Source organism: Nitrospira sp. ND1, from assembly GCF_900170025.1.
Taxonomy (GTDB): Bacteria; Nitrospirota; Nitrospiria; order Nitrospirales; family Nitrospiraceae; genus Nitrospira_A.
Genome location: NZ_FWEX01000006.1, coordinates 3,313,909 through 3,371,579 on the forward strand (window position 1 = coordinate 3,313,909; position 57,671 = coordinate 3,371,579).

34 protein-coding genes and 1 pseudogene (2 of these 35 only partly in view) are annotated in these 57,671 nt (G+C 61.1%); 13 read left to right on the forward strand and 22 right to left on the reverse strand.

Annotated features, from left to right (window positions below):
* Both NSND_RS20205 and NSND_RS20210 read right to left on the reverse strand, forming a co-directional pair.
* Positions 1 to 8,240, reverse strand: partial view of a glycoside hydrolase family 94 protein gene (locus NSND_RS20205; RefSeq protein WP_080880704.1) — the 5' portion only. 460 nt of this gene lie to the left of the window's left edge; only the first 8,240 of its 8,700 coding nucleotides appear in the window; it begins with the start codon at positions 8,238 to 8,240; its stop codon lies beyond the left edge, outside the window.
* A gap of 862 nt (positions 8,241 to 9,102) precedes the next feature.
* The gene (locus NSND_RS20210) at positions 9,103 to 10,161 is read right to left on the reverse strand and encodes a 3-deoxy-7-phosphoheptulonate synthase (protein ID WP_080880705.1); all 1,059 of its coding nucleotides are present in this window, start codon (positions 10,159 to 10,161) and stop codon (positions 9,103 to 9,105) included.
* A gap of 174 nt (positions 10,162 to 10,335) precedes the next feature.
* Between NSND_RS20210 and NSND_RS20215 the strand changes: the two genes are divergently transcribed.
* The 3 genes from NSND_RS20215 to NSND_RS20225 all read left to right on the forward strand — a co-directional run bounded on the left by NSND_RS20215 (position 10,336) and on the right by NSND_RS20225 (position 13,967).
* Positions 10,336 to 10,656 carry a hypothetical protein gene (locus tag NSND_RS20215; protein ID WP_080880706.1) on the forward strand — a complete coding sequence of 107 codons (321 nt, stop codon included), beginning with the start codon at positions 10,336 to 10,338 and terminating at the stop codon, positions 10,654 to 10,656.
* Positions 10,657 to 10,759: 103 nt separating this feature from the next.
* Complete coding sequence (locus tag NSND_RS20220) at positions 10,760 to 13,198, forward strand: TonB-dependent receptor (protein ID WP_080880707.1); 2,439 nt, start codon at positions 10,760 to 10,762, stop codon at positions 13,196 to 13,198.
* A gap of 301 nt (positions 13,199 to 13,499) precedes the next feature.
* The gene (locus NSND_RS20225) at positions 13,500 to 13,967 is read left to right on the forward strand and encodes an energy transducer TonB (RefSeq protein ID WP_080880708.1); all 468 of its coding nucleotides are present in this window, start codon (positions 13,500 to 13,502) and stop codon (positions 13,965 to 13,967) included.
* 50 nt (positions 13,968 to 14,017) lie between these two features.
* Here NSND_RS20225 and NSND_RS20230 read toward each other — a convergent pair whose 3' ends face one another.
* The 11 genes from NSND_RS20230 to NSND_RS20285 form a co-directional block, all read right to left on the reverse strand.
* A complete protein-coding gene (locus tag NSND_RS20230) occupies positions 14,018 to 15,505 on the reverse strand; it encodes an SPRY domain-containing protein (RefSeq protein WP_080880709.1) in 1,488 nt (495 codons plus the stop codon).
* Positions 15,506 to 15,805: 300 nt separating this feature from the next.
* Positions 15,806 to 16,054 carry a hypothetical protein gene (locus NSND_RS20235; protein WP_080880710.1) on the reverse strand — a complete coding sequence of 83 codons (249 nt, stop codon included), beginning with the start codon at positions 16,052 to 16,054 and terminating at the stop codon, positions 15,806 to 15,808.
* A gap of 35 nt (positions 16,055 to 16,089) precedes the next feature.
* On the reverse strand, positions 16,090 to 16,566 hold the full coding sequence (locus NSND_RS20240; protein WP_143833642.1) for a hypothetical protein: 477 nt from the start codon (positions 16,564 to 16,566) through the stop codon (positions 16,090 to 16,092).
* A gap of 73 nt (positions 16,567 to 16,639) precedes the next feature.
* Complete coding sequence (locus tag NSND_RS20245) at positions 16,640 to 17,632, reverse strand: hypothetical protein (protein WP_080880712.1); 993 nt, start codon at positions 17,630 to 17,632, stop codon at positions 16,640 to 16,642.
* A gap of 740 nt (positions 17,633 to 18,372) precedes the next feature.
* Entirely contained in the window at positions 18,373 to 19,362 is a 990-nt protein-coding gene (locus NSND_RS20250; protein ID WP_080880713.1) for an L-threonylcarbamoyladenylate synthase, read from the reverse strand.
* Positions 19,363 to 19,593: 231 nt separating this feature from the next.
* Positions 19,594 to 21,264 carry an IPT/TIG domain-containing protein gene (locus tag NSND_RS20255; RefSeq protein ID WP_159450917.1) on the reverse strand — a complete coding sequence of 557 codons (1,671 nt, stop codon included), beginning with the start codon at positions 21,262 to 21,264 and terminating at the stop codon, positions 19,594 to 19,596.
* A gap of 591 nt (positions 21,265 to 21,855) precedes the next feature.
* Positions 21,856 to 24,234 carry a hypothetical protein gene (locus tag NSND_RS20265; protein ID WP_080880716.1) on the reverse strand — a complete coding sequence of 793 codons (2,379 nt, stop codon included), beginning with the start codon at positions 24,232 to 24,234 and terminating at the stop codon, positions 21,856 to 21,858.
* Between the two features lie 20 nt (positions 24,235 to 24,254).
* Positions 24,255 to 24,614: a hypothetical protein gene (locus NSND_RS20270; RefSeq protein ID WP_080880717.1), complete on the reverse strand. Its 360-nt coding sequence runs from the start codon at positions 24,612 to 24,614 to the stop codon at positions 24,255 to 24,257.
* A 106-nt stretch (positions 24,615 to 24,720) separates the two neighbouring features.
* A complete protein-coding gene (locus NSND_RS20275; RefSeq protein WP_080880718.1) occupies positions 24,721 to 25,710 on the reverse strand; it encodes an alkaline phosphatase family protein in 990 nt (329 codons plus the stop codon).
* Between the two features lie 605 nt (positions 25,711 to 26,315).
* Positions 26,316 to 29,510: an efflux RND transporter permease subunit gene (locus NSND_RS20280; RefSeq protein WP_080880719.1), complete on the reverse strand. Its 3,195-nt coding sequence runs from the start codon at positions 29,508 to 29,510 to the stop codon at positions 26,316 to 26,318.
* 12 nt (positions 29,511 to 29,522) lie between these two features.
* Positions 29,523 to 30,692, reverse strand: coding sequence for an efflux RND transporter periplasmic adaptor subunit (locus tag NSND_RS20285; protein WP_080880720.1), 1,170 nt, complete (start codon positions 30,690 to 30,692; stop codon positions 29,523 to 29,525).
* A gap of 233 nt (positions 30,693 to 30,925) precedes the next feature.
* Here NSND_RS20285 and NSND_RS20290 point away from each other — a divergent pair, with 233 nt between their 5' ends.
* Entirely contained in the window at positions 30,926 to 31,417 is a 492-nt protein-coding gene (locus NSND_RS20290) for a MarR family winged helix-turn-helix transcriptional regulator (RefSeq protein ID WP_080880721.1), read from the forward strand.
* 64 nt (positions 31,418 to 31,481) lie between these two features.
* Here NSND_RS20290 and NSND_RS20295 read toward each other — a convergent pair whose 3' ends face one another.
* Both NSND_RS20295 and NSND_RS20300 read right to left on the reverse strand, forming a co-directional pair.
* Positions 31,482 to 31,775 (reverse strand): addiction module antidote protein, encoded by a 294-nt coding sequence (locus tag NSND_RS20295; RefSeq protein WP_080880722.1) that lies wholly within the window; start codon positions 31,773 to 31,775, stop codon positions 31,482 to 31,484.
* The gene (locus NSND_RS20300) at positions 31,772 to 32,104 is read right to left on the reverse strand and encodes a type II toxin-antitoxin system RelE/ParE family toxin (protein ID WP_080880723.1); all 333 of its coding nucleotides are present in this window, start codon (positions 32,102 to 32,104) and stop codon (positions 31,772 to 31,774) included. Before NSND_RS20300 ends, NSND_RS20295 begins: the two co-directional genes overlap by 4 nt.
* Before the next feature lie 107 nt (positions 32,105 to 32,211).
* Between NSND_RS20300 and NSND_RS21770 the strand changes: the two genes are divergently transcribed.
* From NSND_RS21770 to NSND_RS20340, 9 genes and pseudogenes are all read left to right on the forward strand, one after another.
* Positions 32,212 to 32,379 carry a hypothetical protein gene (locus NSND_RS21770; RefSeq protein WP_235000325.1) on the forward strand — a complete coding sequence of 56 codons (168 nt, stop codon included), beginning with the start codon at positions 32,212 to 32,214 and terminating at the stop codon, positions 32,377 to 32,379.
* 531 nt (positions 32,380 to 32,910) lie between these two features.
* Positions 32,911 to 33,093 (forward strand): annotated as a pseudogene (locus NSND_RS20305) (transposase); the annotation flags it as partial.
* Positions 33,094 to 33,252: 159 nt separating this feature from the next.
* Positions 33,253 to 34,827, forward strand: a complete 1,575-nt coding sequence (locus tag NSND_RS20310; protein WP_080880724.1) for a sigma-54-dependent Fis family transcriptional regulator — start codon at positions 33,253 to 33,255, stop codon at positions 34,825 to 34,827.
* Between the two features lie 254 nt (positions 34,828 to 35,081).
* A complete protein-coding gene (locus tag NSND_RS20315; protein ID WP_080880725.1) occupies positions 35,082 to 35,456 on the forward strand; it encodes a DsrE family protein in 375 nt (124 codons plus the stop codon).
* Positions 35,457 to 35,527: 71 nt separating this feature from the next.
* A complete protein-coding gene (locus NSND_RS20320) occupies positions 35,528 to 36,127 on the forward strand; it encodes a pyridoxamine 5'-phosphate oxidase family protein (RefSeq protein WP_080880726.1) in 600 nt (199 codons plus the stop codon).
* Positions 36,128 to 36,176: 49 nt separating this feature from the next.
* Positions 36,177 to 36,845 carry an MOSC domain-containing protein gene (locus NSND_RS20325; RefSeq protein ID WP_080880727.1) on the forward strand — a complete coding sequence of 223 codons (669 nt, stop codon included), beginning with the start codon at positions 36,177 to 36,179 and terminating at the stop codon, positions 36,843 to 36,845.
* 124 nt (positions 36,846 to 36,969) lie between these two features.
* The gene (locus tag NSND_RS21395) at positions 36,970 to 37,125 is read left to right on the forward strand and encodes a hypothetical protein (RefSeq protein ID WP_159450918.1); all 156 of its coding nucleotides are present in this window, start codon (positions 36,970 to 36,972) and stop codon (positions 37,123 to 37,125) included.
* A gap of 14 nt (positions 37,126 to 37,139) precedes the next feature.
* Positions 37,140 to 37,499 carry a hypothetical protein gene (locus NSND_RS20335; protein WP_080880729.1) on the forward strand — a complete coding sequence of 120 codons (360 nt, stop codon included), beginning with the start codon at positions 37,140 to 37,142 and terminating at the stop codon, positions 37,497 to 37,499.
* A gap of 85 nt (positions 37,500 to 37,584) precedes the next feature.
* Positions 37,585 to 38,064: a nuclear transport factor 2 family protein gene (locus tag NSND_RS20340; RefSeq protein ID WP_080880730.1), complete on the forward strand. Its 480-nt coding sequence runs from the start codon at positions 37,585 to 37,587 to the stop codon at positions 38,062 to 38,064.
* 104 nt (positions 38,065 to 38,168) lie between these two features.
* Here the strand turns inward: NSND_RS20340 and NSND_RS20345 are convergent, their stop codons facing one another.
* From NSND_RS20345 to NSND_RS20375, 7 genes are all read right to left on the reverse strand, one after another.
* A complete protein-coding gene (locus NSND_RS20345) occupies positions 38,169 to 39,878 on the reverse strand; it encodes a hypothetical protein (RefSeq protein ID WP_080880731.1) in 1,710 nt (569 codons plus the stop codon).
* A gap of 2 nt (positions 39,879 to 39,880) precedes the next feature.
* Positions 39,881 to 45,199, reverse strand: coding sequence for a hypothetical protein (locus NSND_RS20350; protein ID WP_080880732.1), 5,319 nt, complete (start codon positions 45,197 to 45,199; stop codon positions 39,881 to 39,883).
* 204 nt (positions 45,200 to 45,403) lie between these two features.
* Positions 45,404 to 46,213: a hypothetical protein gene (locus NSND_RS20355; protein ID WP_080880733.1), complete on the reverse strand. Its 810-nt coding sequence runs from the start codon at positions 46,211 to 46,213 to the stop codon at positions 45,404 to 45,406.
* Between the two features lie 20 nt (positions 46,214 to 46,233).
* Entirely contained in the window at positions 46,234 to 48,846 is a 2,613-nt protein-coding gene (locus NSND_RS20360; RefSeq protein ID WP_080880734.1) for a hypothetical protein, read from the reverse strand.
* Positions 48,847 to 48,866: 20 nt separating this feature from the next.
* Positions 48,867 to 52,118 carry a DUF6603 domain-containing protein gene (locus tag NSND_RS20365; RefSeq protein WP_080880735.1) on the reverse strand — a complete coding sequence of 1,084 codons (3,252 nt, stop codon included), beginning with the start codon at positions 52,116 to 52,118 and terminating at the stop codon, positions 48,867 to 48,869.
* Positions 52,115 to 54,688, reverse strand: a complete 2,574-nt coding sequence (locus tag NSND_RS20370) for a M64 family metallopeptidase (RefSeq protein ID WP_080880736.1) — start codon at positions 54,686 to 54,688, stop codon at positions 52,115 to 52,117. The genes NSND_RS20365 and NSND_RS20370 overlap by 4 nt, the downstream gene beginning before the upstream one ends.
* Positions 54,689 to 54,881: 193 nt before the next feature.
* On the reverse strand, positions 54,882 to 57,671 hold the 3' portion of the coding sequence (locus tag NSND_RS20375; protein WP_080880737.1) for a DUF6603 domain-containing protein. The gene runs 579 nt beyond the window's last position; only the last 2,790 of its 3,369 coding nucleotides appear in the window; its start codon lies off the right edge, out of view — the gene reads right to left on this strand; the stop codon is at positions 54,882 to 54,884.

A 57,671-nucleotide genomic window follows, 5' to 3' on the forward strand; every position in this document is an offset into this window, starting at 1 on the left:
AAGGCCATGGTGGCCCAGAGCGCGCCATGGGTGTACTGTCCTCCATTCTCTCTGACTCCCGGCACGTAGCCCTTGATGTAGCCGGGATTCAATGCGGACTTGTCGAACGGCGGGTCCAGCAGTTGGACGAGGGCATCGTCTCGCCGAACCAGCCGTCGATAGACTTCCTCCATGCCCGATCGTGAACGGGCCGAATCTCCCGCGCCCGACAGGACAGACCAGCTTTGGGGGATGGAATCGATCTGGCATTCGTCATTGGTGGCCGATCCGAGCGGTGTGCCGTCGTCGAAGTAGGCGCGACGGTACCACTCTCCGTCCCAGCCCTGCTGTTCGATCCGGTGTTGCAACTGCGCGGCTTCCGTCCGGCAGCGCTCCGCGAACGTCGCGTCACCTTTGGTGTCCGCCACCTCAGCAAACCGCATGAGGACGTCATAGAGGAAGAATCCCAGCCAGATGCTTTCTCCCTGGCCGCGATCGCCGACCATATTCATCCCGTCGTTCCAATCACCTGAACCGATGAGCGGCAGACCGTGTACACCCTTCGTGAGCCCCTTCAGGATGGCCCGGACACAGTGGTCGTAGAGACTGCCTGATTGCTCCGACCGGCCGGGAAGATCGTAGTAGGAATCTTCGTCGGCATTGATCGGGCGACCTTCGATGAACTGGATCGGGGTGTCCAGCACGCCGGTGTCCCCGGTTGTCATCACGTAGCGACTGGTGACATAGGGAAGCCAGAGAAAGTCATCGGAGCAGCGCGTGCGCACGCCCCGGTTTGATGGTGGATGCCACCAATGCTGCACGTCTCCTTCCTTGAACTGACGGCCGGCGCACAGCAGTAGCTGTTCTCTCGCGAGATGCGGTTTCGCGTGGACCAAGGCCATCACGTCTTGCAACTGATCGCGGAATCCAAACGCGCCTCCCGATTGATAGTAGCCGCTGCGCGCCCAAAGACGGCAGGCGATCGTTTGATACAGCAGCCAGCCATTGGCAAGCACATTGAGCGACTGATCGGGGGTCTCCACATGGACCGCTCCCAACGTATGTGTCCAATGATGCCAAACGGTTTCCAGCGCCGCACGGCGTGCCGTCGCCCCTCTGAAGCGACGAACGAGCTGACGGGCATCCTCAGTATCTTTTCCAACTCCCAACCGGAAGGTACAGTCGCGCTCTTGACCGACGGCGAGGTCGAAGGGCAACTGAATCGCGCCACACGGATCCAGAGCGGCCCCCACTTTCCCGGACAGTCGTGACCGACTCATCGACGCAGGATTGCGCAGGGTGCCGTTCCGTCCGAGAAATTCGGTTCGATCGCCGGTCATGCTTCGAGTGCCCTCGTCCACATCAAAGAAAGCAATCCGCCCGGGGAAATCCGTGTTGTAGGCATTTCGCGCGAACAGCGCCCCGGTGGCCGGGTCTATTTCACTGATCACATGCATGACCGATTTGGGCCGCAGATCGCCCAGCACCCATTCCACATAGCCGGTCGCCGACAGGCGTCGTGGTCGGCCCGATTCGTTGCGCAGCTTCATCACCGTAAATTTTACGGAGGCATCCAACGCTACATACACCCAGACCTCGGAGCGAATGCCGCCTTCCGTATGCTCAAAGCAGCTGTACCCGAATCCATGCCGACTGACATAGGGGCTCGTACCCCTGCAAGGCATCGGCATCGGCGACCAGACGTGGCCGCTCTCCTCATCGCGGAGATAGAAGGCTTCTCCGCTCGAATCGGTCACCGGATCGTTGTGCCAGGGTGTGAGACGGAACTCATGCGCGTTTTCGCTCCAGGTGTAAGCGAGGCCGTTCTCTGAGACGACGGTGCCGAAATTCGGGTTCGTCAGCACATTGACCCAGGGGGCAGGCGTTACCTGTTCGGCTGTCGTGGTGATGACGTACTCGCGGCCATCGGAAGAAAACCCGCCGAGACCGTTATAGAACAGCAGATCCGTTCGGGGCTCGATGGTGGCCGGCGGATCGGCGCGATGGGTACGCGTCGGTTTGAAGCGGTAGGCCGGGGCCGCGGGGGAGGCGAGGCGTGTAATCTGGTCCGCCAGCGTTCCGCGTCGATCGGTGAGGATTACGCGGGCCACCGATTGCTGCAGCAGGCGGTCTTCGACCGACATCTGTTCCGCCGTTCGCACGAAGATACCACCCGGTCGATCCATCACATTGGCCTCGACTCCGGCCGAGATCAGCCCCATGATTTGATCGTGCAACACCTGACGATAGCCGGCGTGATCTTCGTTCCAAATCACGAGGTCCACGGCCAGCCCCTTCAGTCGCCAATAGGCATGGGCCTGGACCATTTGACGGACCAGATCGATGTTGGACGGGTCGCCGATCTGGAGCAGTACGATCGGCAGGTCCCCCGAAATCGCATAGCCCCAGAGGCCCGATTGTCCGCGGCGGTTTTTGCTCAGCACGGCCGCTTCTGCCCTGAGTGAGGCATTCGCATAGAGGATCGAGCCGGCCAGTCTGCCATACAATTGCGCATCCGCTTCGGTCGTATTGAGCTGACGCAGCACGACCTGGCTATGGGTCCAGGCCAGCTCAAACACCCGATCGGCGAGACGCCGGTCCTGATACTTGTCGACCAGGCGCAGGCACAGGTCGCGGGTCTCTCCGATGCCCGACACCAGATCCACCGTGACCGACTCTTCAGGTTCGAGGACGATCGGACAACGGATGGACACAATGGGGTCCAGCACGGAGCCCTGACTTCCTGAAAGCGGGCCGGAATGGTCCAGAGCCTGCGGAGCGGCGAGGGTGCGCCCCCGGCCGATGAACTGCAGGCGATCCGTTTCGTAGGAAATCTCCCCGCTGTGAGGGCCACGTACCGCCATGAGGTGGAATGCCCAGGGGGCATGTTCATCCTGCGAACGGCCACGGCGCGTGGAGAGAATGGCCTGACGTTCGCGGATGATTTCCGTCTGGACGAAGAGATTGCTGAAGGCCGGATGGAGGGCATCGGCCGCCGGCAGCGCCAGCACGACCTCCGCATAACTGGTGAGGTCGATCGTGCGTTTCGTGCCGGAACAGTTGGTGAGACGGATCCGCCGTAATTCGATGTCGTCTTCCGGCGACACGACGATTTCGGCATGTGTCTCGATCTCGTGATCGCGGCGACGAAACTCGGCGCGCCCTTCGGAAAAGATGACTTCGTAGGTCTTGGACGGTTTCAGTGTCGGCTGATAGGCCGTGGACCAGAATTCCCCGCTCTCTACGTCGCGGAGATAACAAAACGTCCCCCAGTTGTCGCAGGTGCTGTCTTCACGCCAACGCGTGACGGCCAGGTCCTTCCATCGGCTGGACCCGCCTCCCGCGTTCGTCACCATCACGTGGTATCGACCGTTCGACAGGAGGAGCACGTCCGGCACCGGAGTGTTCGCGGTCGTCAGGACGCGAACCGGCGTGTCTGCCGTACCGGACGTCGTGCGCAAATCCGACAGCTCGGTGCTGTGGGCATAGAAGGCTGTGGCCTTGGGAATCCGTTCTTGGAGCACCAGCGTGCTGGCCTGAAACAGCGGATCGGCTTCGAAGCGCTTCTGCATCGGGCGGTCGAGGAGCAGATAGGCCAAGGAGAGGAAACTCATCCCCACATGGTGGGCCATGTAGGAGCGAATGATGACACGCGATTGTCCGCGGGGAAGACGCGAGGGCGTGTAATCGATCGCTTCGTACAAGCCGTATGGTCCATCGGCGCCTTCGGCGGTGAGTCGCTGGAGATTCAGACAAGCCTCTTCCGGCGCGACCATCAGGGCGAGGGAGGTGGCGTAGGGTGCAATGACCAATTCCTCGCCCAGGCCTCGCTTCAGTCCAAGGCCGGGCACACCGAAGGCCCGATACTGATAGTTCAACTGCGCGTCGACCATGTTGTAGCCGGATTCCGAGACACCCCAGGGAATATCTCGCTCCCGGCCGTATTCGATCTGTCGCTTCACCGCTGCGCGGTAGGTCTGATCCAACAGCGTCTGCTGGTATGTCGGCATGACGAGCAGCGGCATCAGGTATTCGAACATCGATCCGCTCCAGGACAGGAGAATCGGCTCTCCTCCCGTCGTCGTGAGCAGACGGCCGAGGGCGAACCAGCTCTCCTGCGGCAGTTGGCCCTGCGCAATCGCCACGAAGCTGCACAATCGCGCTTCGGAGGCCAGGAGGTCGTAGTAACTCGCGTCCCGTCGTCGTTCCGCGACGTTGTACCCGATGGAGAGGAGGAACCGCGTGTCGTCGAACAGGAAGTCGTACTCCATCTGGGCAAATTGATTCGCTTGCCGGGCCAAGCGGTCGAGCGAGGCCATGCGTTGTTCGGCCAGTCGGCTGGCCGCGTTCAGGTGCCGTCGAAGTTCGATCAGCCAGGTCCGCTCCGTGCCGGATGCGTCTGGTCCAAGTCGCGTGTCAATCGCCGGCAGCCATTCGCCTTCCAGTCTGGTCAGCGTCCGGAGCGTGGGGATCTGATCCAATTCTGGAAACAGACTGAGGATCTTATCGGTGGCGGCAAGACCGATCCAGGGAGCCAGAATCATCAGCTCGGCGACCGTGTCACGGCACTGTCTCGCGAAAGCATGGGCCCATCGGTGCGCCTCCGCGTTGGAGGCGGGATCGAGATGGGCGGTGACTTCATCCACCTGTTTGGTGAGCAGGGTCAAGGTGTGGTGGATTTGCCTGAGTGTGGTCGGCCTGTTGTCACAGGCTGCGGCCAGGTTTTTCTGAAGTGCGTCAACCTGAGACGTCGGAGTTTCGAGCGCCTCGCTCAGCAGCGCGAGGGTATCGCGGAGTCCTTCAAAGGTGCGCTCAGCGAGGATCTTGTCTTCCGGCAGGCTAAGGAGCCCCGAGTGCAGGGTCATGACATGCCCCGCGAGGTTTCCACTGTCTACCGACGAAATGTACATGGGGAGCAGCGGTTTCAACGTCTGGGTGTCGTACCAATTGTAGAAATGGCCTCGAAACCGCTCCAAGGTTGCCATGCTGTCGAAGGTATGAGCGGTGCGTTCGATCAGCTGTCCTGCCGACAGGTAACCGAAGTCGTAGGCGGAGAGATTGGCCAACAGCGCCAACCCTATATTCGTCGGTGACGTTCGATGCGCCACCTTCGGAGCCGGATGTTCCTGAAAATTGTCGGGCGGGAGCCAGTGATCGTCCAGGTTGACATAGGTCTCGAAAAAGGCCCAGGTCTTGCGTGCCATCTTCCGGAGAAACATTGCCTGGTCGGCCGTGAGTCTGGCCTCGCGTCGAGCGAGCGGTCTGCTGATCCACCAGGTGAACAGGGGAGACAGCGCCCATATGCTGAGAACCGGCGCCGCAATCAGGAGCGCCTCCGCGCGCGTCTGCATCAGAATGATTGTGATGATCAGGGCCATGGCCGGACCAATCCACATCGATCGGTAGGAACCAATCAGATCCGTCCTGCTCCTGTCCGTTGCGCCTGACGGGTTCCATTCCAATAAGCCCGTGCGATTGAACCAAACACGCCCGGCGGTCCGTACGATCGCGTCCAGGCTGTAGAAGCTTTCGTAAGGCAGGCACGTGAGCGTGAGGAGCGCCTGGGTCAGCTGTTGTGTCATGCCCCGTGCGGTTGCGGTGAGGTGCTGGCTCATCCGCATATCCTCGGGCTTGCGGCACAGATCGACGACGGCGCCCAGTAACGGCGCGATCAGGAACAGGCTGAGCGTGGCGAGGGTCCAGAGCCAGACAGGGGAAAGCAGAGTCCATCCCACTACGAATAAGGAGGTCAGCGTAGCGGGGACGAGGCTGCGTCGCAGGTTGTCGAAAATTTTCCAACGCGACAGGGTGGACAGTGGATTGCTGCGGGTACGTCCGTTCGGTCCCGGCACGCGGGGGAAGGCCCAGCGCGCAATCTGCCAATCTCCGCGGATCCAGCGATAACGCCGGACCACGTCCGTGTTGTAGCGGGCAGGATATTCTTCGTAGAGCTGCACATCGCTCAGGAGCCCGGCGCGGGCATAGGAGCCTTCAAGCAAGTCGTGGCTGAGGATGCGATTCTCCGGGAAGCGATCGCTGAGCGCCTGCTCGAAGGCATCGACCTCATAGATCCCCTTGCCGATGAAGGACCCTTCTCCAAACAGGTCCTGATACACGTCCGACACGGCGCGTGTGTAGGGATCGATGCCGGGTTCGCCGGCGTTGAGCCGGGCGTAACGCGAGCGGTTGGCGCCGGGGAGGCTGACGGCCACCCGAGGTTGCAGAATCCCGTACCCCGCAGTCACGCGCTGTGCCGCAGGATCGTACTGCGGACGATTGAGCGGATGGGCCATGGCGGCCACGAATTGCCGCGCGGAATCGCGAGGCAACTGGGTATCCGTATCGAGCGTGATCACATATTTCACCGTGGACAGGATGTCCGGTTGTCCGACGATCGTGGAAAACCGATCCGTCGACCCGCCGCGCAGGAGCCCGTTCAAGTCCGCCAGTTTGCCTCGCTTCCGCTCGTATCCCATCCAGAGCCGCTCATGGGCATTCCAGCGACGCGGGCGATGGAAGAGAAAAAACGTGTCGCCATCTTCGCCTGCATATTTGGCGTTCAGCGCATCGATGCCTGCTCCGGCCGCCAGCACCAACTGATCGTCACCTGCCACCGTCTCTTGGTCGGCATCCTGGAAATCCGTGAGCAGGGCAAAGTGTAGATGACTGCCCCGGTTGGCGAGGAATCGGACCTCGAGGGCCTCAAGGAGGTCGTCGATACCCCGGACATCTTGGAGGAGTGTGGGAATCACAACCAGCGTTCGTAACGCCGGGGGAAGGCCATCGGAAAAATCCATTCGCGGGAGGGGGGACGGGGTCACCAGCGCCGTGGCGATCCAGTTTACCAGCGTCACCGCCAGCTGACTGGCAGCCAAGGCCGACACGAATCCCAGCAGGGCAAGCAGCCATCCATTCCAACCTGCTGCAATGGCGAGAGCCAGGAAACATCCAGTGAATGTGGCTGTGAGGAACAGAATGGAGCCGAGATAGATTGGTACGCTGCTGGATCCGGTCCATCTCCGGAGCCTGTCGAAGGCAGAACGGCGCAGGCTCACGGCCTGTTCCAATTGCGTCTGTCCGTTGTCGATGAGATAGAAGCCGACGTGGGCGGTGCGGTGGTACGGTCCCTCTGCAGCGGCCCCTGTCTGCGCGAGCAGGATCGCTTGGCGAGCGACGTCACCTTCCGACAGGGGGCTACTCTTTGCGAGTTTCTCCACGGCATGGCGATACCGGTCACGAGTGGCAAAATCCATCTGCCCGTACACGCCGGCCGGATCTTCATGGAACGTCTGCTCCACCAGGCTCTGCGCTTCGACAAACTCGCGCCAGTCCATCGCCGCCAGGAACCGGAGACTGCCGATGCTGTTGCTCATGGAGACTTGATCGATCGCCTGTTGTTGCGTTTCCGACTGCACCAGTTGCTCAATCGTGAGGCCGGACTCGGACAGGCGCTGTTCGATCCAGGTGAGCGGTAAGGCCAACGCCGCGCTCTGTCCTTGCAGACGGCGGGCGAGCTCTGCCACGAAGGCGCTCACCATGGGCGGATTGGACCGCGCCATGTCCGCGATCACCAGGATGAGACTCTTGGGGTCCTTTTCAGCCGTCTCCATCATTTGGCCGGCCCATTCGTGGGCGCGATTGCGATCCACTCGGTCGCTTGCGATGCGGGCGCCGGCGCGTCGCAGGTTTTCGATCAATGCGAGGCGAATCATGATAGGGATGGCCCACAACTCGCCGAGCTTCAGGGCCGTGACCGTCTGATAGGCCGCGACGAAACCGCTGAGACTTTCCGGGTCCACCCGTCCGTCGCCATGCGAGATGATTTCAAGCGCGATGTCGTAGACCCTGGGCAAGCCGGCCGATGGACCGTTGCCCAGCCGGGGCAGTTCGCGGCTATACCCTTTGGGCAGGTGCCGCCTGGCCAGGCGAATCTGTTCTTCGATCAGGTAGAAGTTATCGAGCAGCCATTCTCCGGCCGGTGTGATGCGTCGACTTCCCTTCACCGCCTCGGCCACCAGATTCCGCACATCCAGCAGGACGGCTTCATTCTCAGCCAGTCGAGCGAGCAGCGGGTCGGGCTCGTGCTCGGCACTGACGGCATGCAACCCCGCGAGGGTCTTGCCATGCTGTTGCATTTGCTCGGCACTGAAGAGCTCCGATCGCAACGGCAGCTCATCACCGGCATAGGGCATGGTCGCCGGTTGTCCGCTCAGGCGTCCGGTCAATTGACGCCAGCTTGCAAGAATATCTGTGCGGCTCATCTTCAAATTCGAGATTCCCTTCGATCGAGGTCGCGGAGGTGGTCTGCGGGATACAGGCAAAGGACCGGCCCAAGCCGGACGGTCCTTGCGAATGAAGGTACGGAAGCGGGCACAAGGAGGCAGTAGAGCCTCACCCGCACGACTCATAACGGCTTCTGCTGCAATCGCCGATCTGTCGCTGCGACAGACCTTCGTCCTGCGGACTCGCCCCTCACCCGCTCACCGCACTGCGCGAGCGGGCCCGTGGTCTTGGGACTCCGTACGCCTGGCGCAGTGCCGCTCAGTGACTTTGCGGCAGACCGTCATGAATCATGCGGGCCGAGGAATCTGCAAGCGAACGACGATTGTGCAATCGACAATTCGGACACTTCGATGCGAGCTGTGACGCGGATCGAACGCAGCGATAGGAGGCGTGCTGGATGCTGTCCTACTCTAGTCCTTTTAGGCAGGTGAAAGACAGACAAATATCCGCAGGCTGTGCGGCTGGAGCGTCGAAGGGAGTTCTTGAGGTGCACGACGAGCACGGGAGAAGGCTGAGCAGCCGGCGCTCAGTCAGACTCACTGGTTGGAGGCGTAGCGTGGAGGGCGTTCCTCAGCCGAGGAGCGAGTCGTCGAAACGAATCAGTCGGTGAACGGTGGGAGTGTGCACTCAAAAAATTCTGCGCAGGGCCTCCGATCGAACATGGGTAGCCTGCAGGCTGTTGAGAAAGCCTGTCCGGCAAGGCCGCAGCGAGCGAAGAGGCGAATCGTTCATTCGTACCCGCCCACCCCGAGCCTGCCAAGACAGGCTCTTGTCCCGTGGCCGTACGGTGAGCCTCTGAGCGAAGCGAGAACGCCGCTGGCGGGCGTTGTCAGCAGCCTGCTAGACGGGTCGCGTCGCGAGCGACTCAGCCATGCCATAGAGCAACGCTTCGGTGTCGCTCCAGGCCAGGCAGGAATCGGTGATGGACATGCCGTAGGTCAGGGCCTTGTTGGGATCCCAGGTCTGCCGGCCACCTTGCAGGTGGCTTTCCAGCATGAGGCCCATGATGGCACGGCGGCCTTGCTGGAACTGTTTGAGGACTTCGCCGGCGACTTCTACCTGGCGTTGATGGTTCTTGCCGGAATTGTCGTGCGAACAATCCACCATCACGCCGCGAGCCAGACCTTCGCTGGCTACGGCCGCCTCCGCGCGGGCGATATCTTCGACACTGTAGTTGGTGCGTCCGCCGCCGCCGCGCAGCACGATGTGATGATCGGGGTTGCCGGTCGTCTTGATGATAGAGGTGATGCCGTCGGCATTCACACCGACAAAATGGTGCGGGCTCCGGCTGGTGATCATAGCGTTGATGGCGACTTGCAGGCTGCCTTCCGTCCCGTTCTTGAAGCCGACTGGCATCGAAAGACCGCTGGCCATTTCGCGATGGATCTGGCTCTCGGTCGTGCGCGCGCCGATCGCGGTCCAACTCAACAGGTCGGCGATGTACTGCGGGGTGACCGGGTCGAGCAGTTCCGTCGCGCAGGGGAGGCCTTTGCCGTTGATGTTCAACAGAATTGTCCGGGCCAGCTGAATGCCCTGGGCAATGTCGCAGGTGCCGTCCAGATGGGGATCGTTGATCAGGCCCTTCCAGCCCACCGTGGTGCGGGGCTTCTCGAAATAGGTGCGCATGACAATCAGGAGTTTGTCGCGGACGGCGTCGGCGACCGGCTTGAGGCGGTCGGCATATTCATAGGCGGCGTCGGGATCATGAATCGAGCAGGGGCCGACAATCACAATGAGCCGGTCCATGTCACGGCCGTGCAGGATGTTCCGGATCGCTTGTCGCGTCTGAAACACGAGCTCGGACACCTCGTCGCTGATAGGCAGCTGCGTTTTGACATCGCGGGGCGAGGGGAGCGGTTTAATCTCTATGACATGCTGATTATCGATCGGCCTGTTCATGCTTATCCCTTTGAAAGGTCTGTTTAGTTCACGCGTCGATTCAAGATTGCCAAATAAGATATCGAATTCTATAGGATAAAGTCCAGTATGGACGGTTGTAGGAGGATCGGCTTGCATTCGAGGGGGCCCCTTTGTTACAACTCACGCCTCACGAATCTGTCGGCCAGGACGGTCATGTTTCGTCATTTCGCCCAGAAAAAATCCAGCTCGGTTGTCGCGCTTCTCCTCGCGTGTATGCTGCTCACGATGGCGCCGTTTGCCGCGGCGTTGGAGATCCATCACGAGCTGGCGGCGGCGGACCACGACGGGCATGAGCATTCCGATACCGACCTCTGCCAGTGGGTGCAATATCACACGGGCCATTCCCTCGCCGGCGACGTGCCGGCCCCCTGTGCATTTCTAGCCGATGCGCCGCCGCAGTCGGTGCGCGCCCCGATTCTCATTTCTCAATCGCTCCCTGCATCCCGCGCCTCCCGGGCGCCGCCTCTGACCTAACCTCAACGCCATCGCTACGTTCATTTTGGCTTTCATCGCTTCGTCTGAGCCACGGTTTTGTGTCGGGCTCTGACCTGTGCGGGATTATTTGGGGGAGGTTCGCATGCTGTCGTCGGTCAGAGGTGTGTTTCATGTGTGTCTTGGAATGGTGTTGATAGCCCTCGCGCTCGGTGTTTTGCCGGTGTTCGCGCAGGAGCCGGCGGTTGCCAAAGGTCGAACGATTACCGGGACGGTGCAAAACCAGGATCTTCGGCGGGTGCCTCAGGCATCGGTGGAGGTGAAGGACCAGGAAGGGACGGTCGTGGGCGCGGCGGTCGCGAACGAGGCCGGGGAATTCTCCGTCGATCTGCCGTCCGAGGGAACCTATTCCGTGAGCGCGGTGCAGGATACCTATCGCAGTGAATATGCCATCATGAAGGTCGGGGCCGAGCCGGCCGCTCCGGTGACCTTGACCCTCTCGAAGACACAGGAGATCGCGCTTGAAGTCGTGTCTCCGTTGGCGCCCATTCAATACAAAGCCTCCAGCGAAACCTATGCGCTCAGCCGTAAGGAGATCGAGGCCCTGCCGCGCGGGAATAACAATGAACTCCACGATGTGCTCCTCACGATTCCGAGCGCGGTCTACGGGTCGCTCAAGCAAGTGCACATCCGTCAGGACCATGCCAATCTGCAACTCCGCATCGACGGCGTACCGATTCCGGATACCGTCTCCTCGACCTTCTCCGATGTGATCAGCCCCAGGGCTTGGGAGCGGGCGGACATCATCCTGGGCGGCATGGAAGCGCAATACGGGAACAAAGCGGCGGCGGTGCTGGACATCACGACGAAGAGCGGCACGAAGCCGTCCTTCGGGTCGGTGCAGATGATGGGCGGCTCGAACAAGACCATCAATCCGTCCTTCGAGTACGGCGGCACGATCGGCGAAAAGTTCCGGTTCTATATTTTGAACAGCCACACGGCGACGAATCGGGGCATTGAGCCGCCGACGTTGGGCCGATCTGTTTATCACGGGCAGAGCGAGCGCAATCAAACCTTCATCCGCGGCGACTATCAACACGACAACAGAAACAACTTTACCTGGTTGTTCCTGAATTCGGTGGCCAAGTATCAGATCCCCACGTCACCTGGCGGCGAACTGGATCCGAGCGGGCAGATGTTGCCGCTGTTGCAAGGGAGTCGGCCGGGGTTCTCACCCGTGGCCTCGCAGGCAATCGACGAATTCCAGAAGGAGAACAACCAATACGGTCACATGGTCTGGCGGCATGACGTGAATGCCAACAATTTCTTCAGCCTGTCGGGCTACATGCGACATACGCGTGCCACGTTCAAGACCGATCCGCTGAACCTGTTGGCCTACACGGCCGATCCGGCCGAGCCCTTCTCAGCCGCCGATCAGGATCGCAATGCCTATTCCACCGGCGTGCGATTCGACTATACCTACGTACACAGCAAGCAACACCTCATCAAAGCCGGGTTTCAGCTCGACCGGACGCAGTCGGTGAACAAGACCCGGCTGTTCACGTTTGCCGACGACGGGGGGGGCAATCCGACCGGCGATCTGCTGAGTCTCAATGCCGACAACCGCCAGATCGGGTATCGGCAGGAGTTCTGGATTCAGGATCAGTGGAGCCCCAACGACCAGTGGACGTTCAACCTTGGCCTGCGCGGCGATATCGTGCAATATCAGCGCAACGAGGGCCAGGTCAGCCCGCGCATCGGTGTGAGTTATAAGTACAATCCGTCGAACGTATTCCACGTGTTCTACGGCCGCATGTTCACGCCGCCGAATCTGGAAGCCATTTCTTTTGCCAAGCTCAATACGCTCGGGACCAGGGCGCAGCCGGAAGATCTCACCAACAATACGGTGCGGGCCGAACGGGCGCACTACTTCGAGATCGGTAGTTACCATGCGTTGAACCGGTATGCCACGTTGCAATTTACCGGCTGGTACAAGCTCAGCAATTTCCTATCCGATGCGGGACAGTTCGGTACCACGCCGCTGCTGAACTATTTTGCGTTCGAGCGTGGCTGGCAGCGGGGAATCGACGGGGCCTTGAAACTGCAACTTACCGAGAATCTCACGGCGCGGGGCAATGTGGCCTGGGGTCAGTGTAAGGGGTACGGATTGCAGTCCGGTCATTTCCTCCTGGAGGCCAAGGAAATCGCGGACATCAATTCGCAGGGCGGGGTCTTCTGCGATCACATGCAGACCCTGACGAGTTCGGCGATCGTGAGTTACCGGCTGCTTGAGCGCACGACGTTTACGGGGCAGATGTTGTTTGCCTCAGGACTGCGCACGTCGGAGAACGAGGACGCCAAGACGAATTCCAGCCACAGCCCGTCCTATACGATCTACAATCTTTCGATTGCGCACGTGTTTCCGTTACCATGGGAAGGGCAGAAATTCCTCCTCGGCTTCGATATCGTCAATCTGTTGGATCAACGGTATTTCATCAATCAGGGAGAGGGGAGTATCGGGTTGGGCGTGTCGCATGCAGGGATGCCGAGGTCGTTCTTTTTCCGCGGCCAATGGTTCTTCTAGCCCACATGCGTCATGAACGCTTCTACTGCAATCGCCCATCTCGCGGCTACGATGAACCCGGCCATTCCTGTAGAATGGCCGGGCGAGCAGGCTCGCGACTCAGTCAGTCAACGTACGTCAGTACGCCTCCTTCCTTCGCCGCTCCGCGTGCTCGTCTCGCTCGCGGCTGCGCGATTTCGTGACGAAGCGTCATGACTATGTGGGCTAGACGACGCGCACGAGGCAGACACCAGACAGGATCCTCCTTCCTGGATGACCTGTTTTTTGAGCCGCATCACTTAGTAACGATTCGGGGAGTGTTATGACGAACATTATCGATGTAGTAGGTTGCGTGATGGGACGTATAGTCGGGATCGGTGTATTGTGTCTGTGCCTATCGCCGGTTGGGGTGTTGGCCGTGACGGGAGATGAGGCGACGCATGAGGCGGATCATGCGTTGGATGCGGACATCATCGAGTTGCCTGAAGTGCATGTGCACGGCCTGCCCTTGAACAAGGATCAGCAGGTGGGGCCGGTGCCGAAAGCGACGCCATGGCCGGCCATACCCTCCTCGCTGGACGGCAAGCCGCTCGATGATTGGATGAAGGCCCGCCTGCTTGTGTCAAAAGAGGCGCTGGTGACGGTGGTGGTGTTGGAGCCGGCGAAACACCGGGAGCTGACCGTCGCCGGCATCATCGCCTTGAACAAATGGACCTTCGCCCCGCAACTCAAAGGCGACGACCCCGTCGACGGCGAACTGACCGTACGGATTCACTTCCGATCGCAGTAGATACGTATCGACAAGCGAGCCGGAAAGATTCCTTGCGGGACGAGCATCCGTTACTTCGGTCGGCGGCCTCCGTAGGGTTCGAACCCTTTTGGTATGGGATGGTGGAACGGTGTCGAACCAAAATTGCCGGTCCACGTGTCCGTCTTCGTGTAATCCCCACCAGGAGAGCCGACCTCTACTGCGACGACATACTGGCGGTCCGTGACAATCGGAAGGATTGCATTGCCACTGTCGGGTGAGCCTCCAACCCATACGCCATTGTGTCGAACATAGAGATGGCCTCGCGTCAAGTCCATGGCGAGTCCGATGACATCTTTGTCGCGCAGCCCGCCCACATTCCGAAGATACCGATTCACTCCGTATGCCAATTGCCCGCCATGTGAAGTCAGTCCGCCAAATTCGTTGGCCGTCGATCGAATACCGACGTTGGTCCACGAGTTGGGGACCTCGTTGTCGGCCCCGGCATGGACGATGAATTCGGCGTACCATCTCCCCTTGCTATGCGGCATCGTGGCGATGCTTTCCGTCGAAGCGCCGCCCATGCCATATCCGACCGTCAGGCGATCCGGGGAAATCATCTTCCGTCCGCGGAATCGTGCCGAGGATTCGCTGTCCGACTTGAACACGACCGGTTGCGTGATAGGCGCCTCAACTGGAGCCGGAAACTCCAGCGTGGTCTTTCCGTCGATCACCATCGAATTGCCTGTGTAGATGCTCTGGACGGTCACAGGCTCCACTCCGACCATCGAGCGCACATAGGCCTTAAAGTCGAGTAGTCCATCTCGTGATGTCACCAGAGTCCGAGGAAACATCTCTTCCCATTGGCCATCCTCAGCAGATGCGAGATTGATGGGAACGCTGTTGTCCAGTCCTCGAATGGTTTGACGGTAGTAGCCGCGGAGAATGACTGACCCTATCCGTGCACCAGGTGCAGCGGAGACTCTCCAGTCGACCGGGTAATACGACATAAGAAAGAGCGTGATCGGTTCGCGGGTGCTCTCTACCTTCAGGTGAATGATGCCCTGGGGAGTCTCGATAGGATGGGAGGTAGGGCGAACGGCCGTTCCGTCGTAAACCGCCACAGCATGAAGCGTGTGAACCTGCATCTTGTCGAGCGCTGTGGAGGGCACGGTTTGCGGCATGCGGGGCTGCTTGCCCGCTTCAAGAATCTGACGCAGCACCTGCGCGAGCGGTAGGGTCGCGCCATTGTGGAACTGAACAACACTGCGTCCGAGAACGGGCTGCGTAGCCGGGTGAAGAATGGCTTCGCAGACGACGGAGTCTCTGGTCCCCCGTACAGAAATCTGCGCATCATCCGAATCCGTCCGGGTTGCCTCCAGATCCATGGCGGTGATACCGGGGCCGATCCGGATCTGTCCGACGCACTCAGATCGTTTCTCGCCAGCCCCTCTGGCTAACTCATAATGCTGAGCGGCTTGGGTCTGGCCCGAGGCATGAACAAAGCGCACGGCGTAGCCGGCGAACTGTGCCGGCAATACCAGTGTAACGGCAAGTGCGAAGGCATTTCGCATCATCATGGGGTTTGCCTCAATAGTGCAGGAAGGGTTGTACTCATGCTGAATGAGATAGCACGAACCGTATTCTCCACCAATCAGGAACCGGCTTTTTGTCGGGGGCCGGGGAGTCACCGAACGGCGGGTTTGGTGAGGGCGTTGTTCACCCAGTTGTTCCCGGCATGGACGTCGATATCACCCACGGGTTTGGGTTTGTCGAGAACCGGGTCGGGGGCAAGTCCGGCATCATCACGGTCCCTTAGAATGGAGTTCCGGTGACCGGTGCGGGCTCCTGTACCGTCCGGCATTGCAGGCCTATCCCGATCAACGATCGAGGGTGCGTCCCGGCCCCGAAATGCAGATGACGGCGGTCGCAATCTGGCCCTCCTTCGGGCAGGGGGCCCAGCGCTTCCAATTGTCATGGCAGTTGGGCCGCTCATCTTTCGGTCCCGGCGGATGGCGTTCACCCTTCTTCCCAGGCGCATCGCGGTCGAGCGTCTGCAGCGTTCCAAAGTCTGACAGGGTTCGTCCGCGGATCTGGAATCCCTTCACCCGATCATTCTGATCGTTCATGCAGACACGATCCCCGTCACAAACGACCGCTTGCCCTAATGGGGATTGCCATATGCCGCCGTCAGTTCTGCGCTGCTGGGACTCCCGTCACAGAGCTCTTTGGTCAGGTCCTGTTGTGCACTCCAGTCGTTGATGTTTTCGCTCATCACCTTCACAAAGCAGGGATGATCTCGTTGCTCCTCCGATGCGATTCCAAACACGGCATAGTCGTTATTTCCGCTCGCGTCCGGTACGCCGACCTCAAAGGCCGTTCCTTGGAACCCGGATACGTGCTCGAAAGAAACAGCCGCGCCGGTGAACCGCGCATTCTTGGTAAATCGCTCTGCAAAGGCGAGGGTCGTAGTCAGAATGAGCGCCAGAACCACCAGCCCACAACAACGCGTGCAGTTCGGTAGGAGAGTCGTCGAGTGTCGTCCCATGACCCTGTCCCTTTCCCGCCCGGGGTACGATGCCTGTGCCATGTCCAGCTTGCCTCGATTGAACTCATCGAGCACCGGTCGTGTCATCGCCACACACCGCCGTGCTTCTCCCCCAGGACGCAACGTATGTTCACACCATACGACGATGGAAGAACCACTGAATCAATTAATCGATCTTGGTATCGTTCGATTTCAAACACCCGGGCTTGGACTCGCAGAGGCGAGGGTATACCTTCACGTACTCCGACTTCACCGTGCCGATGGTACGCCAGGCATCGTCCGTTCCTAAGGTCTGGAGGCCGATCTTCACATAGGCCAGGAGGTTGTCACTGAAAGGTTCAAGATCCACCGACCAACTATGGTGGCGATTATCCGGAGCGCAGACCGTCCCACCGAATTTTTCCGCAAGTTGAGTGTCGTCCACCCTGAAATATTGAATGCGCATGCGGGCGCAGGCCGACGCGGCATTGTTGATATGAAGGGTGCCGTTCAAGCGAGGATTGACTTGAGCACCGCTTCTGGTCCACGTCACCTCACCGGACCCGGTCGGTGCTCCCAACGCGAAGGCCTCGCTTCCGAAATCAAATCCATCTTCCGTGATTTTGACTTTGTGGTGTATCGGACTGAGGGGCTGACTCTGCGAGCCGACGATGGTCCAGTCCTTGGTGGCCGTGAGTTTCTCGATCGCGACGCGGACCTTGTCCGTTTTGCTGCTCCGGTACTCGTTCAGCGACACCTCCCATCGATGATGGGTGTCGTCCGGCGCACAGACCTGTCCCCCGTACTCGGTGTGCCACAACCGCTCGCCGACGTAGTAGTCGATCCGCATGCGGGCACAGAGATCCCGGACGTCGTCGAGATGCAAGTGCCCGAACAGGGCCGCACGCACCTGACCGTCTTCCAGATACCAGCCGAGCCAGCCGTAGCTGGTTGGGGCTCCGGCGACAAAGGTTTCTCCTCCGAAATCGAATCCCGACTCGGTAATCTTGATCGGCGACCAGCCGAGCCAGTGGGCATCGGGTTCGTGATCGGCGTGAACAACGGGCACGGACCACCATGCGCTCCCACACAGTAGCGCTGCAACGAAGGCTCCGAAGACGATCATCCGCTGTGCGAAACGGTGAGCTGATTGTTCGCTCACAGGAATATGTCCGTTCATGGAAACTCCTTTCATGGTGTGATGTGTGTGCGAAACACGACGTCCGGCGACGAACCGAGTGAGACAGTGCGTACATATTTTGTTCAGAGCAGGATCGATGCCACGTCATACCAGAAATAGAAACAGCTCACCTGAGAGGCCTGTCGCGGCTCGTCGACGGTGCTGTCACAAGTGCACCTGCCTGATCACGTATCGCTTCAGATACGGCGTAGGAAAAAAAGCGATACAGGCAGATACAGTGTTGCAAGTTGAAACAGACAGCGCCGGACCTCAACGAATCCGGGCGTGGGGCGTCGCGAAGCAGAAGCCTCTGAAGCGTGGGATCGCACTCATCATGGCACCATGTTCTCTTTCACCGTCTGCGCTGGGGTAGAGCTGGGCTGCCTATTGAAGCGTCGGATAGCGGTACGACGGCGAGGTGCCTGACAGTGCGTGCCACTGCGTAGGGTTACACGACCACGATGTCAGCCAATGGCAGGGGTACGTGTTCTCAGTGCTCAGATACGGATTCGATCCGGTGCCCGCCCTTAAATGAGAGATGTCCGGGGACATCTCACTGAAAGACGGCCACACAAACTAGACTGCAGGAGGGCGGCTTCGGCGGTTTTTCGGTGAACGAAATACGTTTCCATATCCTCAAGGGCCCTCAGCTCTATGGCCCTGTCGCCTCAAAAGATTCAGGGCGCATCCGCTCATGCTGGTGTCTTGCCGCGCGGCCGTGCCGTGGAGATACTACAGCCTCAGGTGAGAGGCTCTGCGCAGCGTCGGAGGCGATCCATGATCGCCATGCCAAGGCCTCGTTCGTCACAAGGCTCGGCATAGAGACGATCGAATCCCTGCGCGTCCAGCCGCCGCAGCGCCGCAAATAAATGTTGTGCCGCCTCGCGCAGATCGCCGGATGGGGAGAGCACCTCGATCGAACAGTATCTATGGCCCGAGTGGCGTGGTTCCGTCATGGCGAGCAGCCCCGCCCGTTCAGCGAGAGGCATTATGGGTTGTGCTTCTTGTTCCGTCAGGATGGTCAGAGGAGTGTGTGTGGCATAGTGACGAGCGAGCCGTCCCGGCGCAACCATCGTCAGGTTTTTGGGGGCTCGCACGACAGGGCCGACCACCTTGCTGATCTCCTCGAGCGTGATGCTGCCTGGTCGAAGGAGCTCGGGCCGGCTTCCGACCATCGAGGCGATGCTGGATTCCACACCAAGCTGGCAGGGGCCCCCATCGAGGATCAGATCAACACGTTCCCCGAGCCCATCCGCCACATGTTGTGCGCATGTCGGACTTACGTAGCCGAAGGGGTTGGCGCTCGGCGCGGCGACCGGAACGGCTGCTTCTCGGATCAGCCCTTGCGCTACAGGATGAGACGGCATCCGGACGGCGATGGTGGGAAGCCCCGCCGTGACGAGATCGGGGACTTGTGCCCGCTTCGGCAGAAGCAACGTCAACGGACCAGGCCAAAAGCGCTCCATCAATAGGCGGTCATTGAGGCTGATTGTGTGTGCCAGGCCGTCGAGAGCCGCCTCGTCCGCGATGTGCACGATGAGGGGATCAAACGAGGGCCGTTGCTTGGCCTCGAAGACACGCGCCACAGCCTCGGGATTCAGCGCGTTACAACCGAGCCCATACACCGTTTCGGTCGGGAAGGCGACAAGGCCACCTTTCCGGATCACCTCCGCGGCCAACATTATCGACTCCTTCCTGGCTGCTGGGATTATCCTCCCTGTCCGAATCATCGTCGTCTTCGTAGGTCACGTTCGCTTCGAAAGAAGGGCCGAGCTGCCCGTCGATCCATGTTAGCCCCACCGACACACGGCATCATTCGCAATCCAGATGGCTCGGTCACAACCTCTATGCTTGCCTTGGAATGACGAGAAACCAGAGTACTGATCGTCTTAGAGCGTCAACAGATCTGCGAGGCGTTCGAGCTCGTTTGCTGACTCTCACTGGCTGACGTCTTTATTTCTTCAATCAGGTCTGTTGTACTTCCAATAATCCCTGTCCGGCAGACCTTTGGCCTCGATGGTGAACTGCCCGGCTTCCACGCTCAACCATTGTGTTTGAGTACAGCAGGTGTCGTTCGGAAGGATGTCCCAGGAGCCGCGCCGGATGACAAGCGGTCCGGTAGCGAGGTTGTCAAAAAACTCGCCCTTCTTCCCGACGCCATAGAGATTGCGATGGGGTACCCGTACCACGATCTGGGTGTCGCCCCAGGACTCAACTATAGCGGCGATTCCGTTGAACAGCACTTCCGTGCGCGACACATTCGACACCACGGCATCACCTTCCGTTTCATTAAGGGCAACATCTCCGCGTTTATACACTTTTTGATTGATCCCCAGATGTGTGTGCTCTGCGGTCTTCAGGAAAGAACCAAACCCCCGACCTTTGATGGTGACTACCTCATCTAAGCCGGCCGACGTCGGTTGATACGACTCGATCACCGGGGTCACAAGTGCAAACTCTCCCGCCTCGGTCGCCACGCCACCTTGTTCAAGACAGCAGGACCCGTCGGGATTCGGCTTGTTCCCGTTTCGATACACCACGACTTTCCCGCTTTTCGCGCTGAAGGGGACCCAGGCATCGATCCGGTCGTCGTCCCAGCGGTAGATCACGGCCGGCACGCCACCGATCTCCACCCGGTTCTCGCCTGTATTGAAGTCCATGAAGTTGTACGGAGTCGCGCCGTTCTCCGAGTAGAACCCAAAATGCTCGCCGCTGATGCGAAGCAACGTGCCGATCGGTGCGCTGGCCGGAGCGATGTTCGTGACCTTGGGGGTATGAACCGTGAAGTGGGCCACCGTCCGCTCGCGTCCCCAACTCTTGATCGTCACGGGGCCAGACTTCGCGCCCAGGGGCACATGGACGACAATTACATCGTCTTTCCACTGGGCGATTGTGGCCGGCTGCCCTGCGATGAGCACAGCGTCGTTCGTCCGCCTGTCGGCGCCAAACCCCTGCCCGAATAGCACCACCTTTGTCCCAACCGGCCCGCTCAGAGGATCGACGCGGACAGTCGGGATCAACGAGAGTGAAACCGCATTGCTGAGCACGTATTCGGCCGGTCTGCAGCAGGACCCGTCCGGGAGCGGATCGGACGAGGCTAATCGAACGACGACATCACCCGAGACGGCGTTTGATGGGATCTCGACTTCAATACGGTCGTGTGTCCATTGCTGCGGGCGCACTACGCCGCCGCCGATCACCACATCATTCACTCCAAACATGGTATTCGGATCGCGCCCGCCCGCCGTCTCACCGAAGTGTTCACCGATGATCGTTAGGATGGTACCGCGTTCGGCCTGTCTTGGGGTGAGGGAGGAGATATGCGGCGTGACTACGGTGAAGGTCCCGGCAGAGAGCCTCTTCTTACCGACTAGCATTTCGATCGGACCAGTTGTCGCTGTGAAAGGCACCTTCACTTCGACCAGATCAGATTCCCAGCGCTGGATCAGCGCCGGCACTCCGGCGAAGGTGACCCTATTGAACCTCGCGGACTTGAATGAGCCCAACCCCTTACCCCGCAAGACGACAGTCGCGCCGGGAGGGGCATGATCGGGTTTGGATGTGATCTGTTGCGCGAATACATCAAGGTCCGGAAGGAAGCTGGCAAATCCAAGCGTGATGCACATAGCCATCAGGCTCCACGGTCTGCGGAGGAGACACATTGATCGATTCATAGGAATTCCTCGATAGTGGTGCGTGTTGTAACTCATCTTTCCCTATTTCAAGCCGGTACGCATTGTTGCCTCCGGTGGTCAATTATTCGCATCCCCCGGTGATGTGAACAGATCGATAGGCCCGGACGCTTGATTTGGCGTTGGCATTGCGCGGGAGCTCCGAAACTGGCGAGTCGTCCGCTGGCCGAGTTCGCATGATGCAGGGGGCAAGTTCGCCAAGAAAGTCTACGATCTCCTCATAGGAGGAGAAGGACAAGGTCCGGTATAGGGTAAGAGTTTTCGACTCCTTGTCCGACATATTCACCTCGTTCACGTACGCCGCAGTCTAGTAGGCCGCCTCGCCCCTCGCGACACAACCAAGAGCGGCGGCGAGGAACCATCCAGCGGCACCCGAGGAAGTCTGTTGAGAGAAACGAGTCATGCGGCCACCGCACGTCCCCATTCCGAAACAAGTTCTTCCGCAACACCGGCGCGGATGCTGACCTTTCAGGCCGGGTTAACGGGAGGGCGTGAAGATGTTGTACGGCCTCCTCCCGTCACCTGCCGCATTCAATAAGCTGCGTGGCCGGATAGCGGTCGATTCGAGACCAGATCCAGCACATGTAGGCTGTCGAACTTTGCCGTTGTCCGCCCGAATGTGACCAGTCCGATGAACCCGCCTTCCGGAAGCAGCGTGTCGTCGACGGCAGTGACTTGCGCGCCGTCGACAAACACGCCCAGCCGTCCGCGATCAAGATGAATGAAGTTGATCCGCTGGACGCGTAGGCTGTGCCAGGGCCGATGAGATAGCTTGACCGTGGTTTCCCCCAGAACCGTCGTGCGCCCATCAAGCACGCGCCTGGTGGTCAGCCGGCCCGTCGAGGCATTGAGGGTGACGGCATAAAAGTTCTTGTTGTCGTGCGCGGCCAGCGCGATCCCGGCCTCGCCGCCGCCATCCGCCGAAAGATCCTGAATCTGCACGACGATGTCCGGGTAGGTGGTACGAGCGCCGTCAGCCAGAAGGAGGTGCGCGCACTCGCCTGTCTCGCAAGGACGATCCTGAACGACCACTTTGCCCCGCGTGGGGGACTGATCGTCGGCGATTACCCGCCAGCCGGATGGCTCCGCTCCAGAGGTGCTCACGGTCACGAATCCCACTGGTAGCGCATTGGGAGCATCCTTCTCGAAGTTCCACTGCCAGACGATATCTTGCGGTGGTGGTTCGGCGTGGATTTCAACGTTGCTCACGTCCGAGGCGCGAACCGTCCGGGGTAACATGACCTGGCCACCGTCCGGCACTAAGGCCTTCACGACATCGTTCCCGATGAGATAGGGCCAGACGCCTGCAGTTCCGGAGATACGGTCATGCCATGTTTTAACGATGTGCAATTGATCCTGCAGATGCGCTGGTTCGCGAGGCACGCGCAAGGCTTCCACCAGAACCAGCGCATAGGCTGCCATGAGTTTATCGACGGGTTCCTTCACCTCCTGGACGGCTTGCTCTGCTTCCTGCCGGGCTTGCTCCAGCCACGGATGTTCATATCGTCGTTCCCAGGATAGCCACTGAATGCGGTCCCAGGCGAGATCGGATAAGACCCGGCCGTGCAGAGAGTCTGCCGAGGTGGTGTCTTTCAGGAGCGCTTCATGCACTGCCAGCGCGGCGGTTGCATCGTTGTTCCATCGATAGAGGACGCCGAGCTGCCGCCGCTCTTCAAGAGCCATCTGTCCGCCCGCCGTCACACGTTCAAAGGATTCAATGGCTTGATAAAACGCCTCCGCTGCTGCTGAGTGACCCATGGCCACGTCGGTGAGTTCCTGCCGCCAGGTCTGCGCCTGGAGATTCCAGTACAGTTCGGCCAATCTCGCCGCCACTGCTTCACCTGACACCGATATCCCACTCTTAGTCAGTCCTTCCCGGAGAAAGGTCTGTAGCCGATCGTAGGCAATGAGCCGGTGCAGGGTGGGATCGGCTTGATCAATCAGCGTGAGTCGGGTCAGCAGGCGTGTTCGCTCCGGAGAACTCGGCATCTGTTGTGCCCGGGCCAGTGCCGCGGTAAAGGCTTGGTTCGCGTCCTTTCTGTCCCACCAGCGAGCGGAGCCTAGGACCAGTCCCCCTGCTCCCAAGCGATTCTTTACCGCATCATTTTGGCCCCCGCCGGGATCGCTCGCCTGCGGAAGGCGGCCGTAGTGAATGCCGACTTGAACCGGCGAACCAGGAAGGGCCTCGTTCACGACGGCGTGATCGAGTGGATAGCCCAGCTTTCGTAATCCTGAAACCACTACAAAACGGACCGTCACTTCCCTGACAGGCCCGTACCGCCGCAACACACTGCTGGCCCACCAGATCTCTCCCGGGCGAAGCGCGAGAGGAGCCGTCAAAGGATCCAAATATGTCACCCGAACCGTGACGGTCTGGCCGGAAACCCTTACTGGTTCCAGGCCGGTGAGATTCCGGAGGGCGAATGGCCTGACGGGCGAGACGTCCAGGACCTCGAGCCCTGGACTCGGTCCCACGTCTGTACCGAGTACTGCAGGAGAAATCAGCACGGCCGGCATATAGTCCTTCCAGTACTCTGCATGGCGGTGTGTTTCGGACAGCAAGCCGAAACCGACGCCGCGTCCCACTGCCTCGAATATGCCGGTTTCCGGCTGATCCTGGACCAGTTCACGATGGACCTTCAGCGTGTCGTCCCAGCAGGCCCTATCGGTTTGTTGGGATATGCCTCGGGCCCGCCTGAGCGTCAAGCAACCCAGGTCGAGGGCAGCCCATTCCTCCACTCGGCCACCGGCCAGCGCCGCGCCATATTGCAACACAATGCGACTCGCGCGCTCTTGCCCCGCCGTAGCCGGTTTGGGCACGGCGGCAGCAGAGAAGGCGTGAGCTATTGTCGGCCCGGCCAGGGTGAGCAGCACCAATATTCCCTTCGTGAGATGATTGTACGTTCCCATAGTGCCTCTCTGTTCCTTCTTCATGGAGCGACGGGATAGTCCGGCTCTCCACCATGCGGATAGGTCCGTTTGCATTTGACGACTAAGGTTCGTGTGCCTCGTCCTTCCACGCATTGATTGAGCGATCGCGCATACTGCAGCGTGCCATCTGTTGTGACCTCAAATGGAAAGTCGAAGGTGAAGCTGACGAACTTGTAAGCCCCTGGCTTTAATGGCACCTCGCGCGATTCAGATGTCCGATACGCATCGGACGTTTCTGGGTCGTAGGTCCATATTGAAGGCGTCACGCCTGGTACCTGCCACCAGCTCGGCGACACCAACGACCTGGCATCAATGGTGATGGAATAGAGCGTCGCCTGCAACTCGCGCGGTTCTGCCATCGCAACAGCGCCTGGCCATGGAATCCATGCGACGAAGCCGCACATGAGGATTGCGAACCGGACTGGCAAAGTGACACGCGGCCTGTACTGGGGAAAGAGCATGGCTTCACCGTTCCTTTGTCGAAATAGCCGAGATGGGGCCGGTGTCGCGAAAGATCTCTTCTATTGCGCGACTGTCCCACTCGGTATGTGTCGTAAGCCGAAACGCTCGCAGTACCGTTGCACCGGTATCGACAATGGAAACCGGTTGATGGATGCTGTGGCCCGCTTTGATTCCGACTCCGGAGGCAATCCATGGGACGAGTAGCGAGTCTGCTGTGGAAGGTCCCTGTGTCCTGCCGGTACCGCTTAAGGCGGTGACAAACACCGTCGTGCTTGTCAGGAGTCCATGCTCTCGATAGATATTCAGCACGGCCCCTATGGCCTGGTCCACCGCGTGCAACGCGGTGCGATAGTTGTTCGAATCCCAACCTTGGATGGACGCGGCGCGCGCGCCCTCCGGCAAGTGCACGATCAGAAAATGTGGCAAGGACAGAATGGCGTGGCCGTATCCATGGCCGCTCGATGCCTTATGAACGTATTGTCTGATATAGGAGACCAGCCGCTCCGGACTGCACTCGGGCCTCAGAGGTCCGCATAGCTGATAATCGGTATACGGTTCGGGTTTCGCCAACTGATACAACGATTCGTCCATGAAGAAGATGGCGCTGTCCCGCCCGCCGCTGAGGTCAAGATAATCAAAGACTGTTGGAGGCCGGGGATACCCTCGGCTGAACTCAAACGCGTCCCATGTAATGCCGTGTTTCTCAACCGGTAGCCCGGTGAACAGAGAGGCCATCGCCGGTAGCCGGAGCGGAGGCGTGACGGTTGTGGCCGACCAGGTGACCGATCCAGTTTTTACAAGGCGATCCAACACAGGCATAGGTCCCGCTTTGAGTGCCTGCCGGTCGATTCCTTCCAACACAAACAAAATGACATGTTCCGGAACTGTCTGTTCGGACGGTGGTGAGTTGGTCTTCGAAATGGCATGAGCCATTTGCGATGGGACGGACAGGCCCGTCAGAAGTAGGACAATGACCAAAGACGAAAGTTTCATGGGTCACACAGCCTCTCCAGTTGTTTGCTGAACCCACTGCAAATAAAGTTCCAGGCTCGCGGGGCAGGAAACTTAGAGCGGAGCACGGTCTAACTCGTTGCACCAGCTCACGAATCTGCAATGAACGGCGCATCAGAGAATCGGCGTGAAGAGGTTTTCTTTGTGTGCCGTTCATCACGCCGTGTGTATCTGCACAGAGCGCACGCCGATCGTGCAGGACCGCACCACCTACTGCTTGCCGCGGCGTTTGCTAGTTGAGAGGATCGGTTCTTTGTTTGTCTTGTATGGCAGGCTGTCTTTCCAGGCAGTCATTTCGGACGTGAACAGGGGAAGCAGTGTTGGGTGCGTGAACGTGGACAGCGAAGCAAAGCTCAGTAATAGGGGCGGCTGCCCAGTCTTGAAAAGTGAAAAATGGGGGGCGAACGATCGGGCGAGGAGTGGGGAGGAGGTGGTGCCCTTCAATAAACCTCAACACCGGGCCTAATGAGTTGGTTGCACCAAGTCAGGGCAACCAATCGTCGAAGAAGGGGCACTGTCTTGGTTAAGAGTTGCGTCGCAAGGAGCGCCCCATCAGGCAGGCGTTATGTGCGGGGCAATGGATACATTTACAGCGGAAACGGATCTGTTTTGGAGGCCGCCAACGCTTCCTGTTTCAGCGGTTCATCGTGCCTGATCAGCTTGCGGCCCGAGAGCATGCGCAGGCCGACGTAAAACACCGGGGTGAGAAACAGGCCGAACAGGGTTACGCCGATCATGCCGGCGAACACGGTGATGCCTGTGGCCGAACGCACTTCCGCACCGGCGCCATGTGAGAGCACGAGGGGAATCGTGCCGGCGATAAAGGCGACCGAGGTCATCACGATCGGGCGCAACCGGAGGCGGCAGGATTCGAGGGCCGCCTCAACAATGCCCTTGCCCTGCAATTCTAATTCGCGCGCAAATTCGACGATCAGGATCGCGTTTTTGCACGCCAGACCCATCAGCACGACCAGGCCCACCTGCACGAAGGTATTGTTGTCACCACCCGTGAGTTTGACGCCGGCGAGCGCGCAGAGCATGCACATCGGCACGATCAGGATCACCGCCAGCGGCAGGGTCCAGGACTCATACAGCGCGGCGAGGACGAGGAAGGCCAACAGGATGGCCACCGGGAACACCAGCAGTGCCGCCTTGCCCTGCGAGGCCTCCTGAAAGCTCAGGTCGGTCCATTCGATGGTTATGCCGTTGGGCAGCACCTTCGCGGCGATGTCGCGAATATTGTCCATTGCCTGTGCCGAGGACAGTTTGGTCGGGTCTGCCTCTCCCATGAAGTCGGCGGCTGGATAACCGTTGTAGCGCAGCACCGGATCGGGGCCGTAAGTTTGGCTGAATTTCACCATCGAGCCGATCGGGACCATTTCTCCGCGGTCATTACGCGTTTTGAGGTTGGCGATGTCCTCTACCTTGCCGCGGAAGTCGCCGTCGGCCTGCGCATACACGCGCCAGGTGCGGCCGAACAGGTTGAAGTCGTTGACATAGGCCGAGCCGAGGTACACCTGTAGCGTGTTGAAGAGCTCCGTCAGCGCGATGCCCTGCGTCTTGGTCTTGACGCGATCCACTTCGGCGTCGAGCTGCGGCACGTTGGCCTGATAGCCGGAAATCGGGTAGCCCATCCCCGGCGTTTGCATGACCGCCCCTTGCAGGGCACCGACGGCATTTTGCAGTGCCCCGAACCCGAGCCCCGCCCGGTCTTCCACGAAGAGTCCGTACCCCGCGCCGTTGCCGAGTCCGAGAATCGGCGGCGGCATCAACACAAAGGTAATGCCTTCCTTGATGGCGGAGATCTTCTGATTCATCTCCTCGCTGATGTCCTTGGCGCTGCGATGACGCTCGTCGAACGGTTTCAAGATCAGGAAGGCGATGCCGTAATTCGGCGTATTCGTGAATTGCAGAGGATTCAAACCCGTCATGGCCACGACGTGGGCGATGCCGTCCACGGTTTTGCTGATCGCGACGACCTGCCGCAACACCGCATCTGTGCGATCGAGCGAGGCGCCTTCCGGAAGTTTCACCCCGGCCATCAGATACAACTTGTCCTGGGTGGGAATGAAGCCCCGAGGTACCGCTTGGAAGAGCATGCCTGTGACGACCAACAGCAGGGCATACACGGCAAACACAGAACCGCGATGTTTCAACGTACGCGAGACGGTGCCCTGATACCGGTCGGAACTGGCCTTAAAGAATCGGTTGAATGGCCGGAAGACCCAGCCGAACAGACGCTCGATCAGCCGCGAAAGGCCGTCCTTCGGTGTGCCGTGGCTTTTGAGCAGTTTTGCCGCCAGGGCCGGCGAGAGGGTCAGTGAATTGATGGCCGAGATCACCGTCGAGATGGCAATCGTCACGGCGAATTGCTTGTAGAACTGGCCGGTGACGCCGCTCAGAAAGGCCATCGGGACGAACACGGCACACAACACGAGTGCGATCGCGACGATCGGGCCCGAGACTTCCTGCATGGCCTGGTGCGCCGCCTGGAGCGGTGTCCGTCCTTCTTCGATGTTACGCTCGACATTTTCCACCACCACGATTGCGTCATCCACCACGATGCCGATCGCGAGGACAAGGCCGAAAAGCGTGAGTGTGTTGATGGAGAAACCAAACAGGTACAGCGCGGCGAACGTGCCGACCACCGACACCGGCACGGCGATCAGCGGAATGATCGAGGCGCGCCAGGTCTGCAGAAACAGGATGACGACGAGCACGACGAGCAGGATGGCTTCCATCAGCGTCTGGACGACGGCCTGGATGGAATCACGCACGAACACTGTGGTGTCGTAGTCCGAGCGGTAGGTGAGGCCGGGGGGAAAGCGTGTCTTGAGTTCTTCCATTTTGGCGATCACGGCATCGCGGACGGTCAGCGCGTTCGCGCCGGGGGCCTGGAAGATGCCGATCGGCGGGGCATCCTGATTGTCCAGTTGACCGCGCAAGGTATAGTCGTTGGCGCCGAGCTCGATGCGGGCGACGTCGGACAGGCGGACGACTTCGCCACCCGCGCCGATTTTCAGCACGACGCTGCCGAACTCCTGAGCCGTCCGCAGACGACCTTGGGCATTGATGGAGATGAGGAAGTCGGTGCCTTTCGCGATCGGTTCCGCGCCGAGCTGTCCGGCCGAGACCTGGATGTTTTGCTCGCGCACCGCGGCGACGACGTCTCCGGCGGTCATCCCGCGCGCCGCGATCTTGTCAGGGTTCAGCCAGATGCGCATCGCGTAGTCGCCGCTACCGAAAATCTGCACCTGGCCGACACCGGGCAGACGAGCCAGTTCATCCTTGATTTTGATGTTGGCGTAGTTGCGCAGATAGAGCGCATCGTATTTCCCCTCCGGGGAGAGCAGCTGGACCATCACCAGAAAGGTCGGCGACTGTTTCTGCGTCGTCACACCCAGGCTGACGACTTCCGACGGCAGCCGCGACAACGCCTGGCTGACGCGGTTCTGTACTTGGACTTGAGCGGCATCCGGATCGGTACCGGGACGGAAGGTGATGGTCATCTGCAACACGCCGTCCGAACCGGCGACCGACTTCATATACATCATGTTCTCGACGCCGTTGATCTGTTCTTCCAGCGGCGTGGACACCGTTTCGGCAATCACCTTGGGGTTGGCCCCGGGATAGATGGCGCGTACGATGACAGCGGGCGGGACCACTTCGGGGTATTCGCTGATCGGGAGGATGGGGATGGCGATCAAGCCGGCGGCGAAGATGACGATCGACAGCACCGCGGCAAAGATCGGGCGGTCGATGAAAAACTTGGAAAAGTCCACAGCCTTGGCTCCCTATTTCTCGGCCATGGCTGCGGGCGAGGCCGGCGCCGACGACTTGTCCATCGGAACTTCCGCGGGTATGACCGGCATGCCGGGATAAAAGATTTTCTGCAGGCCGACCACGACAATCCTGTCATCCGGCGCCAGGCCGGACTGCACGACCCGCAATCCATCGACCATGCCACCCGGCATGATGTCTTTGCGTTGCGCCTTCCCGTCCTTGTCGACCGCATACACGTATTTTCGATCCTGATCCGTGAGAATGGCCTTATCGTCGATCAAGAGCGCCTGCGCCTTCTGGCCGCTGACGAACTGCACCCGTGCGTAGAGACCGGGGGTAAAAATGCGGTCTGGATTGGGGAGCACGGCGCGAGCGCGCACGGTTCCGAGGGTGGGATTCACCTGCGTGTCGAGAAAGTCGACCTTCCCCGTATGCGGATAGCCGGTTTCGTTGGCGAGGCCGACGTGCACGGTGTTGTCCTTCGCTGTGCGCTCGTTTTTGCGCTCCTGCTCCTTGTAGCGTAGGTAACTGTTTTCGTCGGCGTCAAAATAGACGTACATCGGATCTTGCGACACGACCGTGGTCAGCAGGGTGTCGTCGGCAGTCGCCAGATTGCCGACCGTCAGCAGGGCCCGGCTCGCCCGGCCGGAGACCGGGGCGCGGACTTCGGTGAATGACAGGTTGAGCTTGGCAGTGGCCACAGCAGCTTCGGCGGCCTGCACATCCGCCGCGCTCTGCGCTTGCGCGGCACGACGCAAGTCGAGCTCTTCGTGCGAGATGGCGTTATCCTCGATGAGTGATTGGGCGCGTTTGTTACGGATGGTCTCCAGCCGTTGCGCCACGCGTGCGCGTGCCAATTGAGCCTCGGCGTTATCCAGCGCGGCGCGGTAGGGACGAGGATCGATCTGGAACATCAAATCGCCCCGTTTCACATCCTGGCCTTCTTTGTAGGCCACTCGTTGCACGTAGCCGCTGGCCCGTGGGCGCAATTCCACCGTGTCGATCGCGCTGATGCGGCCCGTGTATTCGTCCCATTGTTGGACCGATTTCGAGATCACCTGGGCGACGCCGACTTCAGGGGGAGGAGGTGCTTGCCCGCCGCTGCTGGCCTGTTCGTTGTTGCAGCCGGCTGCGGTCAGCAGTAACGCGAGCAGCCAGGATGTATGTTGGAGAGTGATCATGGTGTACCTGCTGTAAGTATTCTTTGTGAACAAGAGCCCTAGATCAAGACGGCCGTTGAGTGTTTTGAACTGCCCGTATCAGTCTCATAGAGAATGTCAGTGAATGTGTATCTTGACGATTTCCATGCAGCGCAGTATCCGGCATGGCAGGAAACATAGTCAATATATGAATGATCAGGTTATGAACAATTTATCATTGAATGTTGCCCCTGTTTGAAGTACCGTGACACACGATGAAGCGTATCAAGAAAATGCAAGCCCCCAGGGCCAAGGGGAAGTCATCCGTCTCTCCCTGCATCTCGAAGTTGCCACGACACCGGCTGGTCGAACTGTTGTGGAGCTTTGCCCCGGCCTATCAACGGTGGTCGGAATCTCTATTGGTGGAAAAGGGGTTGTCCCCTCAACGGTTGCGCATTCTTGGTTCGATTCATGAGCGCGGCCCGAGGATTATGAGCGAGCTCAAGAAAGAATTGGGCGTGACTGCGACGAACGTCACGGCGCTCGTCGATTCGCTCGAGAAAGACGGATTGGTCGTGCGAACCAGACACCCGACGGATCGCCGGGCCACCGTGATCGAACTCTCGGACAAAGTGATGACCGAGCTCTCCCCGCGCTGCACGGAATACAAAGAGCAGGTCGCGGAACTGTTTTCCGACCTGGGCGACCAGGAGTGTAAAGCGTTCGTGAAAACGCTCGAGAAGCTCTGGAGTCGATTGCAAGGGTAGGGGGGCGAAATGTGTCAGCAGCGGTTGGGCTTCTGTGATTTAACGACGATGACAATAGTCCCGGCTAGCGATTCACCGTAACCGCGAGCCGGAATCCCAAGGCGTGGAGAAGGGCATCGAGACTTCTGAATTCCGGATTGCCGCGATCAGACAGCATTCGATAGAGGCTTTCACGGTTCAGCTTCGCCTTTTCGGCCAGCTGTGCAATCCCGCCTTGCGCTTCGGCGACGTTCCGCAGTGCGAGCAAGAACAGTTCGGGATCATTTTCCTCCAACGCCGCGTTTAAATACTCTTCAGCCTCCCCCGAATCTCGCAGGCTCTCAATCAAATCCGGCTGATACGCTCTGCGCGTTTTCATGGCGTCCTCCTGTATTCGCTCCAATATCGCTGAGCCGTATTGATATCCCTGGCCTGGGAACTCTTATCACCCCCACAAAGAAGCAGCACCACCGTCGTTCCGTCTTGTCCGAAGTACACTCGAAAGCCTGGGCCATAATCGATCCGCAGTTCCTGGACCCCGCCTCCCACACCATGGCAATCGCCGAGGTTTCCTAAGCTTACCCGATCTAGCCTGATTCGAATCTTCGCTCGTGCCCGACGATCCTGCAGCGAGTTCAGCCATTCGGTAAATGGCTCACGGCCCTCTGCCGTAACATAGACGTGCAGCTCTTTCGGAGTGGCCTCCACGCACCAAGTGTAGCGTATAAGCTACTGCCTGGCAAGAGGCACGCACTGACAGTCGGTGGGAATGGGAACGAGATTGTCGCACACCATTTCCTAGCTCACGACACCGATTGCTTGAATTCGCAACCGTGATCGAACTCTCGGACAAAGTCATGACCGAGCTCTCGCCGCGCTGTACGGAATACAAAGAACAGGTGGCGTTTTCAGACCTGACCGACCAGGAGTGTAAGGCATTTGTGAAGACCCTCGAGAAGCTCTGGAGTCGATTGCAGGGGTAGAGTCGCGTCGCGACGGATATCGGTCTGATTCCGTTGTGATGATGAATCACTCTGGTGCCGCAGCAGAATTCAGGAAGGTTCGCGGTAGCTTCGGCTGGGCCACTTGGATTCAGCCTTGCGGTAGGGGGGGGACGGAGGTTTGCGTGTGACGAGGCGTTTGAACAGGACTGCGAGCGTCATGAGCGAGAGTGTTGCGAATAGCCGAGCGAACATGTCTCACGATACCGCCCTGCGACAGACGTGTCAAACAGGTGCTGAGGCCTGCATCACAGGCTATTCCAGATCTGTGTGACGCCGGCCATCACTCACCAAAATCGTTTTGGCACAACGTCGCTCACTGGCAAGAGTTTCCATTGAACGTCTCGTGCAGTTCCTGTCGCGTTTTGGCCAGGATGTCGTTGTGACGGTCCGCCAGGCTCCTCGTGGGAGAAGGCGCGGGACAGAAAGAACAAAGGCGAGCGGGATTCCGGCGACCTCCCCTTCGGTTGAGTAGCACCATGATGTAGAGTCCAATCCCTTTAGGAAAGGAGATTGGCACAGAAGAAGCGGTTGTCCGAGGTCCAGATCATTGGGTGTTTGTGGGAGGCTGAGGCTGAGGTCTCGATCAAAGATCTGTGTCGACGACATGGACTCTCCGACGCCGACGACTACCTCTGGCGAAGCAAGTTCGGCGGCATGACCGTGCCAGACGTCAAGCGGCTGAAGGCCCTGGAGCAGGGTCCTCCCTTCCTGCGAACTCCTCGTGGCGGCGGGCCCTACCTGAACCGTGCATTTCTCGAGTGGGTTGACCCCGTTTCCCCTGCTTATTGACAATCCGTTATCAGCCACTTATCGTCCTCCACGCAGTGCCATGCCCGGCTCGGAGATCCCACAATGGACGATTCGCCTTCCTTTCCTTCTTCCCATTCTCATGGCGCACTGGATCGCATCGCCATGCAGATGGCGTCGAGTTTGGATCTCCACATCGTCCTCACGACGATCACCCAAGGTCTTGTGGATGACCTGGACGCGGCGTTTGCCCGTATCTGGCTCCGCGGTCCTGGCGATCTCTGTACCGGCTGCTACAAGGCCTCTGACTGCAGAGACCGCACCCAGTGTTTGCATCTCAGGGCGAGTGCGGGACTCTATTCAAACCTCGATGGGGAATACCGCCGTATCCCCCTGGGGTCGCTGAAGATCGGCAAGATCGCCCAAGGGTTCGGTCCGATGCAGACCAACGATGTGCTCGGCGACGATCGACTCCCTAACAAGCAATGGATGAAAGACCATGGGCTCCACTCCTTTGCCGGGTACCCCCTCGTCTTTCGCGGGGACGTGCTCGGCGTCATCGCGATGTTTGGACGACGCCCCCTGGCGGATGAGGAATGGGACCGGCTCGCCACTTTTGCCCATCAAGCAGCCACCGCAATCAGGAACGCCCAGCTGTTTACGGAGGTCGAGCAACTCACCAACCGGCTTCAGGCCGAAAATATGTATCTCCGGGAAGAGATCAAACTCGATCATCATTTTGATGAAATCATCGGTGAGAGCCACGCGATGAAGACCGTGCTGAGGAAGGTCGAACAAGTGGCTCCGACTGATTCGACGGTCTTGCTCTTGGGCGAAACCGGCACCGGGAAGGAGCTCATTGCCCGGGCCGTGCACGACCTCAGCCCCCGCAGCGCGAGACCGCTCGTTCGTGTCAATTGCGGCGCGATCCCCGCCAATCTGGTGGAGAGCGAATTGTTCGGCCACGAAAAGGGCTCTTTTACGGGAGCACTGGCCAAACGGATCGGCCGCTTTGAGTTGGCGGAGGGAGGGACCATCTTTCTCGATGAGGTCGGTGAATTGCCGTTGGACGCACAAGTGAAGCTCTTGCGTGTCCTCCAAGAACGTGAGTTCGAGCGGGTCGGCAGCGGTCGGTCTACAAAAGTGAACATTCGAGTGATCGCGGCAACGAACCGAGACCTCCCTGCTGCTGTGAAGGCCGGCTCATTCCGCTCCGATCTCCTCTACCGGCTCAACGTGTTCCCGATTGAACTGCCACCCTTGCGAAACCGCTCATCAGACATTCCGCTCTTCGTCCGTTCGTTTGCCGGACGCTTGTCCAAGAAGTTTGGGAAACGGCTCGATCAGATCTCCCAACAGACCATGGATCGTCTCATGCACTATGCCTGGCCCGGTAATGTCCGAGAACTAGAGAATGTCATCGAACGGGCCGCCATCCTCTCACCAGGGCCTGTCCTGCAGGTTGATGAGGTGCTCCTCCAATCGGATCGAGCTGCAGTCTCGGACACTTCATACACGCTAGAAGAAGTTGAACGGACCCATATTACCCGTGTCCTCCAGGAAGTCGATTGGGTCGTCGAAGGCAAGCAGGGCGCTTCGACGAGACTTGCCCTTCATCCCAATACATTGCGATCTCGCATGCAGAAGCTTGGGATCAAGAAACCACGCCCCTCTTCCTAAGCACATATCCGACAGACCATCTCCTCTGATATGTCGTAGATCCACGAGATATCGTGGAAGTGTCCGTCTGTCTTCTCACATCATTTTGAACCGTTCCTTCATCTAACTCCTGATCTGTTCAGCAGTTTCTCTGCTTTCGTCAATGGCGACACGTCATGGCACCAGCCTTGCCATATCAGTTCAGCACAAAGGCGATTCACAAGGAGCAACCCATCAACCGTTTAGCAAGACCGTCCCACGATCAAGGAGGATCCATGAAAACAGCAATTATTGTGATGTCAGACCCGAAGAATGGTTCAGAAGAAGCCTTAGGGCGGGTCTTTAACGCGCTGGCGTTGGCCGCAGAGTGCAAACAGAAAGGTGATGAAGTCGCTGTCGTGTTCAACGGCACCGGCACCCGTTGGCCGGCGGAACTGTCCAAGCTCTCGCATCCGGCCAATGGACTCTACAACGCCGTGCGGGACGTCGTGCAAGGCGCATCCTGCGGTTGCGCGGATGTCTTCGGAGCGAAAGAAAGCGTGGAATTCTGTGGTGTCCCGCTCAAGAAGGACCATGCGCTGGCCGGCACATCGGGTCTGCTGAGCTTGCGCCGGTATGTCAGTGAAGGCTGGAACACGGTCGTATTCTGACAGGTGAGTGGACGGGAGATCGGCCTGCGACGGGAAGCCGTTGCCAGGTCGACTCGACGGAGGGTGAACCAATGGCGATGAAATATCTCGAGACGATGATGACCGACTCGGTCCTTCGCGCGCAGCACCATTACTATGGACATGCGGCGAACATCACGGGTGCTCCTGAGCGCGATCTCCTCGGCGAAGGAGAGGCGGATTTTATCGGCGCCAGAGACAGTTTCTACCTGAGCACGGTGAGCGAAACCGGCTGGCCCTATGTCCAGCATCGCGGAGGGCCTAAAGGGTTTCTCCGTCTACTGAATCCCTCAACCTTGATCTTTGCGGACTATCAAGGGAACCGTCAACTCTTGAGCACGGGCAACCTGTCCGTGGACGATCGAGTGTCCTTGTTTCTGATGGATTACCCGAATCGGGCCAGACTGAAAATCCTGGGCCATGCCAGAGTCGAGGATGCCCGATTGCATACAGATCTTGCGGCACAACTCGCCAATCCCGGCATGAAAGCGCGCGTGGAGCGCATCGTGTTCATCGATGTGGTGTCGTTCGACTGGAATTGTCCGAAGTACATCACGCCACGATATTCGCTTGAAGAGGTCGAAGAGTTGGTGGGTCCGTTGAAGGCGAGAATTGCCGAGCTCGAAGCCCAATTGTCGATGACCAAAGCGTGAGGGCCTCCGCCATGAGGCGGCTGCCCCATTTGTCGGAGGAGCTCAGATCATGAAGGTCGCACAGATATGGCGATATCCGGTCAAGTCAATGGCCGGTGAACGGCTAGAGCATGCGCGTATCGGACCACTCGGCATCGAGGGAGACCGCGTCGTGCATGTGGAGGATGCCCAAGGTCATGTGATCACGGCTAGATCGCACTACCGGCTGCTCGGTCACCGTGCCACCCTTAATGGGTCCGGCGAGCCGGTGGTCGATGGCCGGCTGTGGAGCGACCCCAATGTCCGCATGGATGTTGAGGACATCGTTGGGCCTGGTGCCATGCTGGTACGCGACGACTCCAGCGATCGCTTTGACGTGCTCCCGTTGTTGGTGGCGACGGATGGAGCGGTTGCGGCATTCGGGCATGACGGTCGGCGGCTGAGACCGAATCTGGTCATCGGTGGGGTTGAGGGTTTGGCTGAGCGCTCGTGGTCCGGGCAGTGCTTGCACATCGGAGAGGTCATCATCGGAATCCAAGATCTCCGCGGGCGCTGCATCATGACGACGTTTGATCCTGACAGTTTGAAACAAGATCGTCAGGTGCTGACGGATATCGTGCGGAGATTCGGCGGCACGCTCGCTTTGAATTGTTTCGTGATCCGGGGCGGAGACGTTCGAGTCGGCGACACAGCTGAGCTGGCTCGGCAGCGTCAATGCGAGGCCGCTCATGTGTCGTGAGGCCACCGCGGAGCGAACCGCCGAGTCACGGGGCGAGCCTGCCGGCCAAAGGCCCGTCGTAGCAGTGAATCGGCGATTGCAGCAGAAGTGCGTATCAATAATTGCAGGCCAGGCGGGAGATGGCATGAATGCCGCAGTCATCGACAACGCGGCTCAGTCCACAATGGATTCAACGGGTCTGGCGCAAGGGACAGCAGAAGGTGGCGGCGTTCTAATTGTTCACCCATCACCTGTGTGGGAATTCCTGGTTGCCATTTATATGAAACGCCGCAAGGCATAGAGGGAGGAGTCATCATGAGCAAGTCAGTGAAGGACACGTTGGAAGAAATGTTGGGCATCCTGAAGGAGGGGCAGATGACCGAAGGTCAGAAGATCTACTTTGCGGATTCGGTCGTGACACAGGAAGGCAACCAACCACCGGTCGTGGGCAAACAGGCCTCCATTGAGCGACTGGATAAATTTAGAGAGACGATCGGGGTGGCGGCCTTTGTCAGCTACACCATCGGCGCCGTTGCTATTTCTGGAAGCACCAGTTTCTACGACTCGGTGCTGACCGTCAAATTGAAGAACGGACAAACCATCAGCCTCGAGCAAGTCGTCAAAACGGACTGGCAGGACGGCAAGATCGTCAAAGAGCGTTACTACCATAGCTGAGTACGGATGATGTCGCGTGGGAGCGGACGGCGCGGCCATTCGCTCCCGCCTGCATATATGAGAACGACGTAAGGAGGCCATAATCATGAATGCTCTCGAACAGCCCAGGCGTCCATTTCCTCCATTCGATGCCATGTCCGCGGCCCAGAAAGTACGCATGGCAGAAGATGCGTGGAATACGCGCAACCCCGAAGCGGTGTCGTTGGCCTACAGTGCGGATAGTCAGTGGCGAAATCGTTCAGAGTTCCTAACGGGACGGGACGCGATCGTGAACTTTCTACGCCGCAAGTGGGAGAACGAGCGGGATTACCGCCTCATTAAGGAACTGTGGGCATTTCATGGGGCGCGCATCGCAGTCCGCTTCGCGTATGAGTGGCACGATGACTCAGGGAGTTGGTTTCGATCGTATGGCAACGAGAACTGGGAATTTGATGAGAATGGCCTCATGCGTCGGCGCATCGCCAGTATTAACGATCTTCCCATCACCGCATCTGAGCGGAAGTACCACTGGGCTTCGGGCAGGCGTCCTGATGATCACCCTTCCCTCTCAGATCTTGGGCTTTAACTTTGATGAACCGGCGATTCTGAAGTGGTTCACCGAGAGGAGCGCCTATGGCCGATACGACCGTGGTGTCTCACGTGTCCTCGAAGCGTCTTCTTGTCTACAGATCAGCCGCCAGAGGATTGGACGGAGTCGAACTGCAATCCACTCGATCCTTCGCCTCTGCCCGGGCTCTTGCGGCGGCCGATCCAGAGCTGGGTTGAGCCGTCGATCCAGCGTGCATATTGGTAAGTTCTGGTGACGCGTGCGCCTTCGCGCGGCACTTCTTCCTCATGCAGCAGCAGCTCGCGGTTCGGTTCAAGTAATCGTCCCTTCGGAAGTTGCAGCCCCTGGATGCCGCCCTCGCCGAATGCCGGCAGGACGCCACGTTTGAGCCGCAGGGTGGCGCCGTCTTTCACTGGGAGCAACGGAATCCAATAGTCCGGCACCGTGGTGCCGAGCCGGTACGTCAGCGGTGCGCTGTCAGCGGCGGGGGCGGGCGGCTGTTCCTCCAACGTCTCTTGATAGGCTTCATGACGGTCTAACGGACGACCGGCGGCGCTTTCGACGACTCGCTCGACGGCCCAGGCCACGTTGGCCATTTCATCTCTCAACAACGACAGGTCTTCCACCGGCCGGCTTTCCAACATCGGTCCTAATACGGGCGGCAGGAAGAACAGCTTCTGGGTGTCGTTCGTGAGGCTGAACATGCGCCAGGGCGTGGTGGGCCCATCCACGTCGGTCGTGTGGGAAATGAGGAACCGTTCGCCGAACGTGTTGGTCACGACGAGCGCGCGGATCTGTGAGACTGTCCCGACGGGAAGTTCGAGCGGCAGGAGGAACCAATCGTTGCTGTATTCCAGCGCGAACTTCACGAGCAGCAGACGGGCCAGGTCCTGCGGCGCGGCCTGGACGCTCGCAAAGTTCACGGCACCGTCTTCGAATTCCCACAGGCGGGCGGAGGGCATGCCGCGAAACGAGACCGGAGCGGGGAGAAAGGACTCCGTAAGAGAGGTACGGCTGTCGGTGGCCCCCAGGCCGCTTCCTGAACTCGTCGTGAACGAAAACCAGTCCAACCGTCCATCCAGATATTCCGGTGCGGTGAGCACCACTTCGCTCGACGTCGTCTTGGCGGAGACACTGAGGGCGTACTCCATCCGTTCAGGATTCCAGGCGGAAGGAGCCGTGCCCTGTTGAAAGAGACCGTCGAGCCACGACAGCCAGGCGGTCAGGGTGGCGAGAATCTTCGGGCGATCCACCTCGGTCACCTGATCGAGCGGCGCCTCCAGAAAGACTTCATTCAATCGGTTACTGGCCTGCAGCGCTCTCATGCGCGCAGCGAACCGCAAGCCGTCAATGGTGCGGCCGCTCAGCACGCGGATGAAGCACAGACTCGCAGCGTCAATCTGTTTGGCCTGTTCTGCGGTGGGGGCGGCCAGGACGTACGTACTAGCCAACCACTGGGCGCGGGTGGGGCCGAGCCTGGCCGTTTCCAGCAGGCGGAGCAGATGCTGTCCGGCTTCGGCCGCGAGGCGCCAGTTAGGGCGTGAGTCGTCCGTCACCGGTTCCGCTTCCACCAGCGTTTCCAGCGCCAGCCCGGCGGCTGCATAGGGCCTGGCCGGATGCGGGCCGGAGCGTGGTCCCGGTTGATAGCGGGTGACGGCGGCGGTGTCCACGATCACCTGCGCGGCGGCCGGCGAGCCGGCATCGGCTCCGTTGAACTCGCCGAATTGCCATTGACGGCCCAACATCCAGAGCGGGTCGTGGATGCGCGCCTGCAACCCGTCCTGCAAGTCGGGGTTGTGAGTGCTGAGGTCGAGTCTGATTCGGGAGGGCATGCCTATGCTCCTATCGCTGGATCGATGACGCTGGTGAAGTCGAGGGTGCCGCCGGTGAAGAACAGCGCCGGTGCCGATGGATCCTGCTCACCGGAACCGACCGGCTGTAACGCGCGTTTGCCGGAACGATCCCACGTGGCCATGCCGTCGAACAGGGTGAAGGCCATGCCGGCCACGATCTGTCCTTCGAGTCCCACGGTGGCGGCGGGCACTTCGAGCCGCACCCATCGGCCCGGCGGCGGCAGGGGCCCCATGTACTGACGGCTCACGGTATTGTCGGTGCCCCATGCAATGAGATTCTCGCCCCAATAGGCGCGGTGATCCCAATTGCCTGCGTGCCACTGCAACATGACTTGGCGCGGCATACGTGCGGGATCGAGATAGACGTGCGCGAACAGGCGGTCTCCCACGCTGACGAACATGGCGGCCTTGGCGCCTTGGAAAAAATGTTGGTGGATGCCGGCGGCGAACACCGATTGATGGGCACGTCGACCGGAGAGCGGTTCCGGTTTCATGCGAATCCAGTTCCAGCCCTCGCCGTCGCCGAGGGGCGTGGCGCCTTCCGGTAGCTGATCCTCCAGCCAGATCAATTCATCGCCGCTGTCTGGCGCGACGGCCCGGAGCCTGGCCAAGTCCATCGTTTCGTGCAGGACGGCTTCCAGGCTGTTGAGGTCCCAGGTCGTCCGCCGGTCTGCAGGCACGGCGAGCAGCAGCGCCTGCGGCGGCGCGTTGTTCGGTTGATCGTAATGAAAGGCGACGCCCGTCGTTTCCTTGGGGCTCGGCACCGTCTCCACCCACTCGTCGATCAGGAGCCCGCAAAAGGGTTGATCGAAGCGGATCGGTTGTGCCGACGCCATCTGCGCCACCAGCGAGAGGCGCCCGCGCTGGAACGGCTGGTCCGGTGCCGGCGGCAGGGCCACCCAGCGATCCTGCGCCTGAAAGGGGAGTTGTCCGACGTGGAACCGGACTGCGGCGCTGCCCACGGTTTCGCCATACAACATCGCTTCGTTCAAGCGTGTTGCACCAGGCCGAACGTAGGCGGCGCGCTGGAACCAGGTCACGGCGGCCATCGGGTCTTGGCCTTGGAGCGAAAGTCCGGCGGCGAACGTTTCGTTCAATTGCGCAGCGTTGGCTGCGGTCACGCGGGGGAGTGCCAGGAAGTCCTGACCGAAGAGGATGCGCAATCGAACCAGGTCGTGGTCGCGCCGTTCTTCCGGCGTGGCGGTTGCGCGCACAAAGTCCTGGTCGGATTCGGCCACGCGGTTCAGCCGTCGTTGTGCTTCGAGGACGACCGACCGTGCCTGTGTCAGGAGCAACGAGCGAGCGTCCGGTCCCGTGCCGCCGATGTCCATCGGGACGGCGCTCGGTATGCCGAAGTTTGCCACACCGAACAGGGCGCGCCGAACCTCGTCGAGGTTGGTGGTGAGCTCATCCGAAGAGGGCGGAGGCAGGAGGCCGTTGAGTCTACCGTGAGCATCGGTCAAGGCTTGCAGCGCGCGGGTCGCGCGACCGGCAAATTCGTCATGGTTCAGCCCGGAGTCGGCGGGCGATTCGGGCAACGACAGGTCGCGGCCGTCAAGCGAACGAGCATTGCTGAGCAGGCGCCGCACCGTGGTCGCGACCTCGCACCATTCGCTCACGCTGACGATCTCCGCGCTCCAGCCACTGTCGCGGCCGAACTCCAATCGGATGATCGCATCCGGCGGGACGGTCGCGGGACGAGTCTGCTGCAACACGAACCGCCAACGTTGCTCCAAATCGGCCTGTTGTGCCAGCGTGCTGCCTTCGGCGAGATACACGGCATCCAGCGGTGCCAGTCCGAGCGAGGTCAAGGGGCTCTCGACCGTTTGATAGACCTGTCCATCCTGCTGATTGACGTAGTCCGCCTTGCAACGGACCTGGGCCGGGTTCGGGAGCAACGTTGCCACCCAGGTGTTGAGGATCGGTTCGGCCTGAGCGCGTGCCGATGGGGCGGTCGTCGGCCAGCCGGCCGGTGCCGTCCCGTCGGTTGCCGGGAACAGCGTGCAGAGGCGATGGGTCAGTCCGATCCCGCTTCTCGGCGTACGGATCACGTCCAGTTCCGGCGGCGGTACTTCACCTGCAGCGATGGCATCCAATGTGGCGCCCGAGCGCAGGGGATTGCCTTGCACGAGCTGATACACACTTTCGGCCACCACACTGTCGCCCACGGAGTCGACCAGATCGTCGAGGGCCTTGAGCGCCTCCACCAGTGCCGTGAAGTCCGGGCTGCCGGGCGGCGGAAACCCCAAGGTCGTATTGCCGAAGGGAATGGTGGTGACATCCCATGGGGTCAGTGGCGCCTGGCGTTGTTGGCTTGCGGTCCATCGTCGATGCAGGGCCAGTCCATCGACCACGGCGGCAGCGGGCAACGATTTCAGCGCCTCATTCCATTGCGCGGCGAGGCGTGTGGTGAGTGCCGCCCTGGCGGCGAGGAGATCGCTCATGGCCTTACCGCGTTGCCCGCCTTCCTTCGCGAGGACCTGGCGGTCGAGTTCTGCAACGAGTGTGTCTTGCTCGACCGCCATCTTGTGCGCGGCGGGAATGGAATCCGGGTCTGCGGCGTTGAGCAGCCTGGCCTGGGCCCGTTCCGCGAGCAGGCGTGCGCCATCCCGTGCGCCGACGGCCTGCTGTGCGGCCGCGGCTTGGGCCAGGGCGGTGGCATGGGCCTGGGTCAACTGTTCCACGCGGTTGTCCCACTCATCCAAATCCCGCGCTTCCAACAGCTGGACGGCATATCGCCGTACGGTGGGTTGAATCACCTTGCCCTGAGGTTTCGCCGCCTGTTGTTGCGCCAGCACCTGGGCTGCCTGCGCTACCTGTGCCTGCGCGGCCTGTGCCTGTTGTGCGAGCGTAGTGATCGTCCCCAGTTCTGCGCGATAGGTCTCCGCGCGGCGCTCTCGTTCGGCCTTCAATCCACGGGCATCTTCAGCCCGGCGCAAGGCCTGGTCACGTTGCGCCGTCAGCAAGGTGACCTCCTGTGCCAGCCGCTCAGCCCGCGTGAGGGTCGCGCGAATGTCGGCGAAGCGGTCGGTGCCGGTGAAGCTCGTGAGGGCACGGAAGCGTTGGATGTAGCGGTCCAACCCGCGTTCGTGGAGGCGGCGTTCAAATCGATACCCGAGCAGGGCGGTCAGGGACTGTCCTTGGCGCACGCCGTCGAGCAGCCACTTGGCGCGATGCACCCGTTCGGACGACAGGTCGACAGCAAAAGGCGACGCGCCGGGTGCGCGAGTCGACTCATTCGACAGGTAGCCGCTTCGCAGCACGGCCGCGGCCGCGGCATGCGCCAGCGAAGGAGCGTGGACGAAGCCCTTGTTCGCTTCTGATCGCAAGAGCGGTGCCGGGACACCGGCCGGAAGTGCCGGGACCGGTAGCAGCGGGGCCGCACGCCGGACCTGTTCCACCCAGCCGTAGGCGCCGAGTCTGAGGCCGCTGGGCGCAGCCTTTCGCATCGCGTCCAGCCGCCTGGTGGCGAGGGAGCTACCCCAGGCATCGAGGCGATAGGTGAGCAGATCCATCACTTCCGCGAGCAGTTGCTGCTGAACCGGTTGAGGCAGGGTCGTCACCTCGTCCCAGGTCGGCTCGTGCGGTGTCGCAAGTGCGCGAGTCAGCAGCAGCGTCCGGAAGGCCTCGGAGAGCAGCCGTTGCGGGACGGGTGGCTGTTGAGTGGAGATCTCGGGAAATTCGCGCGTGATGTAGCCAAAGGCGTTCGCTTCCTGCGCCAGCAGCACGACAGGATTGGATTCCACCGTGGTCTGGATGGCCTGAGGTACCTGGCGTCGACGCATCAATCGTTGTGCACGCCACCAGTTGGCCAGAGCCTTGTCCTGGTCCTGATCGGTCGCCGAGATCCAGCGGTCGAGTGCCGCCACCGGCAGCAGGCCGTAGGGTTGGCTGTCGACACGCAAGACCGGCAGTGGCCCGCGGGCACGGACGTACTTCGTGAAATGGTCGCGCAGCACATCGGGTCCGGCTGCGCCGAGCAGTTGCCGCATGAGTGGACTGTCGCAGAGCGCGAGCAGGGCCGCCTGCATGAGGGACGACCGGCGCTGTTCCGATCCGTCGGCACCGCGGATATGTGCGAAGACGGAAGCCGGCACGCCCAAGGCCTGCGCCAGCAACTCGCCATCGGAGCCGGGGCGGATGAGCGAGGAACCCAGTTCGACGCCCATGCTGTCGGCGGCATGACGCCCGGTCGAGCGATACCCGGCGGAGGCTTCCGCGGTATTGTTCGTCGGCACGTGTTGCTCCACGAGGGCGAGGCTGCCGGTGTAATGGTGGGCATCGAACAATCGGGCCAACCGGTCGGCCGTGGTCGGGGCGTTCCATGAGGCCTTGAGGCCCAGCACCACGATCCGATCGAATCCCGCCTTGGCGTCTTCCTCTGTGATGGGAATACGTAGCCCCATGCCGATGGATTCAGCCGTATCGAAGTCGGTGATCCACTTCATGCCTTCATCGACGGGCGGTAATCCATTGCCGCCGAGCTGGTCTGTGCTGCCTGGGTCCGGCCCGACCGCCACGGTCTCGGGAATGGGCTTGCCCCAGGCGGTGACACGCGCTGCATCGCTGCGATAGCCGACGGCGACCCAGCGATCCGGCAGGACCTGCGTGTGGGGTGCGCGGGTCCAACTGTCGTTGCGGCGAGCGACCGGTCCGGCCTGGGCGGGATCGAGCGCATGGGCGATCCACGCAGCGCGGGTCGTGCCGAATTGTTCCGTGAGTCGTTGCCAGCCTTGCCTGATGTGCTCCTGCCGGTCTGGGCCTGCGGGGGCCGCGGCGACATGGGCCCAAAACTCCTTGCCGCGACGTTCTTCTTCCTCCGTGAGGGCCGGCTCGTGGCTGTCGAGATGAATGTCGTCGGGATAGACGCGGAGCAGAAGGTCGGTGCCCGGTCCCGTCCGCCTCGCGGCAAACCTGGTTTCCACACGGACTGGGAACAGCAGCAGAGGATGCGTCGTCGCGACTGTGCCGCTGAGGCGATCCGTGCCAAGCAATCGGGCCGTCGCGGCATCGCGGGCGGTTCGATGTTCGTCGACCTGTGCCGACAGCGTCGTCACGTCGGCTTTCTTCCGGGCCACCGCTTCCTGCGTGGCCGTGATCTGGGCGTTCACCCGGGCCAACTCGGCCTGATAGAGCGCCCGTTGCCTGATGAGCAGGGCGGCCCGCCGTTGCGCGGCCTGGGCCCTCGCAACGGCCCGGTCGTGCGCCGCCTGCAACTGCCGAAGTTTCGTTGCCCATGCCCGGAGGAGCGCCGGGGGCACCCGTTCGGGAATATCTGGTCCTTCAGAAATCGGTCTCACGCGCTTGATCCTTTCCTTAACCCGGACTATTCATGACTGCCCGTTCCGTCGTCCGATCCTCTCGCCCGGCGGGGCTGTTCTCGTTCAGCCTCCTCGACGGACTGCCGGTACGCCTCCGTCGGCCTCACGTGCGAGCAGCCAGGGCGGACTTCGGCCTGAAACGCCTCGCACAGGCACTCATGAATAATCCGGGTTAACCGAAACTTACGGCCCATCCTGTAAATGCGTGCTGATTTCGGCTTCGGCAGCCGCCAGCGCCTGCTGGGCCGCTGCCTGTTGGGCTTCCGCCTCAGGGATCTGCCTGGCGAGGTCGGCAAGCAGCGTCGTCAATTCGTTACGTCTGGTGATCGCGCTTGCGAGGAGCGTCTCGGCATCCTCCAACTCGAACCGCGTTGTGAGAAGAGTATCTTCCAACGTCGCCGTGCGGGCCGAGAGATCTGCTGCCACCTGTTGCAGGGTTTCCCTTGCCAACGGGTCGCGCGTGAGCTCTGCGTTCATGCGCTCGATCTCCGCGAACTTCGTTTGCAGTTCCTGGCGGCGGGGTTGAAGGGCGGCGATCGCGGCCTGGGTGGCTTGCACCGCTGCGGTCGCCGCCGAAACCTGAACATCTGAAGCCCGTACGTGCGCCTGCGCTTGCGCCACGCCCTGCTGTGCTTCCGTCACCTTCGCATGGGCGGCTGTCGCGGCAGTTTGGGCGAGCGCAAGTTTTTTTCTCAGCGCGGCCAGGCGCGCCCTCCAGGTGGCCGGGGGGATGCCTTGCGGCGGTTCTGAGGCATCGAGCAGATCCTGTTGCGCCTCCGCAACCTGCGCGTCCGCGGCGGCGGCGGCTGCTTGCAGCGGCGGAATGCGCGCCTGGGCCTGGGTCACGCCGGCCTGTGCGTTGCTGCGCTGGGCCTGGGCCGCCGTCACCGCCTGCTGCTGGGTGGTGAGTTGGGTCGTCAAGGCAGTCTGTTGCGCGGCCAAGGCCTGCAGGGCCGTCTGGAGTCGCGCGGTGTCTTGTTCCAAATAGGGCATGGTGTCGTCTCTTTCCGCCGCTACTGCCGGCCCGGCAGCCAGGTTCTGGCATGGACCGCCACGCGGAACGGCGGTTGTCTAGTGATGGTGGCCATATGCGCTGAATTCTTTCCCCAGGGAATCTGATCGACGACAGTGTTTTTCAGCAGGCCGTCGATCGGTACATACACGATCTGTTTCAGCGCGGCTTCGTCCGGTGCCAGGTTACCCCAGGTCAGGTCCGGCCAATGGGCAGGCGTGCCGCCATAGGTCGTGGCGACGTCCATGCCGAATCGCGGTTCCGTCGGTTGTTCCTGCAGCACAAAGAACCAACCCGGGTGTCCTCCGGCCTTGTTGTCGGCTCCGCGAACGTCCGCTTCGGTCAGAGGGAACCCGAGCATGGTGATGTCGGGTGCCTGCGTCGCGCGGAAAATGGGATAGCGCTCCGTCGTGCCGAGCTCGCGCCTGGTGCCGTCCGGCGACCAGACGCTTTCCAACGCATAGACCATGGCGCGCGGGTAACGTCGCAGGAGGTCGCCGCGAATGAGCAGCACCATCTGGCCCACCGCCGAGCCTCGCGCACTGTGAGAACCGAGCAGACTGTCCGCTGCCCAGGAGGTGATCCGCGTGATGTCGAAGCGAGCCTCGCGCTGCGCGTCGGTAGTGGGCAGTTCATCGCCACCGGCATCCCAGAATTGCCGGAAGTAGGTGCCGCGTTGATCGGTCGGAAACCCGCGCCAGAGCAGTTCACGGCTCATCTCGTGGTTCAGCCCGACCATGTACGCCTCGATCAATGCGGGATTGGTCTTCAGGAGGGCAATCGTGTTTGAGGGCACCAGGTCCATCCCGGGTAACAACATGTCCGGTGCGTAGTCGCGCAGAGGTTCATACATCGGCTGTGGGAAACTCGGCGCGAAGGTCGTCAGCTCCGTATTCTCGACGGTGGGCATTGTTTTCTTCACCGCGGCCAACACCGCCTCCTTCGGGGCCAGGCGCCGCAGCATCTCCACCTTGAGCTCCGACCATTCGCGCAGCGCCGGCGCCTGTCGCTGCTTGGTGGCGACGGAAAACTGCATGAGCGGGCGAAACGCCTGGCCGGCCGTCGAGGCGGGCGACGTGGCAGGGAGTCGAAGCGCGTCGAGTGTAGCGGCGTGGGAGGCGATCGGACCATGGGCGCGGGTCAGACGGCGAAAGGCGCCGGTCACGGCCGGATGGCCGGACAACAGTTTGTTGGCGGCAGTCGGCGGCGTCGTGGGGGACGTGGCGATGCCCGTCAACGCCAGCAGCGCGGGCCCCGTGAGTTGCAGCAGTCTTGCCGGGTCGAGCGCCGCGAAATGTTTCTTGGAGAGGCTGTCGCCGACGGCTTCCGCCAACTGCGCGCGCTTGAGCCGCTGTCGATCCCGTCGCTCTTGTTCCAGTTGATCCCAGGCCGAGGCCATCAACGGCTCCTGCTCCTGTTGGATCACCATCGTACCGATGCCGGCGGCGATGCGGTGGCGCGGATCCAGATTCAGATCGCGGAACCAGTGCGGCGGTTGATCGGCGGGCGGCAGGCTGTCTCGATCTACGTACCATTGCCCATAGAGGGGCGGGCCGAGAAGCGCTGGAGCTCCGCTCGTGCCGACCATGGCTGCCGGCGCGTTGAGGATGGCGCCGAGGGCCAGTTGGAAGGTCTTGCGCGGCTGATCGGGCCAGTCACGCGGTTGGGTCTCGGGAGTGAGGAGGGCGCCACCTAGATCCAACAGGCTGCCCGGTGCGCCAGGCGGCAAGGTCGGCATGCCCCAGCCGGGAGTTCGGATGTCCACGGGCCGCAAGCCAACCGTAGAGGGCAGGGGCTGGGCCTTCAAGCGGCGTGCAAGCGATTCGAAATCTCCCGCAAGGCCGGTCCGGAACTCCCACTGGAAAAAAACCGGCAGCGTGACCGGTCCAGCCGTGGCGGTCTTGGCCCAAGCCGGTTTCAAGGCCTGTTCGTCCTCCGGCGTGATCGGCTCGCCCAGTCCCGCTTTCCTCCCCACGTCGTAGGTGGGCACGAGGCAGGCGTGGTAGGCGGTATTGGGATCGAGGCGCCGCGGCGCCAGCAGCCGCGAGAGTGTGCGTTCGGGATGGTCGTTGAGTATTTGCTGCAGTGTTGCACGCGGTGAAGGATCGGGCGTCGAGCGTTGTTCTGCCACGATCTGGGCATGGGCCCAGGCCCAGGACTGATCGAGGTCAGGTAAGTCTTCAGTGGCGCAGGTGATCGCCGGCAAGGGCCGCTGTGGGTTGGTTTTGAGCGTGGCCCGTTCCTTCGGGATAACGATCAGGCAGATCCATGGACGGAGTCGTCTCGCGCCGTCCGCCGCCGCCGGGGTGAAGAGCCAAGGGAAGTCGGGGCGATCGAATTCGATGGCCGGAAAATAGTTCGGCTCGAAGTCGGTCATGTGGGCGTGGGGCTCCGTGCGAATGATCTCGCGCGCGTCGAGGCCGGTGATGTCGCCGGGACCATAGAGTTGCACATTGACCTCGATTGGCGCCCGGTCGTTCACCCGGAGACGGATGGGTAGGGCAAGTCGTCCCGCCGTGGCCGGGCTGGGAGCGCCGGGACCGGAGAGACCAGCGAGGAGCCCCTGACGAAGCCAGGAGTAGAAGCGATAGGTAGCTGCGGTCGGTTCAGGCATGGTGTGTCATCCCATTTGAATTACGTCGTGAGTACCGTGGTACGCCGTCGTCTGCGAGCCGGGGCCTGGCCGGCGGCGCCGAAGGGGGCGACTCGCGCCAGCACCGCCGCCGAGAGCACATAGCCCGGCTTAGGTCGCTCCGGTGGCCGAGTCGGATCAATCAGGAGCGTTTCATAAGCAATCGGCGTGGCGAGCCCGGCGTCATCGTCCACCGCGAGATCGTCAGCCGCGACCGTGAGGCCGCCCTGGAGTGGCACAAACGCCGGTTGCGCCAACTGCTCATCCTCGCGCAGGTCTTCATATTGGGCCAGGGCGAAGGGCTCTTGAACCGGCGTCGTGCGCCAGGGCTGCGCACCGGCGCGATCCGTCACCCTGACCGTCACCGTCGTGGGCCCGCCGACCAGCGGCGCCGTGCCCAGCTTTGTGATGTGTTTGTTGAGCGGGGCGATCCGCTCGCGCAGCGTCAGCTCCGCCCAGGGATGCACGCGCAGCCCGTTGGCCGGGGGCGGCGTCTCGCGGCACGTCACGACCGGGGCGCTACTGCGTGGCACGGTCCCACTCCAATTGCGCCGGTCGGCCAGGGCCGCCGCGATCAGACTGATCACATCCACCGCGGCGGGCAGCGGTGGCGCGGTCTTGCTGCCGAACGTCCGCGAGAAGGACACCGACACCGAGAAGAACAGCAACTTGATCGAAGCCTTACCCTCCACCTGCCAGGGCGTCGGCCCGGCCAACCGGCCCTTGAACGAGATCCCCATCAGCAGACGGCCGTGATACCGCAGCGCCAAAGCGGCGCCGACGTCCACCTCAAACGCCAAGGGAGCCAACTGAAGAATCGCATCGAAGCCGAGCATCCCGTCGAAGCTGAAGCCGCCGCCGGCCGCATGCAGGTCCACCCGGGCGCCGAACTGCACCGTATTGGACGTGACCGCCAGATAGGCCTGGCAGCGCAACTGGAGCGAGTCCCCATCGGCGAGCTGGAGCGCCAGCCGCTGCAACGCGGGCAGCCCCGGCGGGGGCGCAAAACGCGGATGGAACCCGCCGATGGCCAGCACAAACTGTGGCTGACGCCCCCAGCCCGCTCGCAACGCCATGTCGCCGGTCAGGGTGAATTGCAGAATGCGGGAGTCATAGAGCGTCGCATCCAACGCGACGGTCTCGGCACTCACATCCAACACACCCAGCGCATCCATGCGGATCTGCACGAGCGGATGGGTCTGGTTCGGCAACAGGACTTGCAGGCGGCCCAAGACCACCACGCGAACAGGCGAAGGCAGTTCGACCAGGAGGGCGAGCTCGAGCGTCAGGAGCGTGGGCGTGCCCCAGCGCAGTTGCACCATGGGGCCGAAGACGTGGCGGCCGGCCGTCGGCGGGAAGACGCGACGGAGGTCGCTGAAGATCTGCGGCGCATTCCGGAGCGGATCAGATGGAAACAGAATGGAGTTGAGCGTGCCGGTCTTGAGGCCCTCGCGGAGCGTGGACGTGGAGACGGTGCGATGCAAGCCGAGTAGGCCGCCGATGCCGGTGAGGGTGAAGCCCAGGCCCAAGGGAATCGGGGTGAAACCCTCGACGGTGATCAGGATCAAGAGGGAGTAGCCCTTACGGCCGTCCGGCAGGCGCGTAGTGAGCAATCCGATGGCTTTGAGGGCGATGCGGTCGGCCAGTTCCAACTGGAGCATGCCGCTGTATTCGGCCCGTTGGGGATCGAAGCCCAAATACCCGCCGCCCACGACCCCTGGGGCGGCAATCGCCAGCCCCAAGCCGGTCGGGGGCTTGAAGCCCAGGGCGAGATCGAACGGACCGACATTGCCCGGGGCAAAGGTCGTTTGCAGGCGAAACCCCATTCCTTCCACAGCAAACGATACCGGGCCGAGTTTTCCGGAGATCTGCGCCCCGACTGCCAGGGTCAGGTCCGCGGAATGGTCGGTGGGCGCGAAGAGTTGCAGCGCAATGCCTTCGACCGTGATGGGGCCGATCGAGAGATTCGTAGGCAGGAACGTTTCGAATGCCTCGCTCCCTGCGAAGCGCACACCGTTGCGCCGAGTCCATTCAATGCCGAGCGGGATCGTTAGCCGGCGTTCGCCGTCGCCGAGCAGGTTGCGCAGGAAGGAGTCGGCCTCGCCTGGCTGAAGTACGAGGGTCAGTCCCTTAAGTTGAGCCGCCAGCTGAATATCCAGTTCGTTATCGACGGAGGAGGCTCCGAGGTCGACCGATGCCCCTTGGAACTCAAGGCGCGTGGCGTTCGGTGCACCGAACAGCAGGGTCGGCGACGCGGGCTTGAAATCGAACCCGATGCCGATGCCGGCAGAGGGAGGCGTCGTCCCTGGTTGGAAGGGGTACTTGATCGACGCTTCGCCGGGGCGGAGCACGATGCCGAGTTGGGAGGCGGCATTGGTGCCGGCACGCACCCGAAGATCGATAGTCGGCGCCAGGCGCAGGGTAAGCGGGAATTCATTGGGGATGTGGGGTTGAACGGCGAGGCCCGGTAGTGTGGTGCCGCTGCCCTTCAGTTCCACCACACTGATGGCGGCTTCGAGTTCCCGGTCGGCAATCGTAATGTAATAGAACGGAACCTTGAGCCAGTGTGAGTCCTCATCGAGTTCTACGTCCTGGCCTGCGTACCCGTTGGCCAAGGATTCCTCTGCCTTGCCGATGAAAACGGGAAAGCCGAATGCGAAGCACAGTTCGCTGAGGTGCTGGAGCAGCAATGGAAACTTCAAGTCCTGCGTGCCCCATCCGTACACCTTTTGCGGCAGAGACAACGGATCGCGAATCACGTCGGGAATATTGGCCCAATGGAAGTGCGTCCGGATATGGCCGCGCTGATGTGCCGTGGCCGGAATGATCTCCGTTTCGATTACATTGAGGATCGAGAGCAGATTGAACAGGGCCGGTTGCTGGGCGGCGAGGTAGTCTGTCAGCAGGATCTCGAACAGTCGTTCGCCGATCTGACTCAGAAACGTGCCCGCATCGACGCCCGGTGGCGCCTGATCGATTCGATTGATCGCGAGATAGGCGGCTTTGGCTTTGCCGAGCAGGACCAGAATCTCGTTCTCCGTCGGATCGTCTCGCAGGGCCTCGACCGCCTGTATCGCGTCGGCAATCGCAGTACTCAATTGGGTATAAGCCGGAGGGACGGCGACGGTGTCCCAACCGAGGCGGAGCATGAAGGCCTGGAACGCATCGGTGCTGCCCAAGGCGCGGCGCAACGGCGCCAACGCGTCGATCATGGCGCGCGCGACCTGTTCGAATGTGCCGGCCGTGGTGCTCATGTCTGCGGGTAAATCTCGCCGTAATCCAGATCGATGGAAAAATGTTTGTGCGGATCGATGATATCGACCAACAGGTATCGGCACACGGGGCAGAACTCCTTCCCGTCACTGTCTGAGTTGCGCATGATGCAGTTGCCCGTGGGGTGATAGACCCCGCAGTGGTATGTTTTTCCGCCGGTAAACAATCCGACGATCCGGTTCTTGTGTTTGAAACAGCGTGGGAAATCGATGTCGAGTTTCTTCGGCTTTTGAATGTTGTTCTTATCCGGCACACAGATCTCGTCGCTGTCGGGGTCTTGGTTGAGTGCGCAACCTCTGTCCGTGATGTGGTCCTTGACGTTCAGGGCGATCAATTCGGCGAAGGGATAGTCGTCCGATCGGGCCGACTCCGAGGCTTGGACGGGCAGGTACAGCACGCAACCGGACCCGAACCGCGCCGCATCGGCCGCGGTAAACGAGTGGCCGGCTTTGGGGGAGACCAGGATGGCTGCGCCCAGGGGGTTGTCCGGGCCTGGCGGCTTCGAGAGGTCGGCAACTCCTCCGGGATCTGCGAGGCCGACGATCTGCAATTGTTCGCTGACATCCGGATCGCGCGGTAATGGATTGGGGTACCGTCGAGCGCGCAGGAGCACCGTGTCGCCTTGCTTGAATTGCAGGCTTTGGCCTAAGGGAATCGGAATGCGGAAGACGCCGGCCGTGGCCTCGCTGATGACGCCCATGAGGACGGTGGCTTTGCGGATGCGATGCCAGCGCCATTTGATGAGATCGCCGTCGATGTCGTTGAACGAGTCGAGAAGGTCGCTGTGTTTCTGGAGGTTGCCGTAATGCTGGTCGATCTCGCGGCTCTGCGGCAACGTCCCCTTTTCGCTGTACTCGTCGCCCAGGCCGAACGAGTGCGCCACCTCGTGGCAACCCCGAATCAGGCGGTCATGAGATATTTTTTTGGCTATGCGGCCGGTGAGATCGATGCGATAGGTCGGTTTGCCCGAGACGGGTCTGGCAGGGATTTCATACCGGTCTTCAACATTCATGGCGATGTACCCGCGGCCGTAGTTCACCCCGCGATCCCATTTGAGGGAAGAGAAGAGAAAAATCAGCGGGTAGCTGTTGGGGCGTGTTCCGTCCGGCCGGTCGGCCCAGAGCTGACCCATCGGATTTCCTTTGGCATCATGGAGACGGTTCAAGATCGGATCCAGCCGCGCGCGAGACATGCGTCGTGGATGAAAACCGATTTCGCGATTGTCGCTTTCGTCTGTGACATTCGGGTAGTCGCCGTAGGCCAATCCGAGGGTTGAATCACTTTCCTCAAGAAACGTTCGCCTCGCCAATTTTTGCCAGCGTCGTACGGTCTCATTTGCAATCCTGTCATGCGGCACGTCGTCGAGGATGCTGTCCCAGTAGTCGCGGATTTCCTTCACCGGCCTATCGAGGCCCTGACCGGGAATGGGAAGCCCGAGCCTGAAAAGGAGATTGCTGAGTCCCCAGCGTTCTCCTGCCGATGGATCTTCCGGATCGGGAACGCAGTAGAGATCCACCGTGTCGTCGTCGTTGGTCCGTACGTTGCCGTTATCCTGTTGCGACGGATAGACCTCGCAGAGCACCGAAACGCCATGATGGCTGGAGGGCACGAAGGCCTGAAAATAATTCATCGATGTGGAGAGGAGGTCGAAGGGCCGCGTCAGCCGGCTTTTCTTCATAAGCCCCAACAGGCTCCTGATTTGGGATTCAAATTGCGGTTTGTCGTCGGTGGTGTAGCCGTCGCACAAGAAGAGAAAATTGGGGACGAGTTCCGGGTTGATCGTACCCGGCCAGGTGTCCTGGATTTGCACGGTCTCGGTTCGAATGGTGGGTTCCACCGCCCAGTCAGATGCGAAGCGAATGTGACCGCTCGCCCTGATCTCCGGTGGCGCAGGATGCGCAGGATCCCGCAGGTCGGCCGGCAGCGTGGCCGTGATCTCCACGGCCGGGTCGCTCGGGCCATTCCCGACCGAAATGATCAATCGACCTGATGGTTCCACGTTGGCGAGGGGACCCCACGCCAGTCCGGGGTGATTGGTGAGGTCACCGACGGTATTGTCATCGAACTGTGCGCGGACCGTGAAACGCCTGAATGTGGTTTGCGGCAAGGTCGGCCCGTCCGGTCGCAAGGTCAGGATCGGAGGTGTCAGCCAGGTTGAGGTCACGCGGTTATGAAGATGAATCCGGACGCTGATGCGGTATTCCTTGTCGTCGCTCGAATCTTCTGCCGTGGCGTGCAGGAGAAAATTATGAATCGTCGTGGCTGGGCCGGGAGGCGCGGGCACACGGATTTCCCCGTTATCATTGTTGATCGTGATTCCGAAGCCGGAGCAGGTCGGCGGCGCGACGGTGAGGTCGAGCACGTTCCGAAATGAGGGTTGAAAGTTGATGGTGACGTCGGCGTTGGCAGCCAGATATGCGGTTGCGTCTTGCGTCGACCCGTCGGGGAGTTCGACATCGATCGCACTGAGGAGGGCAGGTAAGGTTCTTCCACGCAGCAAGTGGATGTCGTACTCTCGACTGCGTTTCCATTTGATCCCGGTAATCGGCATGGGGGCGTAGATCGTCTAGGGCGATAGTTGTACCGCTGGATTGATGAAACACCTCGCCTCGCACCGCGAGGCTACACAGGGACGCAACCGCTCCTGCAGGAGGAGCCGAACGTACTCCGCTCGTGAATGACTGTCAAATTTCTCTCCGTGGAAAATACGTGCATTGCGATGCCGGAGTCTTCACCGTCCCATGCTATGCGAGCACCGCCGTCTTCCCCCGTCGCCGTCGGCGGGCCGGGGCCTGGCCGGCGGCGCCGAAGGGAGCCACCCGGGCCAACACCGCCGCCGAGAGCACATAGCCCGGCTTAGGTCGCTCCGGTGGCCGAGTCGGATCAATCAGGAGCGTTTCATAAGCAATCGGCGTGGCGAGCCCGGCGTCATCGTCCACCGCGAGATCGTCAGCCGCGACCGTGAGGCCACCCTGGAGCGGGACAAACGCCGGTTGCGCCAACTGCTCGTCCTCGCGCAAATCTTCATACTGCGCCAGCGCGAAGGGCTCGTGGACCGGCGTCGTGCGCCAGGGCTGTGCGCCCGCGCGATCGGTGAGCGAGACCGTCACCATCGTGGGGCCGCCCACCAGCGGCGCCGTGCCCAACTTCGTGAGTGGTCGGTTCAACGGCGCGATCCGCTCCCGTAGCGTCAGCTCCGCCCAGGGATGCACGCGCAGGCCGTTGGCCGGAGGGGCCGTCTCCCGGAACGTCACCACCGGGCTGCTGTTGCGGGGCACGGCGCTACTCCAATTGCGCCGGTCCGCCAGGGCCGCGGCGATCAGCCCCACCACATCGACCGCCGCGGGCAGCGGGGGCGCCGTCCGGCTGCCGAATGTCCGTGAGAAGGACACCGAGACCGAGAAGAACAGGAGCTTGATCTTGGCCTTGCCCGCCACCTGCCAGGGCGTCGGCCCCGCCAACCGTCCCTTGAACGAGATCCCCATCAGCAGACGGCCGTGATACCGCAGCGCCAAAGCGGCGCCGACGTCCACCTCAAACGCCAAGGGGGCCAACTGAAGAATCGCATCGAAGCCGAGCATCCCGTCGAAGCTGAAGCCGCCGCCGGCCGCATGCAAGTCCACCCGGGCGCCGAACTGCACCGTGTTGGAGGTGACCGCCAGATAGGCCTGGCAGCGTAACTGGAGCGAGTCCCCATCGGCCAGCTGGAGCGCCAGCCGCTGTAAGGCGGGCAATCCCGGTGGCGGCGCAAACCGCGGATGGAATCCGCCGATGGCCAAGACGAACTGTGGCTGACGCCCCCAGCCCGCGCGGAGCGCCATGTCGCCGGTCAGGGGGAATTGCAGAATCTTCGAATCATACAAGGTCGCATCCAACGACACCGTCTCGGCCGAAACATCCAACACACCCAGCGCATCCATCCGGATCTGCACGAGCGGATGGGCTTGGCTCGGTAACAGCACTTGCAGACGTCCTAAGACCACCACCCGGACCGGTGAAGGGAGTTCGACCAGTAGCGCCAGGTCCAGCGTGAGCAAGGTCGGCGTGCCCCAGCGCAGTTGCACCATCGGCCCGACCACATGGCGGCCGGCCGTCGGCGGGAAGACGCGGCGCAGGTCGCTGAAGATCTGCGGGGCATTGCGGAGGGGATCAGATGGAAACAGAATGGAGTTGAGCGTGCCGGTCTTGAGCCCGTCGCGCAGCACGTCGGTACGGACGGTCCGGTGCAGCGCCACCAATCCACCGATGCCGGTGAGGGTGAAGCCCAAGCCCACGGGAATCGGCGCGAAGCCTTCGGCGGTCAAGAGAATCACGAGCGAGAAGCCCTTGCTGCCGTCGGGCAGCTTGGTGGTGAGGAGCCCTAGGGCCTTGATGGCAATGGTCTCGGCCAACTCCAGTTGGAGTATGCCGCTGTATTCAGCCCGTTGGGGATCGAAGCCCAGGAACCCGCCGCCGGTCACCCCTGCCGTCGTTATCGCCAGGCCGAGGCCGGTCGGAGGCTTGAAGCGGAGATCGACTCCCAAGTTGCCGAGTGCCGGTCCGTCACTGTCCTGTGGAAGGGCCAAGAGGGCCTCACGGCCGTAGGCCGTGACCATGCAGGCGCAGCCCAGGTTCTGCACTACCACATCGACCGGCCCGAGCGACCCGCGGATGTCGGCTCCAACCTCGCAGGCGAAGCTCGTTGCCCCTGCCCGAGGAGGCCTGTTGGTGACGGCAACCGTGACTTGGGTTACGGTAAAGGGGCCGACTCGCGTCTGTAGCGGAAGGTCGAAGGCGATAGTCGGTCTTCCACCAAACGTCAGGCCAGTCTTGCTGGACCAGGCAATCTCCGGGGAGCAGGAGAGTTCAATCGTCCGTTGCGGCAGTGTACTTTGCAGGAAGCCGTCGGCCTCGCCCAAGGACAGGACAATCTTGCAGCCCGGCTGCCCCTCCGTCCCCGCGGCCGTGAAGCGTGCGGCGAACTCAGGATCGTCGGCCGAACCATGGAGCGAGGCCTGCAGGACGAACCCGCGCAGTTCAATGCGCGAGGTGCGGGCGTTACCGAGCAGGTACCGCGGTGTTGTCCCTGCGCTCGTGATTTCGACGACGGTGTCGAGGGCCGCCTCTCCACCTATGAAACCGATATGGTTCGGAAAGCATGCGATGCTGATCAGGTCGCCGATGGCTGCGTCGACATTCCAACGCAACCGCAAGTGCTCACCGAGCGAGAGTGTCCGTCCGGTTCCTCCCCGCAGGATCGGCATGAAGACCAAGCCCGATACCGCTGGCTGATCCGTCGATGCGGCCGGGAAGACGTCGCATCCGATTTCATACAAAATCCGGTCGCTGGTGGAATAACCGTAACACCAGCGAGTTCGCAGAGCGTCCGAATTACGAAGAATGCGGTCTCGTCGCTCCGGCGGCTCGGCAACGTGGCGCCGTTGGTCGGGAACCATAAGCGCTGCGGGAACTCCGAAGGCACGCAACGTCCTGGCCGCCGCCTCCAACAGCCGTCGGTGCTCGAAGGGATGGGCGCGATCATTCCATCGGTAGGC

Coding starts and splice junctions, on each gene's coding strand:
- NSND_RS20255 (WP_159450917.1), bottom strand. CDS start 21,264: ATGGCTATGTGCATCACGCTTGGATTTGCCAGCTTCCTTCCGGACCTT.
- NSND_RS20265 (WP_080880716.1), bottom strand. CDS start 24,234: ATGGGAACGTACAATCATCTCACGAAGGGAATATTGGTGCTGCTCACC.
- NSND_RS20320 (WP_080880726.1), top strand. CDS start 35,528: ATGGCGATGAAATATCTCGAGACGATGATGACCGACTCGGTCCTTCGC.
- NSND_RS20235 (WP_080880710.1), bottom strand. CDS start 16,054: ATGAACGATCAGAATGATCGGGTGAAGGGATTCCAGATCCGCGGACGA.
- NSND_RS20230 (WP_080880709.1), bottom strand. CDS start 15,505: ATGATGATGCGAAATGCCTTCGCACTTGCCGTTACACTGGTATTGCCG.
- NSND_RS20270 (WP_080880717.1), bottom strand. CDS start 24,614: ATGGCAGAACCGCGCGAGTTGCAGGCGACGCTCTATTCCATCACCATT.
- NSND_RS20210 (WP_080880705.1), bottom strand. CDS start 10,161: ATGAACAGGCCGATCGATAATCAGCATGTCATAGAGATTAAACCGCTC.
- NSND_RS20220 (WP_080880707.1), top strand. CDS start 10,760: ATGCTGTCGTCGGTCAGAGGTGTGTTTCATGTGTGTCTTGGAATGGTG.
- NSND_RS20365 (WP_080880735.1), bottom strand. CDS start 52,118: ATGAGCACCACGGCCGGCACATTCGAACAGGTCGCGCGCGCCATGATC.
- NSND_RS20335 (WP_080880729.1), top strand. CDS start 37,140: ATGAGCAAGTCAGTGAAGGACACGTTGGAAGAAATGTTGGGCATCCTG.
- NSND_RS20285 (WP_080880720.1), bottom strand. CDS start 30,692: ATGATCACTCTCCAACATACATCCTGGCTGCTCGCGTTACTGCTGACC.
- NSND_RS20290 (WP_080880721.1), top strand. CDS start 30,926: ATGAAGCGTATCAAGAAAATGCAAGCCCCCAGGGCCAAGGGGAAGTCA.
- NSND_RS20250 (WP_080880713.1), bottom strand. CDS start 19,362: ATGATTCGGACAGGGAGGATAATCCCAGCAGCCAGGAAGGAGTCGATA.
- NSND_RS20360 (WP_080880734.1), bottom strand. CDS start 48,846: ATGCCTGAACCGACCGCAGCTACCTATCGCTTCTACTCCTGGCTTCGT.
- NSND_RS20370 (WP_080880736.1), bottom strand. CDS start 54,688: ATGCCGATTACCGGGATCAAATGGAAACGCAGTCGAGAGTACGACATC.
- NSND_RS20245 (WP_080880712.1), bottom strand. CDS start 17,632: ATGAACGGACATATTCCTGTGAGCGAACAATCAGCTCACCGTTTCGCA.
- NSND_RS20215 (WP_080880706.1), top strand. CDS start 10,336: ATGTTTCGTCATTTCGCCCAGAAAAAATCCAGCTCGGTTGTCGCGCTT.
- NSND_RS20310 (WP_080880724.1), top strand. CDS start 33,253: ATGGACGATTCGCCTTCCTTTCCTTCTTCCCATTCTCATGGCGCACTG.
- NSND_RS20225 (WP_080880708.1), top strand. CDS start 13,500: ATGACGAACATTATCGATGTAGTAGGTTGCGTGATGGGACGTATAGTC.
- NSND_RS21395 (WP_159450918.1), top strand. CDS start 36,970: ATGAATGCCGCAGTCATCGACAACGCGGCTCAGTCCACAATGGATTCA.
- NSND_RS20315 (WP_080880725.1), top strand. CDS start 35,082: ATGAAAACAGCAATTATTGTGATGTCAGACCCGAAGAATGGTTCAGAA.
- NSND_RS20295 (WP_080880722.1), bottom strand. CDS start 31,775: ATGAAAACGCGCAGAGCGTATCAGCCGGATTTGATTGAGAGCCTGCGA.
- NSND_RS20355 (WP_080880733.1), bottom strand. CDS start 46,213: ATGCCCTATTTGGAACAAGACACCGCGCGACTCCAGACGGCCCTGCAG.
- NSND_RS20345 (WP_080880731.1), bottom strand. CDS start 39,878: ATGCCCTCCCGAATCAGACTCGACCTCAGCACTCACAACCCCGACTTG.
- NSND_RS20340 (WP_080880730.1), top strand. CDS start 37,585: ATGAATGCTCTCGAACAGCCCAGGCGTCCATTTCCTCCATTCGATGCC.
- NSND_RS20325 (WP_080880727.1), top strand. CDS start 36,177: ATGAAGGTCGCACAGATATGGCGATATCCGGTCAAGTCAATGGCCGGT.
- NSND_RS20275 (WP_080880718.1), bottom strand. CDS start 25,710: ATGAAACTTTCGTCTTTGGTCATTGTCCTACTTCTGACGGGCCTGTCC.